This is a genomic window from Klebsiella planticola ATCC 33531 (assembly GCF_000735435.1).
GTDB lineage: Bacteria > Pseudomonadota > Gammaproteobacteria > Enterobacterales > Enterobacteriaceae > Klebsiella > Klebsiella planticola.
Genome location: NZ_JMPP01000021.1, coordinates 56,774 through 113,008, shown reverse-complemented (window position 1 = coordinate 113,008; position 56,235 = coordinate 56,774). Strand labels below are relative to the sequence as shown.

At 54.6% G+C, this 56,235-nt stretch carries 57 protein-coding genes, 1 other RNA gene and 1 pseudogene (2 of these 59 only partly in view); 30 read left to right on the top strand and 29 right to left on the bottom strand.

Going from position 1 to position 56,235, the window contains the following annotated elements; translation table 11 throughout:
* Positions 1 to 852: the 3' portion of a bifunctional chorismate mutase/prephenate dehydratase gene (gene pheA / locus GRPL_RS15400; protein WP_004866518.1), read on the top strand. 309 nt of this gene lie to the left of the window's left edge; the window shows 852 of its 1,161 coding nt (coding positions 310–1,161); the start codon falls outside the window, past its left edge; the stop codon is at positions 850 to 852.
* Here the strand turns inward: pheA and GRPL_RS15405 are convergent.
* From GRPL_RS15405 to aroF, 3 genes are all read right to left on the bottom strand, one after another.
* Positions 849 to 1,721 carry an SMP-30/gluconolactonase/LRE family protein gene (locus GRPL_RS15405; protein WP_032699012.1) on the bottom strand — a complete coding sequence of 291 codons (873 nt, stop codon included), beginning with the start codon at positions 1,719 to 1,721 and terminating at the stop codon, positions 849 to 851. The genes pheA and GRPL_RS15405 overlap by 4 nt on opposite strands.
* A 66-nt stretch (positions 1,722 to 1,787) precedes the next feature.
* The gene (gene tyrA, locus GRPL_RS15410) at positions 1,788 to 2,909 is read right to left on the bottom strand and encodes a bifunctional chorismate mutase/prephenate dehydrogenase (protein WP_032696867.1); all 1,122 of its coding nucleotides are present in this window, start codon (positions 2,907 to 2,909) and stop codon (positions 1,788 to 1,790) included.
* Positions 2,910 to 2,918: 9 nt separating this feature from the next.
* Positions 2,919 to 3,989 (bottom strand): 3-deoxy-7-phosphoheptulonate synthase AroF, encoded by a 1,071-nt coding sequence (aroF, locus tag GRPL_RS15415; protein WP_004866527.1) that lies wholly within the window; start codon positions 3,987 to 3,989, stop codon positions 2,919 to 2,921.
* A 348-nt stretch (positions 3,990 to 4,337) separates the two neighbouring features.
* On the opposite strand from aroF, the gene yfiR reads away from it, so the two are divergent.
* The 3 genes from yfiR to GRPL_RS15430 are packed head-to-tail and all read left to right on the top strand — an operon-like array spanning position 4,338 to position 6,557.
* Positions 4,338 to 4,847, top strand: coding sequence for a regulatory sequestration protein YfiR (gene yfiR / locus GRPL_RS15420; protein ID WP_032686450.1), 510 nt, complete (start codon positions 4,338 to 4,340; stop codon positions 4,845 to 4,847).
* On the top strand, positions 4,840 to 6,063 hold the full coding sequence (dgcN, locus tag GRPL_RS15425) for a diguanylate cyclase DgcN/YfiN (RefSeq protein WP_032699007.1): 1,224 nt from the start codon (positions 4,840 to 4,842) through the stop codon (positions 6,061 to 6,063). Before yfiR ends, dgcN begins: the two co-directional genes overlap by 8 nt.
* Before the next feature lie 11 nt (positions 6,064 to 6,074).
* Positions 6,075 to 6,557, top strand: coding sequence for an OmpA family protein (locus GRPL_RS15430; protein WP_032686448.1), 483 nt, complete (start codon positions 6,075 to 6,077; stop codon positions 6,555 to 6,557).
* Between the two features lie 4 nt (positions 6,558 to 6,561).
* On the opposite strand, the gene GRPL_RS15435 is transcribed toward GRPL_RS15430, so the two are convergent.
* The 7 genes from GRPL_RS15435 to ffh all read right to left on the bottom strand — a co-directional run bounded on the left by GRPL_RS15435 (position 6,562) and on the right by ffh (position 12,065).
* Positions 6,562 to 7,926: a PepSY-associated TM helix domain-containing protein gene (locus GRPL_RS15435; RefSeq protein ID WP_032699005.1), complete on the bottom strand. Its 1,365-nt coding sequence runs from the start codon at positions 7,924 to 7,926 to the stop codon at positions 6,562 to 6,564.
* Between the two features lie 53 nt (positions 7,927 to 7,979).
* On the bottom strand, positions 7,980 to 8,420 hold the full coding sequence (locus tag GRPL_RS15440; protein ID WP_032699011.1) for a DUF2946 domain-containing protein: 441 nt from the start codon (positions 8,418 to 8,420) through the stop codon (positions 7,980 to 7,982).
* Between the two features lie 121 nt (positions 8,421 to 8,541).
* Positions 8,542 to 8,889, bottom strand: coding sequence for a 50S ribosomal protein L19 (gene rplS, locus GRPL_RS15445; protein WP_002914145.1), 348 nt, complete (start codon positions 8,887 to 8,889; stop codon positions 8,542 to 8,544).
* Between the two features lie 39 nt (positions 8,890 to 8,928).
* Positions 8,929 to 9,696: a tRNA (guanosine(37)-N1)-methyltransferase TrmD gene (gene trmD, locus GRPL_RS15450; protein WP_004866546.1), complete on the bottom strand. Its 768-nt coding sequence runs from the start codon at positions 9,694 to 9,696 to the stop codon at positions 8,929 to 8,931.
* A 31-nt stretch (positions 9,697 to 9,727) separates the two neighbouring features.
* Positions 9,728 to 10,276 carry a ribosome maturation factor RimM gene (gene rimM / locus GRPL_RS15455; RefSeq protein ID WP_004866548.1) on the bottom strand — a complete coding sequence of 183 codons (549 nt, stop codon included), beginning with the start codon at positions 10,274 to 10,276 and terminating at the stop codon, positions 9,728 to 9,730.
* Between the two features lie 18 nt (positions 10,277 to 10,294).
* Entirely contained in the window at positions 10,295 to 10,543 is a 249-nt protein-coding gene (rpsP, locus tag GRPL_RS15460; protein ID WP_004866550.1) for a 30S ribosomal protein S16, read from the bottom strand.
* A gap of 154 nt (positions 10,544 to 10,697) precedes the next feature.
* Positions 10,698 to 12,065: a signal recognition particle protein gene (ffh, locus tag GRPL_RS15465; RefSeq protein WP_032686445.1), complete on the bottom strand. Its 1,368-nt coding sequence runs from the start codon at positions 12,063 to 12,065 to the stop codon at positions 10,698 to 10,700.
* Positions 12,066 to 12,231: 166 nt separating this feature from the next.
* Between ffh and GRPL_RS15470 the strand changes: the two genes are divergently transcribed.
* Together GRPL_RS15470 and GRPL_RS15475 are read left to right on the top strand one after the other, a co-directional pair.
* Positions 12,232 to 13,023, top strand: coding sequence for a cytochrome C assembly family protein (locus tag GRPL_RS15470; RefSeq protein WP_004866556.1), 792 nt, complete (start codon positions 12,232 to 12,234; stop codon positions 13,021 to 13,023).
* 118 nt (positions 13,024 to 13,141) lie between these two features.
* On the top strand, positions 13,142 to 14,428 hold the full coding sequence (locus GRPL_RS15475; RefSeq protein ID WP_032686444.1) for an HlyC/CorC family transporter: 1,287 nt from the start codon (positions 13,142 to 13,144) through the stop codon (positions 14,426 to 14,428).
* Between the two features lie 125 nt (positions 14,429 to 14,553).
* Here GRPL_RS15475 and grpE read toward each other — a convergent pair whose 3' ends face one another.
* Entirely contained in the window at positions 14,554 to 15,144 is a 591-nt protein-coding gene (gene grpE, locus GRPL_RS15480; protein ID WP_004866563.1) for a nucleotide exchange factor GrpE, read from the bottom strand.
* Positions 15,145 to 15,268: 124 nt separating this feature from the next.
* On the opposite strand from grpE, the gene nadK reads away from it, so the two are divergent.
* The 3 genes from nadK to bamE all read left to right on the top strand — a co-directional run bounded on the left by nadK (position 15,269) and on the right by bamE (position 18,384).
* On the top strand, positions 15,269 to 16,147 hold the full coding sequence (nadK, locus tag GRPL_RS15485; RefSeq protein WP_004866566.1) for an NAD(+) kinase: 879 nt from the start codon (positions 15,269 to 15,271) through the stop codon (positions 16,145 to 16,147).
* An 86-nt stretch (positions 16,148 to 16,233) separates the two neighbouring features.
* On the top strand, positions 16,234 to 17,895 hold the full coding sequence (recN, locus tag GRPL_RS15490) for a DNA repair protein RecN (protein WP_032686441.1): 1,662 nt from the start codon (positions 16,234 to 16,236) through the stop codon (positions 17,893 to 17,895).
* 147 nt (positions 17,896 to 18,042) lie between these two features.
* On the top strand, positions 18,043 to 18,384 hold the full coding sequence (gene bamE, locus GRPL_RS15495) for an outer membrane protein assembly factor BamE (protein WP_004866572.1): 342 nt from the start codon (positions 18,043 to 18,045) through the stop codon (positions 18,382 to 18,384).
* Positions 18,385 to 18,452: 68 nt separating this feature from the next.
* Here bamE and GRPL_RS15500 read toward each other — a convergent pair whose 3' ends face one another.
* Together GRPL_RS15500 and GRPL_RS15505 are read right to left on the bottom strand one after the other, a co-directional pair.
* Complete coding sequence (locus tag GRPL_RS15500) at positions 18,453 to 18,743, bottom strand: RnfH family protein (RefSeq protein ID WP_032686440.1); 291 nt, start codon at positions 18,741 to 18,743, stop codon at positions 18,453 to 18,455.
* On the bottom strand, positions 18,733 to 19,170 hold the full coding sequence (locus GRPL_RS15505) for a type II toxin-antitoxin system RatA family toxin (protein WP_004866577.1): 438 nt from the start codon (positions 19,168 to 19,170) through the stop codon (positions 18,733 to 18,735). The genes GRPL_RS15500 and GRPL_RS15505 overlap by 11 nt, the downstream gene beginning before the upstream one ends.
* Before the next feature lie 152 nt (positions 19,171 to 19,322).
* On the opposite strand from GRPL_RS15505, the gene smpB reads away from it, so the two are divergent.
* The 3 genes from smpB (at position 19,323) to GRPL_RS15515 (ending at position 21,693) form a co-directional block, all read left to right on the top strand.
* Positions 19,323 to 19,805 carry an SsrA-binding protein SmpB gene (gene smpB, locus GRPL_RS15510; RefSeq protein WP_004866580.1) on the top strand — a complete coding sequence of 161 codons (483 nt, stop codon included), beginning with the start codon at positions 19,323 to 19,325 and terminating at the stop codon, positions 19,803 to 19,805.
* A gap of 146 nt (positions 19,806 to 19,951) precedes the next feature.
* Positions 19,952 to 20,316: a transfer-messenger RNA gene (gene ssrA, locus GRPL_RS26740) on the top strand.
* 183 nt (positions 20,317 to 20,499) lie between these two features.
* Positions 20,500 to 21,693: an integrase domain-containing protein gene (locus GRPL_RS15515; protein ID WP_032699004.1), complete on the top strand. Its 1,194-nt coding sequence runs from the start codon at positions 20,500 to 20,502 to the stop codon at positions 21,691 to 21,693.
* A gap of 61 nt (positions 21,694 to 21,754) precedes the next feature.
* Here GRPL_RS15515 and GRPL_RS0125605 read toward each other — a convergent pair whose 3' ends face one another.
* The 5 genes from GRPL_RS0125605 to GRPL_RS15530 all read right to left on the bottom strand — a co-directional run bounded on the left by GRPL_RS0125605 (position 21,755) and on the right by GRPL_RS15530 (position 27,243).
* Complete coding sequence (locus tag GRPL_RS0125605; RefSeq protein WP_228134575.1) at positions 21,755 to 24,148, bottom strand: P-loop NTPase; 2,394 nt, start codon at positions 24,146 to 24,148, stop codon at positions 21,755 to 21,757.
* Positions 24,130 to 24,858: an SIR2 family protein gene (locus GRPL_RS28230; protein ID WP_228134574.1), complete on the bottom strand. Its 729-nt coding sequence runs from the start codon at positions 24,856 to 24,858 to the stop codon at positions 24,130 to 24,132. Before GRPL_RS28230 ends, GRPL_RS0125605 begins: the two co-directional genes overlap by 19 nt.
* Before the next feature lie 821 nt (positions 24,859 to 25,679).
* Complete coding sequence (locus tag GRPL_RS15520) at positions 25,680 to 26,246, bottom strand: phage polarity suppression protein (RefSeq protein WP_032699002.1); 567 nt, start codon at positions 26,244 to 26,246, stop codon at positions 25,680 to 25,682.
* A gap of 17 nt (positions 26,247 to 26,263) precedes the next feature.
* A complete protein-coding gene (locus GRPL_RS15525) occupies positions 26,264 to 26,509 on the bottom strand; it encodes an ogr/Delta-like zinc finger family protein (RefSeq protein WP_032699000.1) in 246 nt (81 codons plus the stop codon).
* Positions 26,506 to 27,243 carry a hypothetical protein gene (locus GRPL_RS15530; protein WP_032698999.1) on the bottom strand — a complete coding sequence of 246 codons (738 nt, stop codon included), beginning with the start codon at positions 27,241 to 27,243 and terminating at the stop codon, positions 26,506 to 26,508. The genes GRPL_RS15525 and GRPL_RS15530 overlap by 4 nt, the downstream gene beginning before the upstream one ends.
* A gap of 550 nt (positions 27,244 to 27,793) precedes the next feature.
* Between GRPL_RS15530 and GRPL_RS15535 the strand changes: the two genes are divergently transcribed.
* From GRPL_RS15535 to GRPL_RS15550, 6 genes and pseudogenes are all read left to right on the top strand, one after another.
* A complete protein-coding gene (locus tag GRPL_RS15535; RefSeq protein ID WP_000556592.1) occupies positions 27,794 to 28,060 on the top strand; it encodes a helix-turn-helix transcriptional regulator in 267 nt (88 codons plus the stop codon).
* Positions 28,057 to 28,389: pseudogene (locus GRPL_RS28655) on the top strand (ash family protein); the annotation flags it as partial. The gene GRPL_RS15535 and the pseudogene GRPL_RS28655, both read left to right, overlap by 4 nt.
* Positions 28,390 to 28,413: 24 nt before the next feature.
* A complete protein-coding gene (locus tag GRPL_RS28650) occupies positions 28,414 to 28,608 on the top strand; it encodes a host cell division inhibitor Icd-like protein (protein ID WP_004132556.1) in 195 nt (64 codons plus the stop codon).
* Complete coding sequence (locus tag GRPL_RS15540; protein ID WP_004136110.1) at positions 28,605 to 28,832, top strand: hypothetical protein; 228 nt, start codon at positions 28,605 to 28,607, stop codon at positions 28,830 to 28,832. The genes GRPL_RS28650 and GRPL_RS15540 overlap by 4 nt, the downstream gene beginning before the upstream one ends.
* The gene (locus GRPL_RS15545; protein ID WP_032698994.1) at positions 28,829 to 29,149 is read left to right on the top strand and encodes a DUF5375 domain-containing protein; all 321 of its coding nucleotides are present in this window, start codon (positions 28,829 to 28,831) and stop codon (positions 29,147 to 29,149) included. The genes GRPL_RS15540 and GRPL_RS15545 overlap by 4 nt, the downstream gene beginning before the upstream one ends.
* A 13-nt stretch (positions 29,150 to 29,162) precedes the next feature.
* Positions 29,163 to 31,505 (top strand): primase-like DNA-binding domain-containing protein, encoded by a 2,343-nt coding sequence (locus tag GRPL_RS15550; RefSeq protein ID WP_032698993.1) that lies wholly within the window; start codon positions 29,163 to 29,165, stop codon positions 31,503 to 31,505.
* 659 nt (positions 31,506 to 32,164) lie between these two features.
* Here GRPL_RS15550 and GRPL_RS15555 read toward each other — a convergent pair.
* The gene (locus GRPL_RS15555; RefSeq protein WP_032686424.1) at positions 32,165 to 32,518 is read right to left on the bottom strand and encodes a helix-turn-helix domain-containing protein; all 354 of its coding nucleotides are present in this window, start codon (positions 32,516 to 32,518) and stop codon (positions 32,165 to 32,167) included.
* A gap of 333 nt (positions 32,519 to 32,851) precedes the next feature.
* Between GRPL_RS15555 and oqxA the strand changes: the two genes are divergently transcribed.
* A complete protein-coding gene (gene oqxA, locus GRPL_RS15560) occupies positions 32,852 to 34,027 on the top strand; it encodes a multidrug efflux RND transporter periplasmic adaptor subunit OqxA (RefSeq protein WP_032686423.1) in 1,176 nt (391 codons plus the stop codon).
* A gap of 23 nt (positions 34,028 to 34,050) precedes the next feature.
* Positions 34,051 to 37,203: a multidrug efflux RND transporter permease subunit OqxB gene (gene oqxB / locus GRPL_RS15565; RefSeq protein WP_032698992.1), complete on the top strand. Its 3,153-nt coding sequence runs from the start codon at positions 34,051 to 34,053 to the stop codon at positions 37,201 to 37,203.
* Between the two features lie 528 nt (positions 37,204 to 37,731).
* On the opposite strand, the gene oqxR is transcribed toward oqxB, so the two are convergent.
* The 3 genes from oqxR to GRPL_RS15580 form a co-directional block, all read right to left on the bottom strand.
* Positions 37,732 to 38,208, bottom strand: coding sequence for an efflux pump transcriptional repressor OqxR (gene oqxR, locus GRPL_RS15570; protein WP_032686421.1), 477 nt, complete (start codon positions 38,206 to 38,208; stop codon positions 37,732 to 37,734).
* A 185-nt stretch (positions 38,209 to 38,393) separates the two neighbouring features.
* Positions 38,394 to 38,741 (bottom strand): DUF6404 family protein, encoded by a 348-nt coding sequence (locus GRPL_RS15575; protein ID WP_032698991.1) that lies wholly within the window; start codon positions 38,739 to 38,741, stop codon positions 38,394 to 38,396.
* A 131-nt stretch (positions 38,742 to 38,872) separates the two neighbouring features.
* On the bottom strand, positions 38,873 to 39,784 hold the full coding sequence (locus GRPL_RS15580) for a LysR family transcriptional regulator (protein WP_032691068.1): 912 nt from the start codon (positions 39,782 to 39,784) through the stop codon (positions 38,873 to 38,875).
* A gap of 112 nt (positions 39,785 to 39,896) precedes the next feature.
* Here GRPL_RS15580 and speB (GRPL_RS15585) point away from each other — a divergent pair, with 112 nt between their 5' ends.
* From speB (GRPL_RS15585) to GRPL_RS15620, 8 genes are all read left to right on the top strand, one after another.
* On the top strand, positions 39,897 to 40,847 hold the full coding sequence (gene speB / locus GRPL_RS15585; RefSeq protein WP_032696815.1) for an agmatinase: 951 nt from the start codon (positions 39,897 to 39,899) through the stop codon (positions 40,845 to 40,847).
* Positions 40,848 to 40,859: 12 nt separating this feature from the next.
* Positions 40,860 to 41,720: a sugar phosphate isomerase/epimerase family protein gene (locus GRPL_RS15590; protein ID WP_032698990.1), complete on the top strand. Its 861-nt coding sequence runs from the start codon at positions 40,860 to 40,862 to the stop codon at positions 41,718 to 41,720.
* On the top strand, positions 41,720 to 42,796 hold the full coding sequence (locus GRPL_RS15595; RefSeq protein WP_015585910.1) for an isopenicillin N synthase family dioxygenase: 1,077 nt from the start codon (positions 41,720 to 41,722) through the stop codon (positions 42,794 to 42,796). Before GRPL_RS15590 ends, GRPL_RS15595 begins: the two co-directional genes overlap by 1 nt.
* Positions 42,797 to 42,805: 9 nt before the next feature.
* Positions 42,806 to 43,609 (top strand): ABC transporter substrate-binding protein, encoded by an 804-nt coding sequence (locus tag GRPL_RS15600; RefSeq protein ID WP_032691065.1) that lies wholly within the window; start codon positions 42,806 to 42,808, stop codon positions 43,607 to 43,609.
* Between the two features lie 33 nt (positions 43,610 to 43,642).
* A complete protein-coding gene (locus GRPL_RS15605; protein ID WP_032691064.1) occupies positions 43,643 to 45,163 on the top strand; it encodes an amino acid ABC transporter permease/ATP-binding protein in 1,521 nt (506 codons plus the stop codon).
* Complete coding sequence (locus tag GRPL_RS15610) at positions 45,164 to 45,892, top strand: class II aldolase/adducin family protein (protein ID WP_032691063.1); 729 nt, start codon at positions 45,164 to 45,166, stop codon at positions 45,890 to 45,892.
* Positions 45,893 to 45,897: 5 nt separating this feature from the next.
* Entirely contained in the window at positions 45,898 to 46,830 is a 933-nt protein-coding gene (locus GRPL_RS15615) for a 2-hydroxyacid dehydrogenase (protein WP_032696812.1), read from the top strand.
* 85 nt (positions 46,831 to 46,915) lie between these two features.
* Positions 46,916 to 47,710 carry an SDR family NAD(P)-dependent oxidoreductase gene (locus tag GRPL_RS15620; RefSeq protein WP_032691061.1) on the top strand — a complete coding sequence of 265 codons (795 nt, stop codon included), beginning with the start codon at positions 46,916 to 46,918 and terminating at the stop codon, positions 47,708 to 47,710.
* A gap of 22 nt (positions 47,711 to 47,732) precedes the next feature.
* Here the strand turns inward: GRPL_RS15620 and GRPL_RS15625 are convergent, their stop codons facing one another.
* The 6 genes from GRPL_RS15625 to speB (GRPL_RS15650) form a co-directional block, all read right to left on the bottom strand.
* Positions 47,733 to 48,059: a MerR family transcriptional regulator gene (locus GRPL_RS15625; RefSeq protein WP_032691060.1), complete on the bottom strand. Its 327-nt coding sequence runs from the start codon at positions 48,057 to 48,059 to the stop codon at positions 47,733 to 47,735.
* 50 nt (positions 48,060 to 48,109) lie between these two features.
* On the bottom strand, positions 48,110 to 48,565 hold the full coding sequence (locus GRPL_RS15630; protein WP_032691059.1) for a PTS sugar transporter subunit IIA: 456 nt from the start codon (positions 48,563 to 48,565) through the stop codon (positions 48,110 to 48,112).
* Positions 48,562 to 49,926, bottom strand: a complete 1,365-nt coding sequence (locus GRPL_RS15635) for a PTS galactitol transporter subunit IIC (protein ID WP_032691058.1) — start codon at positions 49,924 to 49,926, stop codon at positions 48,562 to 48,564. The genes GRPL_RS15630 and GRPL_RS15635 overlap by 4 nt, the downstream gene beginning before the upstream one ends.
* Before the next feature lie 3 nt (positions 49,927 to 49,929).
* Positions 49,930 to 50,211: a PTS sugar transporter subunit IIB gene (locus GRPL_RS15640; RefSeq protein WP_032696809.1), complete on the bottom strand. Its 282-nt coding sequence runs from the start codon at positions 50,209 to 50,211 to the stop codon at positions 49,930 to 49,932.
* 223 nt (positions 50,212 to 50,434) lie between these two features.
* Positions 50,435 to 51,253, bottom strand: coding sequence for an ABC transporter substrate-binding protein (locus tag GRPL_RS15645; protein WP_032698989.1), 819 nt, complete (start codon positions 51,251 to 51,253; stop codon positions 50,435 to 50,437).
* 13 nt (positions 51,254 to 51,266) lie between these two features.
* Entirely contained in the window at positions 51,267 to 52,238 is a 972-nt protein-coding gene (gene speB / locus GRPL_RS15650; protein WP_032698987.1) for an agmatinase, read from the bottom strand.
* Positions 52,239 to 52,373: 135 nt separating this feature from the next.
* Between speB (GRPL_RS15650) and GRPL_RS15655 the strand changes: the two genes are divergently transcribed.
* On the top strand, positions 52,374 to 53,276 hold the full coding sequence (locus GRPL_RS15655; protein ID WP_032691055.1) for a LysR family transcriptional regulator: 903 nt from the start codon (positions 52,374 to 52,376) through the stop codon (positions 53,274 to 53,276).
* Positions 53,277 to 53,303: 27 nt separating this feature from the next.
* On the opposite strand, the gene GRPL_RS15660 is transcribed toward GRPL_RS15655, so the two are convergent.
* Positions 53,304 to 54,056: an AraC family transcriptional regulator gene (locus tag GRPL_RS15660; protein WP_004866685.1), complete on the bottom strand. Its 753-nt coding sequence runs from the start codon at positions 54,054 to 54,056 to the stop codon at positions 53,304 to 53,306.
* Between the two features lie 214 nt (positions 54,057 to 54,270).
* Here GRPL_RS15660 and GRPL_RS15665 point away from each other — a divergent pair, with 214 nt between their 5' ends.
* Positions 54,271 to 56,235: the 5' portion of a TonB-dependent siderophore receptor gene (locus GRPL_RS15665; protein WP_228134573.1), read on the top strand. 135 nt of this gene lie beyond the right edge of the window; the window shows 1,965 of its 2,100 coding nt (coding positions 1–1,965); its start codon is at positions 54,271 to 54,273; its stop codon lies off the right edge, out of view.

Genomic DNA, 56,235 nt, shown 5'->3' with positions numbered 1-56,235 from the left:
GCGCGCGTGGCTTTCCTGGGACCAAAAGGGTCATATTCACATCTGGCCGCCCGCCAGTACGCGGCGCGCCATTTCGAACAGTTCATTGAGAGCGGTTGCGCGAAATTTGCCGATATTTTTAACCAGGTGGAAACCGGCCAGGCCGACTACGCGGTCGTTCCTATCGAAAATACCAGCTCCGGTGGCATCAATGATGTCTACGATCTACTGCAGCATACCAGCCTGTCGATCGTCGGTGAGCTCACGATCCCAATCGATCACTGCGTTCTGGTCTCAGCTTCAACCGATCCGCAACACATTCAGACCGTATATAGCCACCCGCAGCCGTTCCAGCAGTGCAGCCAGTATCTGAGCCGTTACCCACACTGGAAAATTGAATACACCGAAAGCACCTCTGCGGCGATGGAAAAAGTGGCTCAGGCGAACTCACCGGGCGTAGCCGCGCTGGGTAGCGAAGCCGGTGGCGCACTGTACGGCCTGCAGGTTCTTGAACATTGCCAGGCAAATCAGACACAAAACATCACCCGTTTCCTGGTGTTGGCACGTAAAGCGGTGAATGTTTCCGAACAGGTACCGGCAAAGACCACGCTGCTCATGGCAACCGGCCAGCAGGCCGGTGCGCTGGTTGAAGCGCTGCTGGTGTTGCGCAATCACAACCTGATCATGACCAAGCTGGAATCTCGTCCGATTCACGGTAACCCGTGGGAAGAGATGTTTTATCTGGATATCCAGGCCAACCTGGAATCAATGCCGATGCGTAAGGCACTAAAAGAGCTGGCCGAGATTACTCGTTCCATGAAAGTTCTGGGTTGCTACCCAGGCGAAAACGTCGTGCCGGTCGATCCTATCTAACGCTCTGCAAATACGGGTTTCTTCATCCCTGCCACCGTCACCGGCAGGGTGAAGATAGCGCCGGAGAGCGGATATTTCTGGACTTCGTCGGCAGACATATTTTCGCGCGTGGTCGTAATGTACAACGTGCGCATATCCGCGCCGCCAAAACAGACCATCGTCGGGCAGCGCACCGGTAATCGATGTTCTTCCAGCTGTTCACCGGTCGGTGAAAAACGGGCGACACGCCAGCCATCGAACATTGCGCTCCAGTAGCTACCCTCTTCATCCACGGCCGCCCCGTCCGGGATACCTTCTCCCGGCTGAAAACGACGAAAGACTTCGCGTTTGCCGGGCTCGCCCTGCTCATCCAGCGGAGTGCGGTAGATAACGGCGTTTGGCGTATCCGAGGTGTACATCCAACGCTTGTCCGCGCTAAAGGCCAGACCGTTGGCGCCATGGATATCGCACTGAATCACCCGAGGAGTGAGATCGTGGTTGATGCGCATCAGCAGCGCGCCGTTATAATCTCCCGGCCCCCAGAATGTACCGGCATAAAAGCGCCCGTCGCGATCGGTGCCGCCATCGTTAAAGCGTGCCAGCTGCGGGTTGCTCGGATTATCACAAACTTTGCGCCGCAACAGGCCATGGGCATCGGTAAGCCAGATAGCGCTGCGTAGCGCCACAATGAAGCCCCCTTTCTCGCGCAGGGCAAAGCAGCCCACTTCTTCGGGAAACTGCAGAACCTGATGTTCGCCGCTGCGGATGTCGTAACGGTGAATTTCGCACTGCAGAATATCGGCCCAGTAGAGCGCCTGCTCGGCTTCACTCCAGGTCGGACATTCCGGCAGATGTCCTGCGTAATCAAACAGCGGTTGTGGTTCAGCCATCGTTTTCATCCCTATAAAAAAAGCCAGCGGGTTTCCCCTCTGGCTTTGATTATATATGGTTTTCCGTTACTGCCGGTTATCATTCGCCTGACGCAGCAGCGTCCGACTTTCGCTCTGGAAGCGCTGGGCATAATCGCCAAACCAGTGCTCTACTTTGCGGAAGCTGTCGATAAACGCCTGTTTATCCCCCTGCTCCAGCAGGCCAATCGCTTCACCAAAGCGCTGGTAGTAGCGTTTAATCAGCGCCAGATTGTTTTCCGACGACATAATAATGTCGGCATACAGCTGCGGATCCTGCGCAAACAGGCGGCCAACCATCGCCAGCTCAAGGCGGTAGATCGGCGATGACAACGCCAGTAGCTGTTCCAGGCGAACGTTTTCTTCCGCCAGATGCAGGCCATAGGCAAAGGTAGCAAAGTGACGTAGCGCCTGAATAAAAGCCATATTCTGGTCGTGTTCAACGGCGCTGATACGGTGCAGACGGGCGCCCCAGACCTGAATTTGCTCGAGGAACCACTGATAGGCTTCCGGCTGACGACCATCGCAGTAAACCACCACCTGCTTCGCCAGGCTGCCGCTGTCCGGCCCGAACATCGGGTGCAGACCCAGTACCGGACCACGGTGCGCGGCCAGCATCGCCTGTAAAGGTTCCGCTTTCACCGACGCCAGGTCGACCAGGATACAGTCCGCCGGTAACGGCGGCAGCTGACCAATCGTATCGACCGTGGCATGGATAGGAACGCTGACGATGACCATTCCGGCATCAGCAACAATGTCCGCTGCCCGCGCCCAGTCGTCTTTCTCCAGGATGCGTACCTGGTAGCCTGAAAGCGTCAGCATTTTCTCAAACAGGCGCCCCATCTGCCCACCACCGCCGACAATCACGACCGGGCGCAGATTCGGACACAGCGTTTTGAAGCCTTTATCATTCTCGCTGGAATATGACTCGCGCATGACGCGACGCAGCACGTCCTCGATAAGATCGGGTGGAACGCCCAGCGCCGATGCCTCTTCCCGTCGGGAAGCCAGCATCGCAGCTTCTCGTTCCGGGACGTAAATCGGCAGCCCATACTGGCTTTTGACCTCTCCGACTTCCGCTACCAGCTCCAGGCGCTTAGCCAGTAGCCCCAGCAGCGCCTTATCGACTTCATCAATTTGATCGCGTAACGCGGTCAGTTCAGCAACCATACTATCCTCTTACCCCAGACGAGCCGCCAGATGACCGCGCAGATCTTGATCCAGTTCGCGGAGCAGTGCATCAGTCGTTTCCCAGCTGATGCAGGCATCGGTGACGGATACGCCGTATTTCATATCACAACGCGGCTGCTCAGAAGACTGATTACCTTCGTGGATATTACTTTCGATCATCAGGCCAATGATGGAACGATTACCATCTTTAATCTGTGCGACGACGGATTCCGCAACCGCAGGCTGGCGGCGGTAGTCTTTATTAGAATTCCCATGGCTGCAATCTACCATCAGTGACGGTTTCAGTCCCGCCTGAGCCATCTCTTTTTCGCACTTCTCGACATCTTCCGGGCCGTAGTTTGGGGCTTTACCGCCGCGCAGAATAACGTGGCCGTTCGGATTGCCCTGGGTTTGCAGCAGACAAACCTGGCCGGCCTGGTTAATCCCGACGAAACGGTGCGGCATCGCTGCGGCACGCATCGCGTTAATTGCCGTCGACAGGCTACCGTCGGTACCGTTTTTAAAGCCAACCGGCATTGACAGACCTGACGCCATTTCACGGTGAGTCTGGGATTCGGTCGTACGTGCGCCGATAGCGGACCAGCTAAACAGATCGCCGAGGTACTGCGGGCTGTTTGGATCCAGCGCTTCCGTTGCCAGCGGTAACCCCATATTCACCAGCTCTACCAGCAAGCGACGCGCAATCTTCAGACCGCCTTCAACATCAAATGAGCCATCCATATGCGGATCGTTAATCAACCCTTTCCAGCCCACGGTAGTACGAGGTTTTTCAAAATAGACGCGCATGACCAGGTAGAGGCTATCGCTGACCTCTTCGGCAAGTGCTTTAAAACGATGAGCGTATTCAATTGCCGCCTCTGGATCGTGGATCGAGCAAGGTCCACACACCACCAGCAGACGCGGATCGCGGCCGGCAATAATGTCAGATATCGTCTGACGGGACTGCGCAATTTGCGCTTCTTGTTCGAGGCTCAGCGGGAATTCAGCTTTCAGCTGATCCGGCGTGATCAGAACCTGTTCGTCGGTAATATGTACGTTATTCAGCGCGTCTTTTTGCATGATTGCGATCCTGTGTAGCTCGTTTGCGATAGTGGGTTCCTCGGTGAGGAGTGACGTAACGATACCACACAAAGTAAAGATTTCAATCCATAATCCGTAAATTTTACTTTACACCAGCAAATTAAATGGCTATTTATTCCGCCATAAGTGTAAAGATATTGGTACAATACGATATTTCACCCTGCCGACGCTCACCTTTCCCCCACCTTCGTTTACGAAAAATCCTGGGCAGAATTATCTCAAAGGAAAGGGGGCGGTTAATGACGCTCCCCACCAACAATGGTATCCTGCGCCCGGGCATCAGCGATCTGCAATTCATGCACCCCGACGAACCTGACGGATCCGTTAATGAAAGAGTCTCACCGTCTTTTTTTTATTTTTTTGTTATTTATCGTGGGCCATCCCGCTTTTGCCGCTGACGCGCCTAAAAATGTTCGGGCTATTGTTTCGGGTATTGTCACCTATACCCGCTGGCCAGCATTATCTGGCCCGCCCAGGTTGTGTATCTTTTCTACCTCGCGTTATACCTACAGCCTGGCTCAGGAACAACCTGAGGCTTTACCGTACAAACCGGTCATTGTGCGTAATACCGAAGAAGCGTTGAATACGGTCTGTGATGGATTTTATTTTGGCAGCGAATCGCCCTCTCAACAGGCGAAGCTCACCGCAGAATACCCATCACGCCCCCTGTTACTCATTGCGGAACAAAATAGCGAGTGTGCAATTGGCAGTGCTTTTTGCCTGATCATAAATGACAAAAGGGTCAGATTCTCCGTGAATCTGGATGTCCTGACACACAGCGGTGTGCGGGTTAATCCAGACGTACTGATGCTTGCCCGGAACAATGCACATGAATAAGGATTTCTCTCAGGCTCCGCGCCCCACCTTTAAACGAGCACTACGCCGTATCAGCGTGATAAGCGTGGTGATCTCTATGACCCTGGTCTGGCTATTGCTGAGTACCGCATCAGTCTTTACGTTAAAACAGTATGCGCAGAAGAATCTGGCGCTGACGGCCGCCACAATGAGCCGTAGTCTTGAAGCCGCGCTGGTTTTCGATGACAGCGCTGCGGCAGAAGAGACGCTGGCCACACTCGGCAGGCAGGGGCAGTTTTCAGAAGCGCTGGTGCTGGATAACCAGCAAAATCACTTCGCCGTCTGGCGTAATATGGACCTGGTTCGGCAGGAGAAATTCAGCGGGATCATCAGCAAATGGCTGTTTCCTGAACCAACAACCCAGCCAATCTGGCATCTGGGGAAGGTCGTCGGCGAACTTCGGCTGACGGCGCTGGACAGCCTGATAAGCCACTTCCTCGGCATATCTATCATCGTTTTGACTGGCAGTATTCTGCTGGCCTCATTTATCGCCTTATTGCTGACGCATTCTCTGCACCACGGTATCGTCACCGCCTTACAAAGCATTACCGAAGTGGTCCATGACATCCGGGAAAACCGCCACTTCTCCCGCCGGGTCCCTGAAGAGCGCATCGAGGAGTTCCATCTGTTTGCCCAGGACTTTAATAGCCTGTTAGGTGAAATGGAGGACTGGCAGCAGCAGCTGCAGGCTAAAAATGCCCAGCTGTTACGCACGTCGTTACATGATCCCCTCACCGGGCTGGCCAATCGCGCGGCGTTTCGCAACGTCATCAGTACATTAATGAAAGATGAGGCTGCCCGACGCAGTTCGGCATTACTCTTTCTTGATGGCGATAATTTTAAGCTGATTAATGATAACTGGGGTCATGCAACGGGAGACAAGGTCCTCATCGAAGTCGCCAGCCGGCTGATGAATTTTGTCAGCAAGCACCATCAGGCCTGGCGTTTAGGCGGGGACGAATTCGCGATCTTGTTGCGTGACGTTCACTCAGAGGCGGAAGTAAAGACGCTCTGCGCATCGTTATCCAGCCAGTTTCTTGAGCCGTTTAATCTGCATAACGGCCATACTGCGACCCTGTCGCTCAGCATCGGCTATGCGCTGGCCTGGGAACACGCGTCAGCGGAGAACCTGCAGGAGTTCGCCGATCAAAATATGTATCGGATGAAACACCGGCGTATTCCACAAGTACAAAAATAAAAGGAACCACAATGCTCAGGAAATATTTTGCTCCCGCGCTGATGGCCGCGGTTTTACTCACCGGCTGTCAGGCCCCGCAAGGGAAATTCTCTCAGGAACAGGTTGCCGCCATGAAGTCTTACGGCTTTACGGAAAGTGATGGCGACTGGTCGCTGGGTTTGTCCGACAGCATCCTGTTTGATAAAAACGACTACCATCTGCGCAGCGACAGCCAGGCGCAAATCCAGAAAATGGCCTCTCGTCTGGCTGCTACCGGGATTACGCACGCTCGGTTAGACGGACACACCGATAACTACGGTGAAGACAGCTATAACGAAATGCTGTCGCTTAAACGCGCCGATATCGTCGCGGATGACTGGGCGAAGGGAGCCAATATCCCGCGCAGCAATTTAACGACCCGTGGATTAGGTAAAAAATATCCGATCGCCAGCAACGATACGGCGAAAGGACGTGCTGAAAACCGCCGCGTTACGGTGGTCATCAGCACGCCGTAGGCACTTAGTCGACCGACTTCGCGAGCAAGACGGCCGTTGCCGCCCGCCAGCGTAGATAGTCAATGACCAGTCCTGCCGCGAGGCTGGCGCCCATTAACGGTAGCGCCAGCCCCAGCATCACTGCAATCGCCAGCGTGAGCGCGCGGGCGGGCCATCCCAGGTTGAACCACGCCTGAATCAGGGTATTCGCCGGGTTAAACGCCGCATGAGCCGGCCGCCGGATCCACCACAGACGATATCCCACCACAATCATCACGCACAGCGCGATCCCAAACGCGATCAGCAGCAGCTGATTGGCAAGACCAAACAGAATCCCCATATGGAAATCCACGCCCCAGCGGGTCAGCTTCGCCATTAACGGGAAATCGGCAAAGCGGGTGCGATCAACAACCTGCATGCTCTCCCCGTCAACTGCCACCGCGTCCACCTGCGTTGGCCAGCTTCGGTCAATTTCATTGACCGTCCACGCACGCCCCGCCGCTGCCGGAGGTCGGATTTCCAGCTTGCTGGCATTGAGACCCGCCGCGCGCGCGATTGTCAGCACCCGATCAAACTGTTCGCCTTTCGCCGCCGGCGCCGCATCGGCCATATGCCCCATATGATGTTCGGCATGCGGATCATGCGGCATCGGCATTGCGCTATGCAGCTGCGTATTCACCTGCGGGGTCAGCCAGCCGAATGCCGCGCGCATTTTATCCACATTGCCACCGGCCCACTGCGACCAGGTCAGCCCGGTGGCGGAGAAGAGCAGCATACCTGCCAGTAGCACCCAGCCGAGAGAAACATGCAGACGACGGCTATTCTGCATACGATTATTGATCCGCTTGCGGGGACGAGTCATCGCCCAGAGGACAATGCCACCGAGTGCCGCAACCCACATCCATGATGCAGCCAGCTCGCTATAAAGCCGGCCGCTATCCCCGAGCAGCAATGATTTATGGGCGTAATCGATCCACTGGCGCAACGGTAAAATTCCGCTGGTACCATAGACCGTCATATCGCCCTTCACTTTCAGCGTTACCGGGTCGATAAAGATCGCCCGGGACTCAGACTCTCCCAACTGCGGATCGGAAAACATCACCCGCGTGGTCTCCCCGGCCTTAATAGCCGGGCGCACCGCCTGTAAACGAAGATTCCCCTGAGTCGTCTCTTCCGCGACCATCAGCTGGGCGCTAAGCGGCTGACGATCGCCGTTCAGCGAACCATGAAGGGCATCCTGATAGAGCCAGTTCTCCAGCTGTGGAGTGGCCACGTACAGCGTCCCGGTAAGGGCCGCCACGAAGATAAACGGCCCGATAAACAGACCAATATAAAAATGGAGACGTCGCAGCAGGTTCAGCCATGCCGCGCGTGAGGTGCAGGTAGTCATACTTTTCCTTTCTGAAAGCAAAAAGAGAACGTAGCGCTGTGCGCATTGTTATTTTAGAAAGCAGAAAAAGCAGACCGACGCGGCGGCGCGCGGGTTTCGGGGTACAGCCAGGGGAAGAAATGCCGGCGCTTGAGCACCAGACAGGGGAAAAGCACGCGCACGCGGCGCAGGATAACGGAGATAAGCAGCGCCAGCGCAAAGAGCAGCCCCGGTACGTGAGCCAGCAGCACGCAGTAGCCACAGGCCTCCGCATGGTCGAGCGGCATCGTGTGCGTCGACTGGGGCGCAGGAAAGACCGCCGGGTGGGACATCGCCTGCTCATGCGGCATATCCGCCATCATCATCGCATGATGCATGCCGGGCATAGCGCTCATCGGATCTTTTTGCAGTGACACCGAGATTAGCGGCGCAACCACAATCAGCAGGATCGAAAACAGCGCCAGCCATGCGGCTCGCCGTATAAACGCTGATTGTAGAGAAAGTTTGCTGACCACCGCCCCTCCGAAATGAGAGCGATATTGTAAATGATTTACATCAGAATGGTTAAATTGAAGATAAAAAAAGGGCCGGCCCAGCGGGCCAGCCCTTTTCATCAGGATGTCGCGAAAGCGAATCTTAGTTAAGACGCTCTTTGATACGAGCAGACTTACCGGTACGCTCACGCAGGTAGTACAGTTTAGCTTTACGTACAGCACCACGACGTTTAACAGCAATGCTGTCAACTACCGGAGAGTGAGTCTGGAAGACACGCTCAACGCCTTCGCCGTTGGAAATTTTACGAACAGTGAATGCAGAGTGCAGACCGCGGTTACGAATAGCGATAACCACGCCCTCGAATGCCTGCAGACGTTTTTTGGAACCTTCAACAACCCATACTTTCACTTCCACGGTATCACCCGGACGGAAGGAAGGTACGTCCTGCTTCATCTGTTCTTGTTCAAGTTGCTTAATAATGTTGCTCATAATTTAATCTCTTATCCTGGGTAAACTGATATTGGGGGCTTACGCCATCCCATCATGTTTATGCTGCTGTTTTGCGTGTTCAGTTTTGAACTCCGCCAGCAACTTTGCTTGCTCTTCAGTCAGAGCCAGGTTTTCCAAAAGTTCAGGTCTTCTAAGCCAGGTACGGCCCAGCGACTGTTTCAAACGCCAGCGACGAATCTCAGCATGGTTTCCCGACAGCAAAACTGGCGGTACTTCCATCTCTTCTAACACTTCAGGACGGGTATAGTGTGGACAGTCCAGCAATCCATCGGCAAAGGAATCTTCCGTTGCCGATGCCTCATGACCCAGAACCCCCGGAATAAACCGGGAAACGGAGTCAATCAGCGTCATGGCTGGTAACTCACCACCGCTGAGGACGTAATCACCGATTGACCATTCTTCGTCAATTTCGGTCTGGATTACGCGCTCATCTATGCCTTCATAGCGACCGCACACCAGAATCAGTTTCTGATTCGTTGCCAGTTCGCTGACGCCCGCTTGATCAAGCTTGCGTCCCTGAGGTGACAGATAAATCACCTTTGCGCCTTCACCTGCCGCGGCTTTTGCTGTGTGAATGGCATCCCGTAAGGGTTGCACCATCATTAGCATCCCCGGTCCGCCGCCGTAAGGACGATCGTCCACGGTACGGTGCCGGTCATGAGCAAAGTCACGAGGACTCCAGCTCTGGATGCTCAGCAGGCCATTTTTTACTGCCCGGCCAGTTACCCCGTAATCGGTAATTGCGCGGAACATTTCAGGAAACAGGCTAATTATGCCAATCCACATAGCGCCGTCTTTTACCGTTTATCCGGAGAATTTAAAAACCAGGATCCCAGTCTACTTCGATGGTACGAGTAGCGAGATCGACTTTCTTGATAACCTGCCCATCGAGGAACGGAACCAGCCGCTCCTTGATACCAAATGCATCTTTCAGGTTTGCCTTAATGACGAGAACGTCATTTGACCCGGTTTCCATCATGTCGATGACTTTACCAAGGCCATAGCCTTCTGTGGTTACTACCTGGCAGCCCATCAGGTCTTTCCAGTAATAGTCACCCTCTTCGAGCTTCGGCAGCTGCGAGGAATCCACGACAATTTCGCAATTAGTCAGCAGATTCGCAGCATCACGATCGTCAATGCCTTTCAGCTTAATAACGATGTCCTGATTATGGTGGCGCCAGCTTTCCAGCTCAACGACCTGCCACTGACCCGCCTTCTGGATTAACCAGGGCTGATAGTCAAAAATGCTTTCGGCGTCTTCGGTGGAGGAAAACACTCTGAGCCAACCACGGATACCGTAGGAAGAACCCATCTTGCCCAATACGATCGGATCAACAGGTGCTTGTGCGGTGTGTTGCTTGCTCATCATGACCACCGTGACAGATTAAGCTGCTTTGTTTGCTGCTTTGATCAGCGCTGCAACGCGATCGGAAACGGTAGCGCCCTGGCCAACCCAGTGAGCGATACGATCCAGATCCAGACGCGTTTCTTCTTCGTTCGCAGAAGCGATCGGGTTGAAGAAACCAACGCGCTCGATGAAGCGACCGTTGCGTGCATTACGGCTGTCGGTGACAACAACCTGGTAGAACGGACGCTTTTTAGCGCCGTGACGAGCTAAACGAATAGTTACCATAACATCCTCTTGTGTGAATAGAACACCCGGGCCCCATCGAGGAACGGAGCCCGGGTGTCATATTAAAAGCCCGAAAATTTTACTGATTTCTGGGGAAATTGCAATCAGCATATGCTGCGCATAGGCTAAATAGGGCAAATAAGCTCGCCAGATATCATCGACCGCCCGGGAACCCTGGCGGCATCATCCCTTTCATCCCACGCATCATCTTCATCATGCCGCCTTTCGACTTCATCTTCTTCATCATGCGCTGCATATCGTCAAACTGCTTGAGCAGACGGTTCACGTCCTGCACCTGCATCCCGCAGCCGGCGGCGATACGACGCTTACGTGAACCTTTAATGATTTCCGGCTTAGCGCGCTCTTTCAGGGTCATCGAGTTGATGATCGCTTCCATCCGCACCAGCACTTTGTCGTCCATCTGCGATTTAACGTTATCCGGGATCTGCCCCATACCTGGCAGTTTGCCCATCAGGCTGGCCATGCCGCCCATGTTCTTCATCTGCCGCAGTTGCTCGAGGAAGTCTGTCAGGTCAAAGCCATCGCCCTTCTTCAGCTTGGAGGCCAGTTTCTCAGCCTGCGCGCGGTCAACCTTGCTCTCGATATCTTCGATCAGCGACAGCACGTCGCCCATGCCGAGAATACGGGAAGCGATACGATCCGGGTGGAATGGCTCCAGCGCTTCGGTCTTTTCGCCGACGCCGAGGAACTTAATCGGCTTACCGGTGATGTGACGAATCGACAACGCGGCACCGCCGCGGGCGTCGCCGTCCACTTTGGTCAACACCACGCCGGTCAGCGGCAGCGCTTCGTTAAACGCCTTGGCGGTATTTGCGGCATCCTGACCGGTCATCGCATCAACGACGAACAGCGTTTCTACCGGATTAAGAGAAGCGTGGACCTGTTTGATTTCGTCCATCATCGCTTCATCAACGTGCAGACGACCGGCGGTATCCACCAGCAGCACGTCGTAGAACTTCAGCTTCGCTTCTTTCAGCGCGGCGTTAACGATATCGATCGGCTTCTGGCCCACATCGGACGGGAAGAAATCAACGTTAACCTGCTCAGCCAGCGTTTCCAGCTGTTTAATCGCCGCCGGGCGATAAACGTCCGCGGAGACCACCAGCACTTTCTTCTTGTGCTTCTCACGCAGGAATTTACCCAGCTTGGCGACGCTGGTAGTTTTACCCGCCCCCTGCAGACCCGCCATCAGCACGACGGCCGGCGGCTGAGCGGCTAAATCCAGCGCCTGGTTCTCTTCGCCCATCGCCGCAACCAGCTCGTTACGTACGATTTTGACAAACTCCTGACCCGGGGTCAGGCTTTTGTTCACTTCATGACCCACCGCGCTCTCTTTGACGCGGCTGATGAAGTCACGAACGACCGGCAGCGCGACGTCCGCCTCCAGCAGCGCCATGCGGACTTCACGCAGGGTGTCTTTAATATTGTCTTCGGTAAGGCGTCCGCGGCCGCTAATGTTGCGCAGCGAACGCGACAAACGATCGGTTAAATTATCAAACATTGTCTCTCGCCTGAGGTGGAAACTGTCGGTCGCAGCAGCGACACGAAAACACGGATTTGGCGCAGTATAACACGACATGAAGCGCGATGTGATGCAACGGTTGGAGCAGACGTCGCGTGACGCTATACTGCTTCTCTTTCTTATTTAGTCAACAGTCGACACCCATATGCCTGTTTTTGCTCTGCTCGCGCTTGTCGCCTATTCCATCAGCCTTGCGCTGATCATCCCTGGCCTGTTGCAAAAAAACAGCAGCTGGCGGCGGATGGCGATTCTTTCCGCAACTATTGCGTTGATTTGTCATGCTTTTGCGCTGGAGTCACGTATTTTCCCCGGCGGCGAGAGCGGACAGAATCTCAGTTTATTAAACGTCGGTTCGCTGGTCAGTCTGATGATCTGTACCGTGATGACTATCGTCGCGTCGCGTAACCGCGGCTGGCTGCTGCTGCCTATCGTCTACGCATTTGCGTTGATTAACCTGGCTTTCGCCACTTTCGTGCCGAACGAATACATCACCCACCTGGAAACCACGCCGGGAATGCTGGTGCACATCGGCCTGTCGCTCTTCTCTTACGCAACGCTGATTATTGCCGCGCTGTATGCGCTCCAGCTGGCATGGATCGATTATCAGCTGAAGAACAAAAAGCTGGCCTTCAGCCATGAAATGCCGCCGCTGATGAGTATCGAGCGTAAAATGTTTCATATTACGCAGGTCGGCGTGGTCCTGCTGACGCTGACGCTGTGCACCGGTTTGTTTTATATGCATAACCTGTTTAGCACGGAAAATATCGATAAGGCCGTGCTGTCGATCGTTGCGTGGTTCGTCTATATCGTTCTGTTATGGGGCCACTATCATGAAGGATGGCGCGGTCGTCGGGTCGTCTGGTTTAACGTCACCGGCGCCGGCCTGCTGACGCTGGCTTACTTTGGCAGCCGCGTGCTTCAACAGTTTATTAGTTAACCCCGAACACCCGCCTGTCCCGGTAGGTGGCATCATTGCAGAAAGCCTGAAGACTGGCGCGATCAGCGCCAGCAGGCTCATAAAATAGCCTACCGGGCCAGGCGTTAAGGAGTCCCCCCTGGAACACATATCTACCACCACGCTGATCGTGACGCTGATTATCATGGTGATTATCTCTGCCTATTTCTCCGGTTCTGAAACCGGGATGATGACCCTGAACCGCTATCGACTGCGGCATATGGCGAAACAAGGCAACCGCCAGGCAAAGCGCGTAGAGAAGCTGCTGCGTAAACCCGACCGCTTAATCAGCCTGGTGCTGATTGGCAATAACCTCGTCAACATCCTCGCCTCCGCGCTGGGGACGATTGTCGGTATGCGACTGTATGGCGATGCCGGGGTGGCCATTGCCACCGGCGTGCTGACCTTCGTGGTCCTGGTTTTTGCCGAGGTCCTGCCTAAAACCATCGCGGCGCTGTATCCGGAAAAGGTCGCCTACCCAAGCAGCTTCTTACTGGCGCCACTGCAGGTGCTGATGATGCCGCTGGTCTGGCTGCTGAACACCATCACCCGCCTCCTGATGCGCATGATGGGCATCAAAACCGATATCATCGTCAGCGGCGCGCTGAGCAAAGATGAGCTGCGCACCATCGTGAACGAGTCACGCACCCAAATCTCCCGCCGTAACCAGGACATGCTGCTGTCGGTGTTGGATCTCGAAAAGGTCAGCGTCGATGACATCATGGTCCCGCGCAATGAAATTATCGGTATTGATATTAACGACGACTGGAAATCGATCGTTCGCCAGCTGACCCACTCTCCTCACGGACGCATCGTGCTGTATCGCGGCTCGCTGGACGACGCCATCAGCATGCTGCGCGTACGTGAAGCCTATCGCCTGATGACCGAGAAAAAAGAGTTCACTAAAGAGGTGATGCTGCGCGCCGCCGACGAAATTTACTTCGTGCCGGAAGGAACGCCGCTGAGCACGCAGCTGGTGAAGTTCCAGCGCAATAAGAAGAAAGTAGGCCTGGTGGTCGATGAGTACGGTGATATCCAGGGGCTGGTGACGGTAGAAGATATTCTCGAAGAGATTGTCGGTGACTTCACCACCTCAATGTCGCCGACGCTGGCTGAAGAGGTCACGCCGTTAACTGACGGAACCGTCATCATCGATGGCAGCGCCAACGTGCGTGAAATCAATAAAGCGTTTAACTGGCATCTGCCGGAAGATGAGGCCCGAACGGTTAACGGGATTATTCTGGAGGCACTGGAAGAGATCCCGGTTCCCGGCACGCGCGTGCGCATCGAGCAATATGATATCGATATTCTCGACGTCCAGGACAACATGATTAAGCAGGTGAAGGTCAAGCCGGTGAAGCCCCTTCGTGAAAGCGCCGCCGAGTAATCGACAGGCCTGACGCAGAGACGGTGGACCCTGGGTTCGCCGTTTTTTTTGCCCGCCACTCTCCAGGCAACAAAACCGCGGGGCGATAAAAAAACGGCCGCCCTCAGGCGGCCGTTGGAGGCGAATTATTTCGCTTTCGCCACGGTGACCATCGCTGCGCGAATGGTACGACCGTTCAGGGTATAACCCTTTTGCATCACGCCCAGCACGTTGCCAGCCGCCACATCGTCAGACTCAACCATGGCGATGGCCTGGTGCACGTTAGGATCCAGCGGCACATTGGTATCGGCAATCACTTCCACACCGAATTTGCGTACGACATCCAGCATCGACTTCAGCGTCAGCTCGATACCTTCAACCATGGAAGCCATGTCCGGATTGGCTTTATCGGCCACTTCCAGCGCGCGGTCCAGGCTGTCGATTACCGGCAGCAGTTCGTTAACGAACTTCTCCAGAGCAAATTTGTGCGCTTTTTCCACGTCCAGCTCGGTACGACGACGCAGGTTTTCCATTTCCGCTTTTATGCGCAGGACACCATCGCGTTCACGAGTCTGAGCTTCAGCCAGCTGCGCTTCCAGATTCGCAATTTTTTCATCGCGCGGATCCACCTGCTCAGCAGAAACTTCAGGCTCAACCGCCTCAACGTTCTCGTGCTGTTCCGTGATAATTTCTTCCGGGGCTTGCCCGTCAGGCGTTTTCTGTTCTTTACTACTCATGAATTTCTCCGCGTTTTTTTTCGCATTCATCTCGCTAACTTCGCTTATTATGGGGATCCGTTTCCGGGTTTCAAGGGAAGCTGTCAGATTGTCATCATTCATTTAACGCAAGGACATCCAGAACATGAAGAACCATTTCAAGTGTATAGGCATTGTGGGACACCCTCGTCACCCAACCGCGCTGACCACACATGAAATGCTCTGGCGCTGGCTCTCCGGCAAAGGCTACGAGGTTCTGGTCGAACAACAGATTGCCCATGAGCTTCAGCTTAGCAACGTCAAAACGGGCACGCTGGCGGAAATTGGTCAGCAGGCGGATCTGGCGGTAGTGGTGGGCGGCGACGGCAACATGCTCGGCGCAGCGCGAACGCTGGCACGTTACGATATCAACGTCATCGGCATTAACCGCGGCAACCTCGGTTTTCTGACCGATCTTGACCCGGATAACGCCCTACAGCAGCTCGCCGACGTACTGGAAGGCCACTACATTTCGGAAAAACGTTTTTTGCTGGAAGCCCAGGTCTGCCAGCAAGATTGCCAGAAGCGCATCAGTACCGCGATTAATGAAGTGGTCCTGCACCCGGGCAAAGTTGCGCATATGATTGAGTTCGAAGTGTATATCGATGAGGTATTTGCCTTCTCCCAGCGTTCTGACGGCCTGATTATCTCCACACCGACGGGTTCCACCGCCTATTCATTATCCGCCGGCGGCCCCATTCTGACACCCTCCCTGGATGCCATTACCCTGGTCCCTATGTTCCCGCATACCCTCTCGGCGCGTCCGCTGGTGATTAACGGTGACAGCACCATTCGCCTGCGTTTTTCCCAGCGCTGCAGCGATCTGGAGATCAGTTGCGACAGCCAGATAGCGCTGCCGATTCAGGATGGCGAGGATGTTCTTATCCACCGCTGCGATTATCATCTGAACCTCATTCATCCAAAAGATTACAGCTATTTCAATACATTGAGCACCAAACTCGGCTGGTCGAAAAAATTGTTCTGATTTTAGCAGCTGCCTCTTTACTGGATAAAAAACCAGTCTATACTGTACGAAAACACAGTAATGGTTTTTCATACAGGAAGGCAGCTATGCTGGCGCAACTCACCATCAGTAACTTTGCTATCGTTCGTGAACTGGAAATCGATTTTCACAGCGGAATGACCGCGATCACCGGGGAAACCGGTGCAGGGAAATCTATTGCCATTGATGCGCTAGGGCTGTGCCTTGGCGGAAGAGCCGAAGCAGACATGGTGCGAAGAGGCGCCAGCCGCGCAGACCTGTGCGCCCGCTTCGCCTTAAAAGATACCCCGGCGGCGCAGCGCTGGCTGGAGGAGAACCAGCTGGAAAGCGGACGTGAGTGTTTACTTCGCCGCGTCATCAGTACCGACGGGCGCTCCCGCGGTTTTATTAACGGTACCGCCGTCCCGCTTTCTCAGCTTCGTGAGCTCGGCCAGCTGCTTATCCAGATTCACGGCCAGCATGCGCACCAGCTGCTGACCCGGCCTGAACATCAAAAAACCCTGCTCGATGGCTACACCGGTGAGTATGCGCTTACTCAGCGTATGGCTGAACACTATCGTCAGTGGCATCAAAGCTGCCGCGAGCTGGCTCAGCATCAGCAGCAGAGCCAGGAACGCGCTGCCCGCGCCGATCTGCTGCAATATCAGCTGAAAGAGTTAAATGAGTTCAATCCACAGCCGGGCGAGTTCGAACAAATCGATGAAGAGTACAAACGCCTGGCCAACAGCGGCCAGCTGCTGACCACCTGTCAGCACGCGCTGACGGTGCTCGCAGACGGCGAAGAAGCCAACCTGCAAAGCCAGCTCTACACCGCCAGGCAACTGGTGACTGAGCTCGTCGGGATGGACAGCAAACTCTCGGGGGTGCTGGATATGCTTGAAGAGGCGGCGATTCAGCTCAGCGAAGCCAGCGACGAACTGCGTCACTATAGCGACCGTCTGGATCTCGACCCGAATCGTCTGTTCGAGCTGGAGCAGCGCATCTCTCGTCAGATAGCCCTGGCGCGTAAGCATCAGATCACCCCGGAAGAGCTCCCCGCATTTTATCAGGGCCTGCTGGAAGAGCAGCGGCTGCTCGACGACAGCGCGGGCTCGCTGGAATCCCTTAGCCAGACCGTGGTAGAACACCATCAGCTGGCGCTCGAGACTGCTCAGCAGCTGCACGCTCTGCGGCAAAGCAGCGCGGCAGAGCTGGCGCAGTTAATCACCGAGAGTATGCGCTCACTTTCCATGCCTCACGGGGTATTTGCCATCGAGGTTGCCTTTGATGAGCGTCATCTCACCGCCGAAGGGGCCGACCGTATCGAGTTTCGCGTCACGACCAACCCGGGGCAGCCGCTTCAGCCCATTGCTAAAGTCGCCTCCGGTGGCGAACTGTCGCGTATTGCGTTGGCCATTCAGGTCATTACTGCGCGGAAGATGGAAACGCCGGCCCTGATTTTCGATGAGGTAGATGTCGGTATCAGCGGCCCGACGGCGGCAGTCGTAGGCAAACTGCTGCGTCAGCTGGGCGAATCTACTCAGGTCATGTGCGTCACTCACCTGCCGCAGGTTGCCGGCTGTGGCCATCATCATTTCTTCGTCTGCAAAGAGACCGACGGCGAGATGACGGAAACCCATATGCACCCGCTCGACAAACGGGCGCGACTGCAGGAACTGGCCCGTCTGCTGGGCGGTAGCGAAGTCACCCGTAACACGCTGGCAAACGCGAAAGAGTTGCTCGCGGCGTAAACTTTTTGATTTTCGCAGAGTCATAGTGAACAGCAAATTGCCGTAAGACCTGCAGTCGAAGGTTTCCAACTGGGCAAAGGTCTATTATTATCGGCATATTACAGATGAGCCACGTACTGCTCGGGCCCGAAAAGGAATAAAATCACTATGCGCTGTAAAACGCTGACTGCTGCCGCAGCGGTTCTTCTCATGTTGACCGCAGGCTGTTCCACTCTGGAACGAGTGGTTTACCGTCCTGATATCAACCAGGGTAACTATCTGGCACCCAACGATGTAGCAAAAATTCGTGTCGGCATGACGCAACAGCAGGTTGCTTATGCGCTGGGTACCCCAATGATGTCGGATCCGTTTGGTACCAACACCTGGTTCTATGTTTTCCGTCAGCAGCCTGGGCATGAAAAAATCACCCAGCAGACGCTAACGCTGACCTTCAACAGTAGCGGCGTGTTAACCAACATTGATAACAAACCGGCTCTCACCAACGAGTAATGCGGTAAGCACCTTGCTGCAAAAAGACAAAAAGCGCTCACTGAGCGCTTTTTTTATCCCGTTCGCCGCTATTTCCCGGCATTTTTCTCCGCACGCTGACGACGCAGCTCTTTCGGATCGGCAATCAGCGGACGGTAGATTTCCACCCGATCGCCATCATGCACCACATCATGCAGCTTAACCGGGCGACTGTATATTCCGACCTTGTTCTTCGCCAGATCGATATCGCCGCGCAGCGCCAGCAGGCCACTGGCAATAATCGCCTGTTCGACCGTGGCGCCCTCTTCAAGCTTTACGCTTTGCAGGTACTGCTTCTCCGGCAGAGCATAGGCAACTTCCACCACGATGTTAGCCGACACGATAAACCTCTTTGGCCCTGGCCGTGAAAGCCTGCACCATATTTAACGCCAGCTCTTTGAAGATGCGACCAAACGCCATCTCAATCAGCATGTTGGTGAATTCAAAATCAAGATGAAACTCAATTTTGCAGGCATCCGAGCTCAGCGGGATAAACTTCCAGCCGCCAATCAGCTTTTTAAACGGGCCATCGACCAGACTCATTAAAATGCTCTGGTTACTGGTAAGGGTATTGCGTGTCGTAAAGGTCTTACTGATGCCTGCTTTGGACACATCAACCGCCGCCATCATCTGCGTCGGCCCAGACTCCAGCACACGGCTCCCGGTGCAGCCAGGCAAAAAATCAGGATAGGACTTCACGTCATTTACGAGTTGATACATCTGTTCCACACTGAAGGGCACCAGCGCAGTACGGCTAATCTGAGGCATAGCAAGTTCCACATTTATACACGTCGCAAATAATATCATTTATCTGCCGCTAAAAAAAACGCTGTGCCGCAACTCGTGCTAAGATAGCGCATTACACCTCGCAGGATGGATTGAGGTACTGTGTTCCCGTTTAGCAATGACTTCAGGACATTATGACCAAGAAAAAAGCCCACAAACCTGGATCAGCCACCATTGCGCTGAATAAACGCGCCCGCCATGAATACTTTATCGAAGATGAATACGAGGCTGGTCTTGCCCTGCAAGGGTGGGAAGTCAAATCTCTGCGCGCCGGCAAAGCCAACATCAGCGACAGCTATGTCATCCTGAAGGATGGCGAAGCCTATCTCTTCGGTGCCAACTTTACGCCGATGGCCGTGGCATCGACCCACTACGTCTGCGACCCGACGCGTACCCGTAAGCTGCTGCTTAATCAGCGCGAGCTGGATGCCCTGTACGGCCGCATCAACCGTGAAGGTTACACCGTCGTCGCCCTGTCGCTGTACTGGAAGAACGCCTGGTGCAAAGTGAAAATCGGCGTCGCCAAAGGTAAGAAGCAGCATGACAAGCGTACCGATCTCAAAGATCGCGAGTGGGCGCTGGATAAAGCCCGCATTATGAAACACGCTGGCCGCTAATACCCTCTTTTTAAGGGCCGGCTCAGCTGGCCCTTATGCGCTATATCGTTGTTGATGCTGCTTTTTCACCCACCCCGCCCCCATAATCGTGCGAACGAGTGCTGGTAACTCCATTCACAAATCTGTTATACTCGCCTTAACACATTGGGGCTGATTCTGGATTCGACGGGATTCGCGAAACCCAAGGTGCATGCCGAGGGGCGGTTGGCCTCGTAAAAAGCCGCAAAAAAATAGTCGCAAACGACGAAAACTACGCTTTAGCAGCTTAATAACCTGCTAAGAGCCCTCTCTCCCTAGCTTCCGCTCTTAAGACGGGGAATAAAGAGAGGTCAAACCCAAAAGAGATCGCGTGGAAGCCCTGCCTGGGGTTGAAGCGTTAAAACTAATCAGGCTAGTTTGTCAGTGGCGTGTCCGTCCGCAGCTGGCCAGCGAATGTAAAGACTGGACTAAGCATGTAGTGCCGAGGATGTAGGAATTTCGGACGCGGGTTCAACTCCCGCCAGCTCCACCACTTGCTCTTCCGGATACGTCCGGGGAAATCCTGAAAGCCCGCACGGCACAAGCCCTGCGGGCTTTTTTGTGTCTGTCTTTGTCCGAGGACATCCGGCTAAATCCAGAGAAAATTGGTACACGTTTAGGTACACGCTATACTGTGGTCCATTAAACGTGTACCAATTATGGAAGGGATCCAGGCATGGCGCGCATTACACGCCCACTTACTAACAACGAAATACTTAAAGCTAAACCACGTGAAAAAGACTTCACCTTACATGATGGTGATGGCCTGTTCTTGCTCGTCAAAACTACTGGTAAAAAGCTCTGGCGCTTCCGCTATCAACGTCCGAACAGTGGCAGCAGAACTAATCTCAGCCTCGGCTCATATCCGGCCCTTACGCTCGCAACAGCTCGTCAGATACGCGACCAGCATTTAACCACACTCGCACAAGGCATGGATCCACAGCAGCAACAAGAGCTAGCGTCAGAACAACATCAGATTGAGCTGGATAGCATTTTCTCAACAGTAGCCGCAAACTGGTTCCAGATTAAAAGCAAAAGCGTCACAGAAGATTATGCAAAAGACATTTGGCGCTCTTTAGATAAAGACGTGTTCCCCACTATAGGTTCGATACCTGTTCAGGAGATAAAGGCCAGAACGATTGTTGAAGCACTAGAGCCAATTAAAGCGCGTGGTGCACTTGAGACTGTTCGTCGTTTGGTACAGCGTATTAACGAGATAATGATTTATGCGGTTAACACCGGTCTGATAGATGTAAATCCGGCATCAGGTGTTGGTATGGCCTTTGAGAAACCCAAAAAGCAAAACATGCCGACGCTGCGGCCAGAAGAGTTGCCGAGGCTAATGCGTTCTCTGGTGATGTCGAATCTCTCTGTTGCGACTCGCTGTCTCATTGAATGGCAACTCCTTACGCTTGTGCGCCCTTCTGAGGCCTCAGGTGCTCGTTGGGCAGAGATCGATCTCGATGCCAAGCTCTGGACTATTCCAGCCGAACGGATGAAGGCCAGGCGAGAGCACATCGTTCCTCTATCTCAACAAGCATTAGATATTCTGGAACTGATGAAGCCAATCAGTGCTCAGCGTGAACATGTTTTCCCAAGTAGAAATGATCCAAAGCAGGCGATGAACAGCCAAACGGCTAATGCCGCTTTGAAACGTATCGGCTATGGTGGAAAACTTGTTGCTCATGGGCTGCGCTCTATCGCAAGCACAGCAATGAATGAAGCTGGTTTCAACCCGGATATCATTGAAGCAGCTTTAGCTCATAGTGATAAAAATGAAGTTCGGAGAGCATATAATCGTTCAACATATTTAGTACAAAGACAAGAAATAATGACATGGTGGGGTGGATTGGTAAAAGATAAACATTAAAATAAAAAATAAATGAGACTGATATTTTTCATTCCATCAGCCTCATAATTATAAAATAACACTATGATGGGACGATATTACATGCAACCGCACCAGCATAATTGAAACCGATATTAAACTTCAGCCTATCACCTACCTTCAATGCTTCCCAAAGGTCATGTTGAACCTCAGATCGTGGAAAAAAAATATCTTTTCCACTTCCATCGACCGTTACGAACCCAAATCCGCTGTTGATTCCTTTCAAACTCCCCCTAAATATTGTTGGGTTGATTTCACCACCGATATAATCTCTAATTTTGAACCGGTCATCTTTTGACACTCTGGAAGTCCGAAGATACTCGAAAATGTCAGCAGATAATGCAAGTTCTTTAGGATCACTTGACTCATATGCAAATCGAGCGAACCAAAATTGAGCATGAAAGTTTTTATCGCTCGGAGTAAATGCCCTTCTATAATAGTAAATCAAAGGAGCTCTTTTAGAGGGGTCCATTAATCTTAGCAATTCCGCATACTGATAATTCAACCGATGGTCGTTTCGTCTTCTTTCTAAAGCCTGCGTCAAAACCTTAGAAGCTTCATTAAAGTCACCTTTATCAATATATATTTTCGAAAGTCTTATCGCTATAAAGGGATCCCTAGAGTTATCACTGAAAGCAGCAAGTAATGAACTTAGTATTCTTCCATCATCACTCATAATTCCGGCAAATCTTGCTTCCAGGTTTGAGAGCATTGCTTCATCCGGATATGTTTGCTTGCTAATGGTAATTTCTTCTTCAATCCTACGGATTAGATCATCTATAATTTTCCCAGAAACATTATCATCCTTAATATTATCTTCAAAATTATCGATAGAAAGCTCAAGAAGAGTTGTTGAGATGTACGAACTCCCTCCCCATCGTCTTTGTGCTTCCTGTAATAAATGGCGAGCCTCTCCACGAAACTTTATCCTATCATAGGCTTCATTACTATTATTGGCTTTATCTCGCCATACTGTTGCCATGGTGTGAATTATACTGCTGTCATAAGGAGCCTTTTCCTTCGCATTCTCAAGTAATTCTATCGCAAGAGTTAAATTTCCATTTGGCCTTATCCTCTCAAAGTTTGCCATTTGCTGTAACAAATAGGGATCTTCCCCTATGGTTTTGAGAGCCTGTTGATAAATGCTAATTACATCTTGATAATCGGGAAAAATCTCATTAAGAGATTTTGCTCGCATAAATTGTCTAAAAGAAATCCTATCAGATTCAAATGCAATATTTATCTTATCCAATATTTGAGTATATTCATTATATTTTTCTAATGTATTGCTAAATGCACGATTGAATACTATTTCCGCTATTTCCGAGTGACGAGCTCTATAATGATAATCATCATTCCCCTCTGAATCCCACAATACTATTTTCTCCAATGGAGTAAAAAACTGCTGTTTGAACTCAGTGAAATTGATGCCGAAAATTCTAGCAATTAGGCCTGCTCTAACAGGAACTCGTAGCCTATTCAATGTGCAAATTGTTCGGTAGATTGTTCTTGCCTGTATAGGATAGATAGACTCGTATTCACTGAAGATAATATCTTCAAATGGTTCCCCCATAGTTGCTTCGTGCAAAGCAACTAATAATTGCCGCTCTGAATTAACAATAAACTCCTGTATACGCTCAGCTTTATTTTTATTTATGAGGTTAGGGCCTAAGCAATCATGAAACTCTAGTTTCTCGACTAAGTTTGTCACTTCAGACTCACTAAGATTATGCAAAGAATATACTTCTGTTATTAACTCTTTAAGTGAATCGCAACGTTGACTCCATTCGTTATATCTTTCAGCTGTTATTATCGTTATTTTCAACTCGGCTTTTATTGCGTTATTCATAAACGCAGCGATCTTGTTTACGTGTAATGATGCATCATCCCAATAAAGAAAAACTCTTTCATTGGTTTTTTCTATTACCTCTTTGATGATTTCAACAGTTAAATTATCTCCATTATTAACCCAAAGTGGGCATCCAAAATCCATAACCCTCATTTCCCAAGCAACTTGCCGGAGAAAAACTGTTTTTCCTGACCCTGCTTCACCTTTGAGCAAAATCAACTCGGCGGTATCACTTCTTTCAGTTTCAGGTTTTAGTATTACTTCCTCTAAGAAACGGTCTAATAAAGATCTTTTAATAGCTAATTCTGCACTTTGTGCATACCATCCCAAATCAGAACCTTTATAAAATTCCTTTGGGTTGAATTGTTCAGTATTCATATCAGAATGCACATATTGTATGCTATCTGTTAGAATTCTATTAAGCTCTTCGGATGGAGGTGCAGTAGTTACAAATATTTTTTGTATAGCATTATTCTGAACTGGCGTAATAAGATAGTTGAATCTTTCAGACCAAGGTATTACATCATTAACCTCTCTCAAAAAGGCCTCAAAGGTAAAATTTAAAGCATTTATTTTTTTGAAGCCCATAAATTAATTTCGGGATCTTTTATACCTGGCTTCAATAAATAATGCCTTTGTCCTTGGGGTACATTATTATTAACCATTGATATTATATGTCTTATATTTGCATCCTGTAAACTATGCCCAACAAATACAATGCTATATTCTATAGCCAACTCATATAAGTATTTAAACAATAAATTTCTATTTTTTTCGTAATCATTGAATTGTTCAACAGTCAAAATGAGTGGCAACTCTGGGTCTCTGGTTCTGGTTATGCACCCATGCAATTTTATAAAATTAAGTATATCAGTTGTCTTCTCACCCTCATTAAAGCCATCATTATTAGATAAATGTATAGAAAGAGTTTGATTTGTCTTTTTAGTTTCGTAACAAAACTCTATCATCCTATCATAATTAGTTGAAAAAATAGCTTTCCATTGGAAATCGGGAATTATTTTATGAAAATCGTTAACTTCAAGGTCCTCAAATATCTCCCTAATAAACTCTTGCACATCTATTATTCCATGCTCTGATATTGCCAAATCAGCAATTTGAGTCAAAGATTCATATTTATAATCACCGTTAAGGAATCTATCAGATATATATATTCCTAAATCATTCCCTTTAGGCACATCATATTTTTTTAGTTTCGCGCCAATTAAAGCACCGGAACCTAGAAATAGAACAACTCTTCCTCTTTTTATTTTATCTATAAGTGTCTGCGGTAGGCTCATGCTCTGTCCTCTAATAGTCTAGATGTGCCAGTAGAATTTTCAATTAGATAAATAATCTCACATTACAATTTAGGTCAACTACTTTCGCTAATTTTTTAGGTACCAAGCATATTTTCAATTGGTATATAAATGCGCGCAAGAATAACTTTTTGTTATATAATTTTTTATACCATGAAGCCCTATAGTTAGAAACCTTCCTATCCTTATATTAAATTTATGGCCAATGAGAATCCATGAAGACATTTTCAATGTTTTAGTGATCCAACATTCAGAAACCTGATACGTAGATTTTAATTTCTTTCTGTACGCTCAATGCTTTCCCCGCTCCTCCTGTCCGCTTCGTGAGTCGGTTTTCATGCAGATGCATCGCGAGACTCAGACTGCCACAGACCTGAATACGCCAGGGATATAGAACCTCTAGAAGCGATACAATGAACGCCGAAATGACTGATTTCCGCTGTGTCTGGATGGTTTTTTCTTACCCCTCGACTGGCTGCCTCAGAAGCTCACCACGCCCCCGAACAGCACCGCACCACCCACCAACACTCCCGCGAACCCGCGCAGCGCAGCGACGCGCTCAGGCCGCGAAATTAAATATCATTAAATAAATACTTTACCGCTGGCGCGCAGTGCTTTCCCCGCCTCGCCTGCCCGCTTCGTGGGTCGGTTTTCATGCAGGAGCATGGGCAGGCTCAGGCCGCGCCGGGACAGGGTTGCGAAGGGAGTGACGGGACGGGAAAGCGCATGCAAAACCATGCACCCTGTGGATGCATGGCTTAATTCGGGAAAAATAGCGGTATTTTCGGGGATTTCTTGCGGGGCTACCTGCCGGCCAGTTCCGTGCGCCGGCGGGCATAAATCAGGCTCTGTGCGGGGGTGTATTTTTCCTGATTATCCACCCGCGAAGCCGCGTCAGGCCTGAATCCGATGGCCGTTAAAATATCGCTGTCTTCTGCCGAATAATTAATTTCTTCACCGGTACTCAGCCACACGGACAGCGCTTCGCGCAGGTAATGCGCCGAACGGTCGAGCGCATGGCCGGTCAGGAGTGCGGGCTGCTGGCTGAGTCCCATCAGCTCCGGGGCAAGCGTGGCGGCCAGTTCAGAACCGTGCGCCTGCATAAAGTCATTCAGCCGGTTGCGGATACTGATGCGCTGTACCGCTTCATGGGCGCGGATATAGCGCCCGGCGGCCTGATTTATCTCCCATTTTTTGACATCGATAATGTCGCGCAGTGTCTGCATTCTGCCCGGTATACGGTCATCCCCGGCCAGCACCTGTTCCTGATATTCCTGCTCTGCGGCCGCCAGTTCGGCTTTACGGTTCAGCCAGGCGGTTTCGTTCTTCTGACAGGCTTCAAAGGCTTGCTGTAGCGTAAGGGTGGTCATGGTCAGTTCTCCCCTGATTAATGACGGTATGGCGAGCTGTAGCAGCCCTGCATCTTGCGGGGTGCCGGGGGTGTGACCGGCTCCGCGACAGGCGGCGTCTTCTCCGCCGGGGGCCGGATAACCTCGTCGATGGCTTCAGTGGTGCGGAACGTCGCCGAGCACTCAATATTGGTGCACTGGTGATAGCGCTGTTTGACGTTCTCCGACAGATAGCGGGAGGTGCGGGCATGCGCCGACTTTTTGCAGAACGGACAGTGCATCATGGCAGCAGCCCCCGCGCTTTCAGATCAGCCTCGCGCTGACGGATTTTCTCCTGCCAGACCTTGCGCTCGCCGGGCGTGCTGGCGGCGTCGTGGTCCATGTGCGGGAGGGTGACGGCCGGGAAGCCGGTCAGGGAGAGCACCGGCTCATCCGCTGGCGTGACGGAGAAGTCGCTCACTTTCCTGGTCAGGAAGGTCACCACCTGATGCATGACCTCTTTCTCCGGCTCGATGTAGCCCTGATGGCCGATGGTGTTGGCGAGCGGGTTTGCCATCACATCCGCTTTCAGCACCATCGCCCGGACCAGTGGCCCGAGGGTGTCGTTCAGCGCGCGGTTAAGCTCTTCCTCAGCGTATTTACTCAGCACAGCATGATGCGCCTGGCGGAATGCCCGCGCGGTGCTGTTGCAGGTGGCTTTCAGCTGGTCACGTTCAAAGGCCAGCACGTCGGTCAGGTTGTGGCATTCCTGCGCCAGCTCCCGGCGGGCCACTCGCTCGATATGGCCGCTTTTCAGCTCATCGGTCAGCATGGCACCCCCGGCACGGAAAGCGGCGCGCCATGTGCGGGTATCGCTGCCGTTGTCCTGCTCCAGCGCCGCTTTCTGCTCCTCCGCGCGGGTAATGGCCGTCAGGGTGTCCTCCATCCGGCGGGCCTGTTCAAGATGGGCTTCTCTGGCTGCGGCCAGTCGCTCCAGCGCCGGTTTCAGGTAATCAGGGATAAAGGTGGTGTCGGTCATGGCAGGTTTCCTCGTGGTTTCAACTTGAGGTGATTCTGCCGGGGCACACACAACAACACGACCTGTTGCGGTTGTGGCAGTTCTGGCACAAACAGGACGTCAAAACCCGGCTTGCCAGAGAAAGGTCTCAGGAAAAGCATACTCACTGTTTGTTTTTTTACATATAACTGTTCACCACTGTTCACCATAAGAAAAAATATAAGTAATACAGTAAGATAAGGGGTGAACAGTTGAGGTGTTGACTGTTCACCCACTGTTCACCACTGTTCACCTTTCTGTTTTTACGATGCTCTGCTTTCTTAGATTTTTTAGCGATTAAAAAATAAATTTATATAGATAAAAGTAATCATCGTTTTGCCAAAGAATTATCAGGGATTGCCAACGATTGTCAGGGATTGCCACTGTTTGCCATTTGCTTGTTAACAGTTTGTTGTGTGGTATTTCGCTGCAAAATGACTTGTTGCCCTCAGAGAAAATATGCACAAAATAGAGAGCTACCCGAGGCCGGACGGACACGACCGGCACTGTATGGACTTTATGAGGTAGCCCGATGCACACCGCTTTTTCTTCCCCGTCTTCTGCCCCTGCCGCGCCGCTGATGCCGGTCTCTGACACCGTTCAGGAGCGCTTTATTCGCCTGCCCGAAGTGATGCATCTGTGCGGGCTGTCCCGCTCCACGATTTACGATCTCATCAGCCGGGAGGCTTTCCCGAAACAAATCTCGCTTGGCGGAAAAAACGTGGCGTGGGCGCAGTCGGAAATCACCGGGTGGATGGCTGACCGTATCGCCGAACGCAACCGGGGCTATGACGCATGATGATGCCCGTTCCGCAAAAAGCCCCTTTTTCTGGCTTGCTTCCCTTCGCCGTTTCCAGGTATAGTTTTCTCGCTGTCGCAAAATCGGCAGCCGGGATTTGCAGCCCGTGTAACTTATTGGCGACACAACACGCGCCATGCGTGTTTTTTTATGTCGTTGCTCAGACACACCTATTTTTCGGGCTGTGGTGTTTTCACCGTGGCTCGTGTCAGATAATGGTGGTCCGGGTGGGGCAGCCTTCGGGCTGGCCGGTTTCCAATAAGGCCGGTACTGCAAACCCCGTCCGGGCTACCACCCATGAGATTTGCAGCTCTGGTGGTAGTGATAACCGCTACTTATTGGAGGTTGCCGCTATGGCTACGACCCTCACCCCGTCACACCCGCAGTTTGTCTTTGTGTTTGCCGCCGTTCGTCGTGCAGACCGTCAGCCCCGTATCTGTATGCTCCGCGCCGTGGCCGGGGATGAACACGCCGCACGCCTTTCCCTCGTTCGCGATTACGTCCTCTCGTTTGCCGGTCGTCTGCCGGTGGCGGAGGTGCGCGCATGAAACAGCCCGCCATCACCGTCAAAGACCTCGAATGCCTTGAGCACCTGCGCAACGTCGGCCAGTTCGTCGGCGAGCTGATGCAGGTGCAGGACTGTACTTCCCTGCGTCGTGACCCGGCCCAGCAGTTACAGCTCACCTCCGTGATTTACCTCATGACCGCCCAGCTCGACGGCGTGGTCGAGCGCTGCAACCACCGCTGGTTCACCGGGGAGGGCAACGTATGAAAACGCCTCTGCCGCCTGTATTGCGTGCCGCCCTGTATCGCCGCGCCGTGGCCTGTGCCTGGCTGACCCTGTGCGAACGCCAGCACCGCTATCCTCACCTCACCCTCGATGCGCTGGAAAGTGCCATCGCCGCCGAGCTGGAGGGCTTCTACCTGCGCCAGCACGGCGAGGTAAAAGGCCGTCTGATTGCCTGTGCGCTGCTGGAAGATTTGATGGAGGCCGGGCCGCTGAAAGCCGCCCCGTCGCTGTCCTTCCTCGGGCTCGCCGTGATGGATGAGCTCTGCGCCCGCCATCTGACATCGCCTGTACTGCACTGAGGGAGAAAAAACCATGAAAATGAACGTAACGGACACCGTAAAACAGGCGTGCGGCCACTGGCCGCGCATTCTCCCGGCGCTGGGCATGAAAGTGATAAAAAACCGGCCTCAGGCGTGCCCGATTTGTGGCGGTGATGCCCGTAGCGACCGCTTTCGCTTTGATGACCAGGAAGGGCGCGGCACATGGTACTGCAACCGGTGCGGCGCCGGTGACGGCCTGAAACTGGTTGAGAAGGTGTTCGGCATATCGGCACCTGAGGCCGCCCGGAAGGTGAACGCCGTCACCGGCCACCTGCCGCCGGTGGCCCCGGAGGTGGTGGCAGCCGCAGACGCCGGAACGGAGGCCGACCGCAAGGCGGCGGCCGCGCTGGCCGTCAGACTGCTGGAGAAAACCCGCCCGGCCACCGGCAACGCCTACCTGACCCGCAAGGGCTTTCCCGCTCTGGAATGTCTGACGCTGACCACGTCGCACAAAACCGGCGGCGTGGCTTACCGCGCCGGTGATTTAGTTGTACCGCTGTATGACGAGACCGGCGCGCTGGTTAACCTCCAGCTTATTAATGCTGAGGGTCTTAAACGCACCCTGAAGGGCGGGCAGGTCAAAGGGGCATGCCATCTCATCGACGGGCAGAAACAGGCCGGGAAACGCCTGTGGATAGCGGAGGGTTATGCGACCGCGCTTACCGTGCATCACCTGACCGGAGAAACCGTCATGGTGGCGCTGTCCTCCGTGAACCTCCTTTCTCTGGCGAGCCTGGCCCGCAGCAAGCACCCGGCCTGTCAGATTATCCTCGCCGCTGACCGTGACCTGAACGGCACCGGCCAGACTAAAGCCGCTGCGGCCGCAGCAGCTTGTGAGGGCGTTGTCGCCCTGCCGCCGGTGTTCGGTGACTGGAATGATGCGATGATGCTGAAGGGGGAGGACGCCACACGGAAAGCCATTTATGCCGCCATCCGGCCAGCGGCACAAAGCCCCTTCGACACCATGAGCGAGGCGGAATTTACCGCCATGAGCGCCAGTGATAAGGCGATGCGGGTGCATGAGCACTACGGCGAAGCGCTGGCCGTGGATGCCAACGGCCAGCTTCTGTCCCGCTATGAAAGTGGCATCTGGAAGGTGATAACGCCGTCTGATTTTGCCCGCGATGTGGCCGGACTGTTCCAGCGCCTGCGCGCCCCGTTCTCATCGGGAAGAATTGCTTCGGTGGTGGAGACCCTGAAACTGATTATTCCGCAGCAGGATGCACCGGCGCGCCGTCTGATTGGTTTTCGCAACGGGGTACTCGACACCCAGAGCGGTCTGTTCAGCCCGCACAGCAAATCACACTGGCTGCGCACCCTGTGCGACGTGGATTTCACCCCGCCGGTAGAAGGGGAAACGCTGGAAACCCATGCGCCTAACTTCTGGCGCTGGCTCGACCGGGCGGCCAGCCACAACCCGACAAAACGCGACGTGATTCTGGCTGCGCTGTTTATGGTGCTGGCGAACCGCTACGACTGGCAGCTCTTTCTCGAAGTCACCGGCCCCGGCGGCAGCGGGAAAAGTATCCTGGCTGAAATCGCCACGATGCTGGCCGGAGAGGATAACGCCACGTCGGCGGATATCGACACGCTGGAAGACCCGCGCAAGCGCGCCTCTCTGATTGGCTTCTCGCTCATTCGTCTGCCTGACCAGGAGAAATGGAGCGGTGACGGTGCGGGGCTCAAGGCCATCACCGGCGGCGATGCGGTGTCAGTCGACCCGAAATACCAGAACCCGTACTCGACGCATATTCCGGCAGTCATTCTGGCCGTGAACAATAACCCGATGCGCTTCACCGACCGCAGCGGCGGCGTGTCGCGCCGACGGGTGATTATCCACTTCCCGGAGCAGATAGCCCCGGAGGAGCGCGACCCGCAGCTCAGGGATAAAATCGCCCGCGAGCTGGCCGTGATTGTGCGCCAGTTGATGCAGCAGTTCAGCGACCCGATGAGCGCCCGCGCCCTGCTCCAGTCGCAGCAGAACTCCGACGAGGCGCTCAGCATCAAGCGCGACGCTGACCCGACGTTTGATTTTTGCGGCTATCTGGAGGCGCTGCCGCATTCCAACGGGATGTTCATGGGTAATGCCAGTATCATCCCGCGTAATTACCGTAAATATCTCTATCACGCGTATCTGGCCTATATGGAGGCCAACGGGTACAGGAATGTGCTCAGCCTGAAAATGTTCGGACTGGGACTGCCCATGATGCTGAAAGAGTACGGGATGAATTATGAGAAGCGGCACACAAAGCAGGGGATACAAACTAACCTGTCGCTGAAAGAGGAAAGCTACGGCGACTGGCTGCCGAAGTGCGACGAACCCACCGCGACTTAACCTGTCTCAGACCGGCAACCGCCGGTCTTTTTGTATCTGCCCCTCCCTCAAGGGTGAACAATCCACTGTTCACCCTTCACCGTATGTTCACCCTGTATCACTATGAAAGTATTAATAAAAAACTAAAGGTGAACAGTGTGAACAGTTAAACCCAAAAAAACTTTTTACCCCCCCCTCATCACCATCATATTGCGGTGATGGTCGCCGGAAACAGGCCAGAAACGCGCTGAGGTGAAGAGTTGACTGTTCACTCTTCACCAACTAATCACCACCTATCATTATGATATTAAAAAGAAAATAAGGAGGTGAACAGTGTGAACAGTTAAATGCAAAAAAACTTTTTATCCAGCCTTTGTAGATCCAGAAAAATCATCAGGAGGAAGAGCAATCGACAACTTTAGATAGGGAAGAATGCTATGACATTCCATAATTGGTACACGTTTAGGTACACAAATGAAAGTTGAACACATTAAAATAATTTAAATTTAAATACTTACGCGATTTATTCAGACTCCGCCAGCCCAAAATTCTCCATCGGTGATTACCAGAGTCATCCGATGAAGTCCTGAAAGCCCGCACGGCGTAAGCCCTGCGGGCTTTTTTGTGCCCTTAATTCGTCCCGTTAAACCTGAACCTCCTGATGAAATCCCGCCCCACCCTCAGCCTGGACGCTGGCACGATGGCGCCGTCCCCATGCTGCGGCGCCAGACCCCCGGCGCCTGGCCATACTGGCGCTTGAAGCTGCGATTGAAGGATTGCTGGGAGTCAAAGCCCAGCGCGATAGCCACGTTCAGGATCGGCTCGTCGCTGCGGGTTAAGCGCTCAAGCGATTTTTGCAGCTTCCGGGCGCGGATGTATTCGCCGATGGGATGACCGGTATGCTCTTTGAAGATCCGCTGAAGATGCCATTTTGAATAGCCTGCCCGCCTGGAGACCGTATCAATATCGAGGCGGCTTTCAAGGTTATTATCAATCCAGTCAAGTAAATCATGTATAAAAGCGCCAGTGTTCATGCCGGGTTCCCCTGGGCTGTTAATAAAAGTATCTTTATCTAATACATTTAAAAGTGACCTGCTTTTGCATAAATTGCAAGTTTTATTGTTACATTAAAATCCCTGCCTGAAATGTGCCTTTCCCGCGCAACGGAAACAGCACATAAAGTGCAACAATTATTCTTGCACTTAGTTAAGCGCCTTCCTACAATCGCCGCGATAGTGTATTCGCAACTGTTACAGTTTTGTGGCGATGAACGACACAAATGGCCTTAAGCCTGCCCGGACATAGGAAGTCGCGCCGCGTCCTTCGCTGCGTCTTGCCCGGCGGCAACAATTACCGGAATAAAAATAATGAGCCTGCAAAAAACCTGGGTTAACTTTTATCTGCGCGGACTGGGGAGCGCAGTCATCGCCATGCTACTTGCCAGCTGCGATAACAGCGCTGCGCAAAACGCCGCTCCGCAAGCCCCTGCCGTCAGCGCCGCTGACGTGGTGGTGAAATCCATTAGCCAGTGGGACAGCTTTAACGGCCGAATTGAAGCGGTAGAAAGCGTTCAGCTCCGTCCACGCGTCTCCGGCTACATTGAAAAAGTGAACTACACCGACGGCCAGGAAGTGAAAAAGGGCGAGGTGCTATTCACTATCGATGACAGAACCTATCGCGCCGCCCTCGAGCAGGCGCAGGCAACGCTGGCAAGAGCCAAAACACAGGCCAGCCTGGCGCGCAGCGAGGCCAGTCGTACCGACAAATTAATCAACACCAACGTGGTATCCCGTGAGGAGTGGGAGCAGCGCCGTTCGGCCGCTACCCAGGCGCAGGCCGACATCCAGGCCGCACAGGCAGCCGTTGATGCCGCTCAGCTTAACCTTGATTTCACCAAAGTGACCGCCCCTATCGATGGCCGCGCCAGCCGCGCGCTGATCACCAGCGGTAACCTCGTAACCGCTGGTGACAGCGCCAGCGTGCTGACGACAGTGGTCTCGCAGAAGACGGTCTACGTCTATTTTGATGTCGACGAATCAACCTACCTTCACTATCAAAACCTCGCCCGCAGTGGCCAGGGGGCTGCCAGCAATCACCTTGCGCTCCCGGTTGAGATTGGTCTTGTCGGAGAGGACGGCTACCCCCATCAGGGGAAAGTGGATTTCCTCGATAATCAGCTAACCCCGAGCACCGGCACTATCCGGATGCGCGCGCTGCTGGATAACACCCAGCGTCAGTTCATACCGGGCCTGTTTGCCCGCGTGCGCCTGCCGGGCAGCGCTGAATTCCAGGCCACGCTGATCGACGACAAAGCGGTCCTGACCGATCAGGATCGGAAATACGTCTATATCGTTGATAAAGACGGTAAAGCGCAGCGCCGTGATATCAAACCGGGTCGCCTGGCCGCCGGTTTACGCATCGTCCAGCAGGGGCTGAATCCTGGCGATAAAGTCATCGTCGAGGGTTTGCAAAAAGTGTTTATGCCCGGGATGCCGGTTAACGCGAAAACCGTGGCGATGACCACTAGCACCGCCCTCAACTGATCCCTTACCAGAGAATCCGACGCATGGACTTTTCCCGCTTTTTTATCGACAGGCCGATTTTCGCCGCGGTGCTGTCGATTTTGATTTTTATTACCGGGCTCATCGCCATCCCGCTGCTACCGGTCAGCGAATACCCTGACGTCGTACCGCCGAGTGTGCAGGTACGCGCGGAGTATCCGGGCGCCAACCCGAAAGTGATCGCCGAGACCGTGGCGACGCCGCTGGAAGAAGCGATCAACGGCGTCGAAAACATGATGTACATGAAGTCCGTCGCCGGCTCCGACGGCGTACTGGTCACCACCGTCACCTTCCGCCCAGGCACCGATCCGGATCAGGCGCAGGTTCAGGTACAAAACCGGGTATCGCAGGCCGAAGCGCGTCTGCCGGAAGACGTACGCCGTCTGGGGATTACCACCCAGAAACAGTCACCGACGCTCACCCTGGTGGTGCATCTGTTTTCGCCCAACGGTAAATACGATTCGCTATATATGCGTAACTACGCCACCTTAAAAGTGAAGGACGAACTGGCGCGCCTGCCCGGCGTCGGCCAAATCCAGATTTTTGGTGCCGGCGAATACGCCATGCGAATCTGGCTGGATCCGAATAAGGTGGCCGCACGTGGGTTGACCGCCTCCGATGTGGTGACGGCGATGCAGGAGCAAAACGTGCAGGTGTCCGCCGGGCAGCTTGGCGCCGAGCCATTGCCGAAAGAGAGCGACTTCCTGATCTCGATTAACGCCCAGGGTCGTCTGCACACGGAGGAAGAGTTCGGTAATATCATTCTCAAAACGGCCCAGGATGGTTCGCTGGTACGCCTGCGCGACGTTGCACGCATCGAAATGGGGTCGGGCAGCTATGCGCTACGTTCCCAGCTTAACAATAAAGATGCGGTCGGGATCGGTATCTTCCAGTCGCCGGGGGCCAACGCCATTGATTTGTCGAATGCGGTACGCGCCAAAATGGACGAACTGTCCACGCGTTTCCCGGAAGATATGAAGTGGGCCGCCCCTTACGACCCCACCGTTTTTGTGCGCGACTCCATTCGTGCGGTGGTGCAAACCCTGCTCGAAGCGGTGGTGCTGGTGGTACTGGTGGTGATCCTGTTCCTGCAAACCTGGCGCGCATCGATTATTCCATTGATTGCCGTACCGGTCTCGGTGGTGGGGACGTTCGGTATTCTCTATCTGCTTGGCTTCTCGCTTAATACCCTGAGCCTGTTCGGTCTGGTTCTCGCTATTGGGATCGTGGTGGACGACGCGATTGTGGTGGTGGAAAACGTCGAGCGCAATATCGAAGAGGGGCTCGCCCCTCTGCAGGCGGCGCACCAGGCAATGCGTGAAGTTTCCGGGCCGATTATCGCCATCGCCCTGGTGCTGTGCGCGGTGTTCGTGCCGATGGCCTTCCTCTCTGGTGTAACCGGGCAGTTCTATAAACAGTTTGCGGTGACGATCGCGATTTCGACGGTGATCTCGGCCATCAACTCGCTGACTCTCTCCCCGGCGCTGGCGGCCCTGCTACTGAAGCCGCACGGCGCGCCGAGAGACCTCCCAACCCGGCTTATCGATCGCCTGTTCGGCTGGCTGTTCCGCCCGTTTAACCGCTTTTTCCATCGTAGCTCACATGGTTACCAGGGGCTGGTTGGCCAAACGCTCGGACGACGTGGCGCCGTGTTTATTGTTTACCTGCTGCTGCTCGGCGCCGCCGGCGTGATGTTTAAAGCCGTGCCGGGCGGGTTTATTCCCACCCAGGACAAGCTCTACCTGATTGGCGGCGTGAAAATGCCGGAAGGTTCTTCGCTGGCCCGCACCGACGCGGTCATCCGTAAAATGAGCGAAATCGGGATGAACACTGAAGGCGTGGATTATGCGGTGGCGTTTCCAGGGCTTAACGCGCTGCAATTCACCAATACGCCGAACACCGGCACGGTATTTTTTGGCCTGAAGCCATTCGATCAGCGTAAACATTCTGCGGCGGAAATTAACGCCGAGATCAATGCCAAAATTGCGCAAATCCAGGAAGGCTTTGGCTTCTCAATCCTGCCGCCGCCGATTCTCGGCCTCGGCCAGGGTTCCGGTTACTCGCTGTATATTCAGGATCGAGGGGGCTTAGGTTACGGCGCGCTACAAACGGCGGTGAATACTCTGTCCGGGGCAATCATGCAAACGCCGGGAATGCATTTCCCTATTTCAACCTACCAGGCAAACGTACCGCAGCTGGATGTGCAGGTCGATCGCGACAAGGCGAAAGCGCAGGGGGTATCGCTGACCGATCTGTTCGGTACGCTGCAAACCTACCTGGGATCATCTTATGTGAACGACTTTAACCAGTTCGGCCGAACCTGGCGCGTCATGGCGCAGGCCGACGGGCCATTCCGCGACAGCGTGGAGGATATTGCTAATCTGCGCACCCGCAATAACCAGGGTGAAATGGTGCCGATCGGCAGTATGGTTAACATCAGCACCACCTACGGGCCAGATCCGGTGATCCGCTACAACGGTTATCCGGCGGCGGATCTGATCGGCGACGCCGATCCTCGGGTGCTCTCTTCCGCTCAGGCGATGACCAAACTGGCCGCGATGTCCGGCCAGCTGCTGCCGAATGGTATGAACATCGAATGGACGGATCTCAGCTTCCAGCAGGCCACCCAGGGCAACACGGCGCTGATTGTCTTCCCGGTGGCGGTACTTCTGGCGTTCCTGGTGCTGGCGGCGCTGTATGAAAGCTGGACGCTGCCGCTGGCGGTGATCCTCATCGTTCCGATGACTCTGCTCTCCGCCCTGTTCGGCGTCTGGCTCACCGGCGGCGATAATAACGTCTTCGTGCAGGTTGGACTGGTGGTGTTAATGGGGCTGGCTTGTAAAAATGCGATCCTGATCGTTGAGTTTGCTCGCGAGCTGGAAATTCAGGGGAAAGGGATCATGGAAGCAGCGCTGGAAGCCTGTCGCCTGCGTCTGCGTCCGATCGTGATGACCTCCATCGCCTTTATTGCCGGGACGATACCGCTGATCCTCGGCCACGGAGCGGGTGCGGAAGTGCGCGGCGTCACCGGGATTACGGTGTTCTCCGGGATGCTCGGGGTGACGCTGTTTGGTCTGTTCCTGACGCCGGTGTTCTACGTCACGCTGCGTAAGTTGGTCACGCGCGGTAAACCGGCGCTGGAAACGCTGCCTGAATAGGTGACAACAAAAAACCGCCTTCTGGATGAAGGCGGAGACGGATGACAAACCGGTTTTGGACATTATGCCCACGAGCTGCCGGGTGGCGGCTAACGCCTGACCCGGCCTACAAAACCCGTACTATCAAGCAATGGCACACTCTGCGTAAACCTACAAAACCCGTACTATCAAACGATGGCACAATCTCTGTAGGCCCGCGCAAGCGAAGCGCCGCCGGGCAATGTAATAAGCTCGCTCTTTATCAGCAATCTACGCCTTCGGTGTGAAGGCGATACTGATGACAAACCGGTTTTAGACATTGTGCCCACGAGTTGCCGGGTGGCGGCTGACGCCTGACCCGGCCTACCAAACCCGAACTATCAAGCAATGGCACAATCTGCGTAAACCTACAAAACCCGTACTATCAAGCGATGGCACAATCTCTGTAGGCCCGCGCAAGCGAAGCGCCGCCGGGCAATGTAATAAGCTCGCTCTTTATCAGCAATCTACGCCTTCGGTGTGAAGGCATTTTTTGCGCGGACGGCAGGATTAATGCGCTTTTTTCAGGATATCCAGTTCTGGTAACAGCTCGCAGCCGCTGGTATCGCCTTTTTTGACCTTTTCCAGCGCGCTTGCCACGGTATGACGGGCCAGCACATCCAGGGAGGCCTGCTCTGCTTCGTCGGCGATAGACTTGAAGTACCAGCAGGCGTTGGCGCTGACCACACAGCGGGCCGGCACATCGGGCCGCGACGCCCACAGCTTTTTATCTTCGATCACCGATACGTAGATATCGCGCAAGGTGATGCTCTCCGCCGGGCGACCAAGATGGATGGAACCGTTGCGTCCCAGCGTGGAGACAATAATACCGTCACGGGTGAGCGGCACCATTAATTTGCGGATAAAGCTCGGATTGGCTTCCAGGCCATAGGCCAGAATCGCACTTGTCGAGCGTTGACCCAACTGCTCCGCCATCGCTACGCTGAGAACCATCTGCAAAGCTGTCGGGAAGCGATAATCTAACATTTTATCTTCCTGGGTTGCGGCGAATCTTATTCTTTTTGGCGCCGCAGAGGTGAATAAGCAATGAACAACAATATAACAAATACGGTCATTTTTTTGAAGCAATCTACGCGCCACCCGTGGCGTAAAAGACACTTTCCGCACCACGGATATCGCCATCCAGGGTATTTAACCCCCCACGTTCATCGCTAAAGACGATCCCAGTCCGGCAGGTTGTTGGCACGCTTACGCCAGACATGAAATAGCGCCATCAAAAAGCCGAATAAGCCCCCGGCGGTCACGCTGGCGAACAGCGCGCCAGAGACGCTATAGCCTTCACTTTGCCAGGTGCTAAACCACATCATAAGCCCCCACAGCGGGCCAAACCAGGCGGCGAAGAACAGCGTATTCAGCCAGAATGGAGCAAACGGCGGCGGCGGCATTTTGCCTCCGACTTTCCAGAAAAGACGCAGCAGCGGAGGCGCATAGTTGCTCCGCCACATCTTTTTCTCCTCCATTAGCGCAAGCGCTTTTTTCTTCTTCTGTTCAAATGCCATCGTTCCGCTCCTTCCTCTGGAGATAAATAAAGCCCGTTAAGAGTGGTCAATATTCAGCCACAGGCCCGGAAAAACAGCAATACTCAACATTTGCCGTGCTGCTCCCCAGGGGAGCCAGACTGCCACCGCCCTCAATAATTCCACTTCGGCCTGGCCACCGTATTCTTCTTCAGCAAATTGCGAAACTCTTTCAGATACGGCTCATTGCTGCGCCCGCGTTTGCAGATCGCCGAGAACGGCGACTGGAAGCCAAATTCGTTAGGCAGCAGCACCCTCAGCCGGTTCTCCTTGATCCACGGCCAGGCATAATGCTCAGGGAGATAGCCGATATATTTTCCTGAGAGAATCAGCAGCAGCTGCGCATCGACGGTTTCCACGGTGGCACTGCCTTTACTGAAACCGCGCCGCCGCAGGTCGCTGGTATTCCAGTAGCTGCGGGTCACCAGCGGACACTGGCTGATGTGGTCTTTATCAAGCTGACGGCTGAAAAACATCGGATGAAGATCGCTGCAGTAGAGCCAGTGCTGCTCGCGATAGAGCGGCTCGCTGATAATGTTATGCACCTGGGAGTTGTAGCTGCCGATCGCCAAATCGATATGGTTGTTCAGCACGCCGTTAAGCTGCTCCGCCGGGGTGCGGATAATCAGCTTGATATGCACATGGGGAAACTTATCGCTGAAGCTACGCAGGACCACCGGCAGCGACAGCGCGGTTTCGGTTTCAATCGAGTCCAGCGTTGAGATGCAAATCGTGCCGCTGTGCTCGCCTTTCAGCAGCGCCGACTGGCGCTCCAGCTCGTTCAGCTCGCTCAGCACCCGAATCGCCTGCTGTAAAAACTGCTGCCCTTTCTCCGTCAGGGCAAAACCGCCGCGCCCGCGCTGGCACAAGCTGAACCCCAGTTGCCCTTCCAGCTGAGACATCGCGTTACTGATCGCCGACACGGAAATCCCCAGCTCCTGCTGGGCCCTGCTATAGCTTTCCAGGCGCGCCACCGCCTCAAAAACCTGCAGCTGTCGAATATTGAGATTGCCGTCGTTGAGCATGTTTAGTTCACCAATAAATGAACTAAGTATTTACGGCAGACGATGTAAAGTCCAGCCCATCTTTCGCACTATCTCCCTGTCGAGTATTTGTGTGTCAGATTCAGGAGCTGAAATGGATAACGTCTTTCATCAACCGCAGGGTGGCAACGAGATGCCACGTTTTGGCGGCCGCGCAACGATGATGCGCCTGCCGTTTATCGAAGATTTACAGGGACTTGATGCGGCATTCGTCGGTATCCCGTTAGACATCGGTACCTCTCAGCGCTCCGGTACCCGCTACGGGCCGCGCTATATCCGCACCGAATCGGTGATGATTCGCCCCTATAACATGGCAACCGGCGCAGCGCCTTTTGAATCGCTGTCGGTAGCCGACATTGGCGACGTACCGATCAATACCTACAGCCTGCTCAAATCGGTGCAGATCATCGAGGATTACTACACCGGTTTAAATAGTTTCCCCCTCATCCCGCTGACTCTCGGGGGAGACCACACCATCACCCTGCCGATTCTGCGCGCCCTGAGCAAAAAACATGGCCCGGTTGGCCTGATTCATGTCGATGCGCATACCGACACCAACGACGAGATGTTCGGCGAGAAAATCGCCCACGGCACCACTTTCCGCCGCGCCGTTGAAGAGGGTCTGCTGGACCTCAAACGGGTGGTGCAGATTGGCCAGCGTGCCCAGGGTTACGCCGCCGGCGACTTTCAGTGGGGCGTCGACCAGGGCTTCCGTCTGGTACAGGCGGAACAGTGCTGGCACAAATCCCTCGCCCCGCTGATGGCTGAAGTCCGCCAGCAAATGGGCGACGGCCCGGTCTATCTCAGCTTCGATATCGACAGCCTCGATCCCATCTGGGCGCCCGGTACCGGCACGCCTGAAGTCGGCGGCCTGACATCGATTCAGGCGCTGGAAATCGTTCGCGGCTGCCGCGGTCTGAACCTGATTGGCTGCGATCTGGTCGAGGTCTCTCCACCCTACGACGTGAGCGGCAACACCTCCCAGCTGGCGGCAAACCTGCTGTACGAAATGCTCTGCGTCCTGCCCGGCGTGAAATACCCATAGAGGATTCGGCTCATGCAACTCACGGTTTTTCGTACGCTCTGGGGTGTCACCACCCCATGGCAGCAAACGGTCAACGAGCTGAAAAGCGTCGGCTGCGCTGGCATCGAAGCACGCGTACCGCTGACCCCGGAAGAGCAGCAGACGCTGGCCCGACGCCTGCAGGAATCGGCGCTGGAGTATATCGCTATCGTCTTCAGCGGCGGCGGCGTGATTCCGGCGCAGGCCGAAACGCCGCAGCAGCATCTTGAACGTCTGAAAGGTCGTTTCGCTGACGCCAAAGCGCTGAACCCGCGCTTCGTTAATCTGCTGGCCGGCAACGACCGCTGGCCGCTGGCGCAGCAGGTGGATTTTCTCGGCCAGGCCCACGAGCTGGCGGCAGCGTATGAGCTGACCTGCAGCTTTGAAACCCATCGCGCCACCTCGCTGTATAGCCCGTGGCTGACTCTCGAGATTATCCAGCAGTTGCCTCAGCTGCGGTTTACCGCCGATATCAGCCACTGGATTGTGGTGAGTGAACGACTGCTGGATGACCCCTGCGATGATTTCAGCGCCTTTATCGACCGCGTGCACCACATTCAGGCCCGCGCCGGTTATGACCAGGGACCGCAGGTGCCCCATCCGGCCGCGCCGGAATATCGGGCTGCGCTGCAGTTTCAGCAGCGCTTCTGGCAACAAATCTGGCGCTCGCAGCGCCGGCGTGGGTATCAGCACACCACGCTGACGCCCGAGTTTGGCCCCGACGGCTATCTGCATCACCTGCCGTTCACCAACGTCCCGGTGGCCGATCTGTGGTCGCTGAATGCATGGATGGCGAAACATGAACAACAGCATTTCGCCGAGTTTTTATCGCTAACCGAAAAGGATCTGTCGTAATGAGCGTCGCAAAAAGTTCTTTCACTGAGTTACCGACCATCGATATCAGCGATCTGGCCAGCGACAGTCTGGCAAAGCGCCAGGCCGTCGCCGACACCATCGGCAAAGCGGCGCGGGAAGTCGGCTTTTTCTACATCACCGGTCACGGTATCGCCCCTGAGCTGATCGCCGGCATCCGCGCGGCGGCAAAAGCGCTCTTCGCCCTGCCGATGGAGCAAAAGATGCAGTACTACATCGGCCACTCCCGCAGCCATAAAGGCTATGTCCCGGAAGGCGAAGAGATTTACGGCTCCGGCAAACCGGACCATAAAGAGGCGTTCGATATTGGCTTCCAGGCGGCGGACGACCATCCGTTTGTGCTGGCCGGCACGCCCCTGATTGGCGCCAACGAGTGGCCGGAACTCGCGGAATTTCAATCCCGGGTGCTGGCCTACTATGACGCGGTTTTCGCCCTTGGCCATCGCCTGTTTGACGCCTTTGCCCTCGCCCTTGGTCTGCCGGAAGGATATTTCAAGGCGATGGTGACCTGCCCGCCGTCGAAGCTGCGCCTGATTCACTACCCCTTTGATGCCAGCGCCGAAGATGTTCCCGGTATTGGTGCACACACCGATTACGAGTGCTTCACCCTGCTGCTCGCCGACCAGCCGGGTCTGGAAGTGTTGAACGAAGAAAGCGTCTGGATCGATGCGCCGCCGGCGAAGAGCGCCGCCGGAGAAGAGGCTTTCGTGATCAATATCGGCGACATGCTGGAAGTATTAAGCGCTGGCACATTTGTTGCTACAGCTCACCGTGTTCGCAAGGTGCCGCAGGAACGCTACTCCTTCCCGCTGTTTTTCGCCTGCGATTACCACACGCTGATCCGGCCGCTGCCCAATTTTTTAGCCGCCGGAGAAGCCAGCGACTACCAGGAATTAAGCATTGGCGAGCATATGTGGAGCCAGGCGCTGCAAACCTATCGCTACCTGCGTGAGAAAGTCACCCGCGGCGAACTGCAGCTTCCGGAGCGCGCCCGCGGCACCAACACCTTTGGTCACCTGAAGAAACAAGCACAGCAAAAAACCGTTAATAACCCGTGAGGATACATGATGAAAAAAACGCTTAAGTCGCTCTCGCGCCGTGTGGCTTTGGGCATCGCCGTCGCCGCTTGCTTTTCTCCGCTGACCCAGGCCGCAGAACTGCTGACCGATGGTGTCTTTAAAGTCGGTATGGAGGTCACCTATCCGCCGTTTGAATCCTATGACAGCAACAATAATATCGTTGGCCTCGATCCGGAGTTTGCCGCGCTGATTGCCGAACAGCTAAAAGCGAAGCCGCAGCTGATCGACACCAAATTCACCAGCCTGATTTTAGGCATCGGCAAGAAATACGACGCGGTGATCTCCGGCATGTACGTCACGCCGGAGCGCCTGAAACAGGCCGATGCGATCCCTTACGCCCTGTCCGGCGCGTCGATCATTGCCCTGAAGAGCAGCGCGATTCAGCCCAAAACGGAAGACGATCTCTGCGGCGTCAAGGTGGGCCTGCAGCAGGGCACCACCTGGGTCACCAGCCTGAAGAATCACTCCGACGAGTATTGCCTGAAGAACGGTAAACCGGCCATCAGCATCCAGGAGTTCCCGACCGCGCCGGAAGCTTCGCAGGCCCTGCTGTCGAAAAACATTAACGCGCAGTTAGAAATCGCTCCGGCGGCGCAAATCATTGTCGATAAAAGTCGTGGGCGGCTGGCTATCAGCTCCACGCGGCTGGTCTACCCGCTGCCTCTGGGGATTTACGTTGCGAAGGGAAATAGCGAACTGGTGACCGCTATTAAATCAACATTAACCACCTTAAAAGCCAACGGAAAATATGACGCCATTATCAAGAAATACAATTTAGAGCGCATCGATTAAATACAATAAAGCACACGAGCAACAGGAGTCGGTATGGAGTTCGATTGGGGATACTTTTTCTCATTATTTAGCGTTGGGGCATTCTGGCAGGCGTGTATCACCGTCATCGTCGTCAGCTCATTGTCCTGGTTTATTGGCCTGGTATTAGGATTTTTATTAGCCTGCGCGAAGCTCTCCGGCCCGCGCTGGCTAAAGGTTCCCGTCGAACTCTATATTTGGTTTTTCCGCAGCGTGCCGTTAATGGTGCTGCTGGTCTTTGTCTATAACCTGCCGCAGCTCTTCCCGGTCACCCAGCCGCTGCTCGGTATTCCGTTTATTGCCGGATTAGTATCGATGACCGTTACCGAAGCAGCCTATATGGCGGAAATCCATCGCGGCGGATTAATGTCGGTGGCGAAAGGACAAAGCGAAGCCGGTCACGCATTAAGTTTCAGCTTTATTGGTATTCAGCGCTTAATTATTATTCCACAGGCGTTTCGTATTTCGTTACCCACCCTGATTAATGAATACATCACGATTATTAAGCTCAGCTCAATATTATCGGTTATTTCACTTCCGGAGCTGCTGCTCACCGGCCAGCGCCTGTATGCGCAAAACTTCCTCGTCATGGAGACGCTGCTGGCAGTCGCTGTCTACTACGTCATGGTGGTGACGGTCTTCACCTGGCTGTTCCGGGCGCTGGAAAATGTACTGGATATTCAGCAAAAGCGCCCGCAGACCTTCAATGACGCCGAGTGTGAAGCCCTGCGTCAGTCGCTGAAGGCGCCGCAGCATACGGCGAAGGCCGAACCCACCAGCGGCAATCCGCCGGCGCTCGATCTGCGCGCGATCGAGAAATCCTGGGGCCAGCATCAGGTCCTGAAAGGTATCGATCTGAAAGTCGAAAACGGGCAGGTCATCAGCATCATCGGGCCGTCGGGGTCCGGCAAAACCACCCTTATCCGCACCATTAACGCGCTGGAAAGCATCGATGCCGGGGAGATTGTGCTCTATGGCGAAGATTACCTTAAGGGGGCGGCTATCGTGGATAAACCGCAGATGCGCGCCGGCGTGCGGCGTATCGGCATGGTTTTCCAGAGTTTCAACCTGTTCCCTCACCGCACGGTGCTCGATAACGTCATGCTCGCCCCGCTGTATCACAAGCTGGTTGAACAGCGGGTGGCCAGAGAACAGGCCCTCTATCTGCTGGATCGCGTCGGCCTGCTGGCCCATGCCGAAAAATATCCCTGGCAGCTCTCCGGCGGCCAGCAGCAGCGCGTCGCCATCGCCAGGGCGCTGGCTTTAAAACCGGACATCATGCTGTTTGACGAACCCACCTCAGCGCTGGACCCAGAACTGGTGGGGGAAGTGCTGAAGGTGATTCAGTCTCTTGCCCGTGAAGGGATGACTATGCTGATCGTCACCCATGAGATGGACTTCGCTTTATCCATCTCTGACCGGGTGGTGATGATGGAAAACGGCGTCGTGGCAAGCGATGTGCCTCCACAGCGCATCCGCAACGGCGCGGAAGATCCGACGCTGAGCCGCATACGTGAATTTATGGGAGTGCAATAAATGACGACTGAACGTGAACTACGCCAGGACCTGGCTGCCGCCTACCGTCTGGCGGCGCTGTTTGGCTGGGAAGATACGCTGTATACCCACTTTTCCGTCCGCCTGCCGGGCGACGGCGAACCGCGGTTTCTGATAAACCCGTTTGGCATGATGTTCGATGAGGTGACGGCCAGTAATCTCATCGTCGTCGATATGCAGGGAAAGGTCGTGGAAGGCCACGCTCCGGCCAACTCAGCCGGTTTTACCATCCACAGCGCGGTGCATATGGCGCGGGAAGATGCGCATTGCGTCATCCATACCCATACGCTGCCGGGCATGGCGGTCGCCGCCTGCCAGCAGGGATTGTTACAGCTTAACCAGATCAGCACCGAATTTTACCAGCGCGTCGGCTACCACCCGTATGAAGGCGTCGCCTTTGACCTCGACGAGCGCGAGCGAATCCAGCGTTCGCTCGGGAACAATATCGCCATGATTTTACAAAGCCACGGGCTGCTGTCGGTCGGGCGTACCGTTGCCGATGCGTTTTACATCATGTACTACCTCAACCGCGCCTGCGAAATTCAAATGGCCAGCGCACAGCTCGCTCCGCTCAGCGCCATCCACACCATTCCTGCACACCTGAGCCAACACGCCTGCGAACAGCTGATGGGCGTGGAACATGAACGCCAGCTGGTCTGGCAGGCGTGGTTGCGCCGCCTGAACCGTCTCGACACTTCTTACAAAGACTAACGCCTATGCCAAACCTGACTATCGTTGTCGATTGCAATGACCAGAACTATGCCCGCGAGATTTGCGAGGCGCTGCAGCTGTTCCCGGAAGTGACCGCGGTCTTACCCGAACATCCGGCGGCACGCACCGCGGAATATGCCAGCTGCTGGTTTCCCGATGCCAGCCTGCTGACGCGTTCGCCGGCGTTAAAATTAATCCAGGCCGCGTCGGCCGGGGTGGACCATCTTCCCGATAGCCTGTTCGCCAGCCCTGTTCCGCTCTGCCGGGTGGTGGATGAGGATTTCCGTCATGGGATGTTCGAGTACGCCCTGTGGGGCGTGCTGTGGTTTCAGCGCAATTTCGATCGCGCGCTGGCGCACCAGCGTCAGCGCGTCTGGAAGATTTACCCGCAGCGGGCCGCCGCCGATTTTCGCATTGGCGTGATGGGGCTTGGCGAAATCGGCGGCTACATCGCCACCCGCCTCGCCGGTCTGGGGTATCACGTTTCCGGCTGGGCGCGCAGTGAGAAGCAGCTCCCCGGCGTCCGGTGTTATCACGGCGACGCGCAGGCCGGTGAATTTTTTGCTGAGCTGGATGCGCTGATCAACGTGCTGCCGCTCACCGAACAGACCCGCGGTATTCTCGCCCGGCCGCTGCTCGACAGGCTTCCCGCAGGCGCGGTACTCATCAACTGCGGACGCGGCGAACATATGGTGAATCACGATATTCTGCAGGCGCTGGATAGCGGCCGGCTGGCGGGCGCGGTACTGGATGTCTTCCCCGTTGAGCCCCTGCCGCAGGATGACCCGCTGTGGCTGCATCCGCAGGTGGTCATCACCCCACATATGGCCTCGATCGCGCCGGCGGAGGTGGTTGCTCGCCAGCTGCTGGAAAACATTCACCGCCAGCAACGCGCGCTACCGCTGAACAATCTGGTGGATAAACAGCGGGGCTATTGACCCTTTGCGCAGGCGATCCCCCGACCTGCGCCCTCATCAGCTGCTACGCTTAATGGTCTGTCTGACAACACATAAGGCCGGAGTTATGAAGATTGATCTTTCGGGGAAAGTTGCGCTGGTGACCGCATCCACGGCCGGGATTGGCTTTGCTATCGCCAAAGGGCTGGCGGCCAGCGGCGCGGAGGTGGTGGTGAACGGGCGCAGCGAGCGTAGCGTCAACGAGGCCATCGCCCGCCTGCAAAATGAGGTGCCCGGCGCCAGGCCGCGCGCCGCCGTTGCCGACCTGAGCAGTGGCGAAGGGGTCGCTCAGCTCCTGCAAGCGGTAACCGGCGTCGATATTCTGGTTAATAACGCCGGGATTTATGGCCCGCTGGACTTCTACGACACTGACGATGCCATCTGGGAAAACTACTGGCAGACCAACGTTATGTCCGGCGTCCGGCTGTCGCGTGCGCTGCTGCCGGCGATGGTGCAAAAAGGCTGGGGGCGGGTGGTGTTTATCTCCTCGGAGTCGGCGCGCAACATTCCGCCGGACATGATCCACTACGGGGTGACCAAAACCGCTCAGCTGTCGCTGGCGCGTGGGCTGGCGAAATTCGTGGCTGGTAGCGGCGTGACGGTAAACAGCGTGTTGCCCGGCCCGACGATTTCCGATGGCTTTGCCGAAATGATGAAAGACGAAGTGGCGAAAACCGGTAAACCGCTGGACCAGCTCGCCAAAGAGTTTGTGATGACCCATCGCCCCAGCTCGGTTATCCAGCGGGCGGCATCGGTTGATGAAGTGGCCAATATGGTGGTGTACGTCTGCTCAACTCAGGCCTCCGCCACCTCCGGCGCGGCGCTGCGCGTCGATGGCGGCGTGGTAGATGATATTGTCTGACCGCTTAGCGCCCGCCCGCTGACTAGCGGCCGGGCTTTTTGGCCGGATCGTTAACCGACGTCATTTCGAACTGACTTTCAGGATCCATGGCGTTGACCGCCTTTTGCAGTTCCGCGAGGGCAAACTTGAGGGAAGCCACCTCCTCCCGTAGCGCCTGCATCTCCTGCTCTTGCGTGGTGCTGCGGCTGGTTTTTGGAAAGGCTTCAAATACATCCTCTTCAAGGAACATACGAACCTGGCGGTTATCAACATTCACCAGCTGATACTTCAGCCGGCCGCTGTTGATCGCGTTATAGATAGTCTTGCGACTGACCATCGCTAGCTCTATGACGTCGCTGATGCGTAACATCTTGCCCCTCTCCGCTTCCGGCCTCACCGTCTGGCGCCCATCATTTTATCTTACTGCGTGACGACGGCATCGGTGAACACTTTTGCAATCTCCTCTGGCGTCATTTTAACAATATCGTTAACGCGATCGCGATCGGCTAATAATGCGAATAAGGATTGAATAATTGCCACTTTTTCGCAAGTTTTATCAATGGCCATCATCACCACGATCTCCGGCACCACCGCCTCTTCCGGCTCATCGGTACGCTGGAACGCTACGCCGGCCCGATTGATACCGATAGCAAACCCGGTGTGGTTAACATGCTCAAACTCGGTATGCGGAATGGCAACGCTGTGGGTCTCCATAAAGATCCCCGTCGGGTAGACCTCCTCACGAGCGAGCACGCCGTCGGTGAAACTCGGTTTTACCAGGCCATCCGCCAGCAGACTTTGGGCAAGGCGGGTCAGTAAGGCCGTCCGACTCACGGCCTCGTTAAACGTCAGTACTCGCTGAGCGCTAAACATCATTTTCCTGCCTCCGTCGCCGTCTCTGTCGGCCGTTCATTTTCCTGTGCCAGTTTGCGGCGGTTCCACAACACCAGCGCGAGGGTACAGAGGGTCAGAATCCCGACGCCAATCTCTTTGAGGTGGAAACTCTGGATAATCGCCCATGGCAACATCGCCCCGGCATAATCCACGCTACTGATACTGGTGGTGCCCTGCGGCAGCGAGAAGCCGGTGCTGACTGCGGTACTGGTGACAATCGGCGCCAGGTTGGTACCAATCAGCAGCGCCAGGCTCAGGGTTAACAGTCCGGTCAGCAGCGTGCGGAACATATCGCCGCGGCATACCGCCGTCACCAGAACAAAGGCGAAGGGTAAACCGGTTAATGACGCAAAAGGCAGGAACTGGTTGCCGGGAATGATTGCCGCGAGGACCAGCATCACCGGAATCATCAGCATCGAAACGGACAGCGTCACCGGATGGCCGACGCTGACGGCAGAGTCCAGACCAATGGCGATTTTACCAAACGATCCGGCCCGCGACTGAGCAATTTCCTGAATACGTTCGCTGATCGGATAGACCCCTTCCATCAGCATCTTCGCCATCCGTGGAATAATGGTCATCACCGCCGCCATGGTAATCGCCGTTTGCAAAATAGCCTTTACTTCAATTCCGGCAATAATGCCGAGCAGCGCGCCGATAATAGCCCCGAGAGAAGCCGGGTCGCCGAGAATAGATAATCTCCGCTGAATCACTTCAGTATCAATTTTAATATCACGCACCACCGGAATACGGTCGACAATAGCATTCACCAGCCATGCCGCCGGAACAAATGAGGCGGAAAAACCGTGTGGCACCGAAATAGACGGGAGATTTAAATATTTTTCGACATCGCCGCTGGTGCGGTCGGCAATCACCATCGTAATAATGCAGTTAATCCCGGCGGCAAATATCCCCAGCCACAGGCTATCGGTAATAATCGTCACCAGCGAGCCGGTAAACGCGTGATGCCACAGGTTCCAGATATCAACGTTCAACACCCGGGTGGTTTTGGTGTACAGCATCAGCACGTTAATCGCCACGCACACCGGAATCACCAGCGCTCCGACGCGCGTTCCCATCGCCACCGCCGCCGCTGCGGGCCAGCCCACATCCAGCACGTTCAGATTCAGACCGAAACGCTCTACCAGCGCGTGGCTGACGGGCGTCAGAGAATCGATCATCAGATTCACGGTAATGCTTAAGCCGATAAACCCGATCCCCACCATTAAGCCCGCTTTCAGGGCTTTACTGAGGGACAGTCGTAATAATAAACCGAGGAGCATAAATATCAGCGGCATCATTACCGACGCGCCTAACCCCACGATGTAATCAACAATAAACATGGCTTAACCCTCGGCGAGAATTAATTCTTTCACGCTGTTGAACACTTTATCGGTACCCATGCCGGTTAATAGCGGCAGAGCGTTAATGACCGGAACGGACAGCGCAACGGGCGACGTCGAGACGATAAAATCGACATCGTCACGGGTTTTGGCTTCCGCGACGGTACCTTGTGAAATACGAACCTTATCGAGGATATTTTCTTTTTTCAGGAAGTCCTGCAGTTTATTTAAAGCTACGGTGCTGGTGGCTACGCCAGCGCCGCAGCAAATCATCATGTGTTTCATATGAATTCCTCTCTGTTTTGGTGAGGGGAATTAAAACATGCGGAGGGGAGAGGAATTGTGATCAGTGTGTAATTTTACACACTGAATACACAAAGGATGGCAAAAACACACTAATCAATTGATAACTCTGAGAATTAAGTTTCATTCGAGAGATAATCAGCCATAAAACGTGACGTACATCTCATTAAATGGCTCGTTTATCGCAACATTTCCGCTTTTCATCTCAGGGCTGCGGCGCGTTATCGGTAATACCGTAGACGGCATATTTCTGCAGCAAAGCATGATATTCCCCGTTGTCACGCAGCGTTTTCAATGCCGAAGTCAGCTGTTTCGCCAGCGCCGTATTCCCTCTGCGAACGTAAATCCCCAGCGTTTGCGGATAAATCGTCTGCGGGGAACTCACCTTCAGGCGGCCTTTGCTACGCTGGGTAAACAGGCTGACCACGCCAGCGATATCTACCTGCGCCTGAATATTTCCGGAGAGCAGCGCCTGCAGCGTCTCCGGCGAGGTCGGGAACTCTTTTATCTCGATAGCCCCTTTGCCCTGCTGCTGGCATTCGCCCGCCGACAGCGCCTGCAGCTTTTTCACCCATGAGGTCCCCTGCTGTAGTCCGACGGTGAGCCCACAGAGATCGTGTTCCGTTTGCGGCGCAACGGGACTGTCGCTGCGCACCATAATATAGGCCCCGGTGTTGGCGTACGGGATAGCATCCGCCTGACGGGTACGTTCCTCAGTGATATACAGCGCCGAGATCACCGCATCCTGACGCCCGCCGCTCAGGCCAAGGATCAGGCTGCTGAATTTCGTATCCACCAGCTGGAGCGTTAAGCCTGTTTTCTGGCTAAGCAGCGCCGCCAGTTCGGCATCGAAACCCACGATGGCGTCATCCTGCCAGGATTCAAATGGCGGATAGGCCACCTCCATGGCTATTTTTATTTTTCCCGGCGAGAGAGTGGTATCGGCCGCCTGGGCCGCCGATGCCAGCCCCAACGCCAGTCCCAGCGAGGTCGCAAGATAACGTAATGAGAGAGATTTTTTCATCAGTTGGCTCCGGTTAAGCTGAAATGCGCCGATGATGAGCATCGGCAAGCTGGCAAAGCAGTTCGAACATCAGGGTCGCGCCGGTCAGGCTGGTGAGATTGCCCTGGTCAAACGGCGGCGACACCTCCACCAGGTCGGCACCAATCAGGTTCAACCCGGCAAGCTGGCGGAGACAATGCTGCGCCTGCAAGGTGGTCATACCGCCAATTTCCGGCGTTCCGGTGCCGGGGGCATAGACCGGATCCAGCACGTCGATATCAAAGCTGATGTAGGTGGACTGGTCGCCGACAATCTCCCGCGCCCGCTGCATCACCCGTTCGATGCCCTGCTCATTGACCTGCTCCATACGGATAATCGTGATGCCGTTTTCCTCCGCCCAGCGGTGTTCATCCGCGGAGAATAGCGCGCCGCGAATACCGATTTGCACCGTGCGTTTCGGGTCGAGAACCCCCTCTTCCACCGCGCGGCGAAACGGGGTGCCGTGGGTAAAGCGCTCACCGCCAAAATAGCTGTCGTTGGTGTCCGAATGGGCATCAAAATGGATCATGCCCAGCGGCTTATTCCTTCCCAGCGCCCGCAGAATCGGCAAGGTGGTGAGATGATCGCCCCCCGCGGTTAACGGCATCACCTGCTGCTGATTAAGGGCGTGATACCAGGCCTCAATGCGCGCCAGGCTATCCTGCAGATCCACGGGATTAATCCGCACATCGCCCAGATCGCCCACCCGCGCATAATCGTAGGGAGAGCGGCGGGTCACCGGATGGATCCGCCGCACCAGGCTGGAGGCATTGCGCAGTTCGCGCGGCCCGTGGCGCGTGCCGGCACGGTTAGTGGTTCCGCCATCCCACGGCACCCCCACCACACTGATATCCAGTTCGCTGGTCTGCGGGGCAAAAGGAAGACGGAAAAAGGTCGGTAATCCGCTAAAGCGCGGAATTTCACCATCCTGCGGCTGCGGGAACTCATGTTCAGTTGCGGATGTCATTGCAGTTTCTCCATGGCTTATCGGGGCGATAAAGAGATACTGCGGAAGGTAGTACAGAGAAAAAATAGTCAAAGCCAAAAAATTAGTTTAGAAAAATAAAAACAAAACCCGGGACTTACAGTGGAGTATTCCCCTATGTCAGTGGGCAAATTTCCCAATCTGCGCCTGTTACACGTTTTTATCACCGTCGCCAAATATCAGGGCTACGCCAACGCCCAGCAGGAGCTTAACCTGACGGTTTCGGCCATCAGCAACTACATGAGTGAGCTCGAAGAGAAGCTGGGAATCATTCTGTGCCGCCGTGGCAGAGGCGGATTTTCGCTAACGGAAAAAGGGGAGACCGTCCTTCAGCAAAGCATCGATTTGCTGAATTCGCTGGAGGATTTCGAACGCAATACGGCCTCCCTGCGGGGTGAACAAACCGGGATCTTTAATCTTGGCGTCATCGATTCCACGATTACCGATCCGATGCTGCCCATGAGCGATATTATTGCGACCTTCAGCGAACGCTTCCCGCGGGTACAGATAAACCTGCAGGTCAGAAGTCCGAATGCGCTTTTACAGGGCGTATTGAATAACGAACTGGATCTCGCCGTCGGGACCTTCTCACTTCAGGCCAACAGCGTGATTTCTCATCCGCTCTATCGCGAGCAAAACTGGCTCTACTGCGGTGATAAGCACCCGCTCTTTACCGTTAAGCATCTGACGGAAGCGCTGATTTCGCCGATGCGGATGGTCACCCGCAGCTACTGGAGCAGCAGTGATTTGGGGCGTAAAGGCTTTAAGCAGAGCGAAGCCAGCGCCGAAAGTATGGAGGCCCAGCTGATGCTCATCTTGTCCGGCAAATATATCGGCTATCTGCCGGAGCACTATGCGCTGCCGTGGGTACAAGCGCAAAAGCTGCGCGCCCTGCTGCCGACAGAATATGGTTACCAGGCTCCCTTCTCACTGATTTTTCGTCGCGGACGCAGCAAAGAGACCTTAATTCGCGCGATGCGGGATACCATCCGCACTCGTGCAAAGGGGCGAAAAGGCTAAAGGCTGGAGGGCGGAAAAATCAGGCGCTTACTCCCGGCCGCCGGTGGCCAGAATGTAGCGCTGCGGCGACACGCCAAGCTTTTTACGGAACATCGCGATAAACGCGCTGGCGCTAGCGTACCCCAGTTCATGAGCCAGTTTGCTCACCGTCACGCCGCGCGCGAGATTGCATACCGCCTCCAGCAGACGAATCTGCTGACGCCATTCTGAGAAACTGAGATGGGTCTCTTCGCGGAACAACCGCGCCAGCGTGCGCTCGCTGGCCCCCACTTTTTGCCCCCACCACGCCAGCGTGGCCGCATGGTCCAGCTCGCGGCAAAGAGTATCGCACACCTGGCGCACGCGCCGGTCGCTGGGGAGAATGACATGGCACAGCATGCTGGCAGGCAAGCGGGCCAGCTCGTCGCTCAACAACGCCAGAATCAGCGCCTGACGTTCCGTCGACACGGTCTCTTCCAGACCTGCTGCAATCAGGGTATGCAGTAGCGGGGTAGCGGCCAGTCCACGGCACTGGAGGCCAAACTGACGCGAGGCCTGAGGGGTTAAATAGAGATTTTGCGTCACGACGTGATCAATCGCCTGCAGGCCGTGCGACAAACCGCCGGGCAGCCAGATGGCACGACCGGGCGACAGCAGCCAGATATGCTGCGGAGTCACAATTTTTGCCACACCGCGCAGCGGGTAGATCAGTTGCCCTTGTTCATGCTGATGAACCGGCTCTTCGCTGCCGGGGGTATATTTCAGCTGGCGTAGCCCTTCAATAGCGTGCGGGATTGTCATCTTCACCTGCCCTTTGTCCGATTCTCACCATTTATCCGTACTGCTGCGTTTAGAGACAACTTTTGTCCGAATGGCGACATCCAGGTGACCAGTCGCGCCATTCTGCCATGGACAGGCTTCTCTTTTGAAGTTGAATAATTATCATTTCCATCCAATTCTAATAACAGTCGGAAATGCTATGAGACAGATTGGCAAGTTTCTCAGGGATAAACCGTTGAAAGTACTGGCATGTACGATCATCGCAGGATACAGCGGGCAAGCGTTCACTGCGGATAACGGGCAGGATAGCACAAAAGAACAGACGATAGTGGTTACCGCCGATGCCGGTGCACAGGGGCAGGATGACGAGAGCAACATCGTTGCGCACAGCGCGACGGCGGGCAGTAAATCCAGCCAGTTGATTAGCCGGACGTCGCAAAGTATTGCCGTCATCACCCAGGCGCAAATTGAGGCGCAGGCGGCAAAGACGATTCCGGAAGCACTACGCTACGTCTCCGGCGTCGCCTCGGAAAACGCCGGACCGGATACCCGTTTCGACACCATTATCGTGCGTGGATTCGAAGCCGACGAATATCTCGACGGCCTGCGTCTGCCGCGTGAAGCCTGGTGGAGCCGCCCGGCGTGGGATCCGTTCCTGCTCTCGCGTATAGAGGTAGTCAAAGGGCCGGCATCGGTGCTCTACGGGCAGGCCAATCCGGGTGGGATCGTCAATATGGTGAGCAAAACCCCGCAGGCTGACGCCGGCGGTCAGGTTTATGTCACCGCGGGCAATAACAACCTGTTTGGCACCGGTTTCGACATTACCGGCCCGCTGAACGCCGACAAAACGCTACTGGGCCGCGTCGCAGGGACCTTTTTCGATACGCAAACCCAGGTCGATCACACCCGCTACCAGCACTATGATATTGCCCCTTCGCTGACCTGGCAGCCGAACGAGCGAACCAGCCTGACCCTCCTTGCACAGCTGCGCAAAGACCCGGACAGCGGCTTCTACAACCAGATGCCGCTCTCAGGCACCCTGACCCATAACCCTAACGGGCAGATCTCCACCAGCTTCTACGGCGGACAGCCCGGTTTTGATAAGTACGAGCGTGAACAGGGCAGTATTGGCTATCAGTTCCGCCATGACTTTAACGATACGGTCATCTTCCGTCAGAACCTGCGCTATATCAGCAGTACAGGTAACTATCTGATGGTTTATCCGTGGGGCGAGCACGCCGACGCGCCGTTGATAGACCGCTATTCGATGAACCTGAAAGAGACCATGTCCAACTTTTCGGTGGACAACCAGGCGGAGTTTCACCTGCAAAGTGGCCCGATCGCTCACGTTCTGCTGGCGGGAATCGACCGGATGCACACTTCGGTACGCAGCCAGGCCGGCTACGGCGATGCCAGCCCGATCAACTATCTCGATCCGGACTACAGCACCCCGGTTGAAAAACCGGCCTTCACCAGCAATACCCACTCAACTCTGGATCAAACCGGGTTCTATTTACAGGATCAGCTGGAGTGGAATAACTGGATCGTCAATCTCGCCGGGCGGTACGATGCGGCGAAAACGAAAAGCACCGATCTGCTTACCGATAGCCGCAGCGAACGTAACGATTACGCCACCACCGGCCGCGCCGGGCTGCTCTACCACTTCGACAACGGACTGGCGCCGTACATCAGCTATTCGACGTCGTTCGTGCCGAGCAGCAATACCGATTTCTACGGCCACGCCTTTAAGCCCACCGAAGGTAAACAGTCGGAGATTGGTCTGAAGTACGATCCGGTTGGCCTCGATGCGCTGTTTACCCTTGCGCTGTTTAACCTGCGTGAAACCAACGTCGCCACTCCGGACCCGGATCATGCCAACTTCAGCGTGCAAACCGGTGAGATCCGTTCTCGCGGCGTCGAACTGGACGGCAAAATCAACCTCACCCCGGCCTGGTCGGTACTGGCATCCTGGGCCTTCACCGACCCGAAAGTCACCAGCGCTAACGACGGCACGGAAGGCAAACATCCGGTGGGGATTTCCCGTCACAGCGCCAAACTGTGGACCCAGTATGCGCTGAGCGGCCCGCTCGACGGTTTCTCGCTGGGCGGCGGCGTGCGTTATATCGGCAGCAGCTATGCCACCAGCGATAACAGCCTGAAAGTCCCGGCGGCGACGGTGTACGACGCGCGAATTGGCTAC

Bases quoted from the DNA above. Each gene is read 5' to 3' on its own strand.
- GRPL_RS15655 (WP_032691055.1), top strand. From the start codon at position 52,374: ATGTCAGTGGGCAAATTTCCCAATCTGCGCCTGTTACACGTTTTTATC.
- GRPL_RS15535 (WP_000556592.1), top strand. From the start codon at position 27,794: ATGCACACCGCTTTTTCTTCCCCGTCTTCTGCCCCTGCCGCGCCGCTG.
- GRPL_RS15470 (WP_004866556.1), top strand. From the start codon at position 12,232: ATGCCTGTTTTTGCTCTGCTCGCGCTTGTCGCCTATTCCATCAGCCTT.
- rimM (WP_004866548.1), bottom strand. From the start codon at position 10,276: ATGAGCAAGCAACACACCGCACAAGCACCTGTTGATCCGATCGTATTG.
- yfiR (WP_032686450.1), top strand. From the start codon at position 4,338: ATGAAAGAGTCTCACCGTCTTTTTTTTATTTTTTTGTTATTTATCGTG.
- GRPL_RS15550 (WP_032698993.1), top strand. From the start codon at position 29,163: ATGAAAATGAACGTAACGGACACCGTAAAACAGGCGTGCGGCCACTGG.
- GRPL_RS15580 (WP_032691068.1), bottom strand. From the start codon at position 39,784: ATGCTCAACGACGGCAATCTCAATATTCGACAGCTGCAGGTTTTTGAG.
- GRPL_RS15435 (WP_032699005.1), bottom strand. From the start codon at position 7,926: ATGACTACCTGCACCTCACGCGCGGCATGGCTGAACCTGCTGCGACGT.
- GRPL_RS15405 (WP_032699012.1), bottom strand. From the start codon at position 1,721: ATGGCTGAACCACAACCGCTGTTTGATTACGCAGGACATCTGCCGGAA.
- rpsP (WP_004866550.1), bottom strand. From the start codon at position 10,543: ATGGTAACTATTCGTTTAGCTCGTCACGGCGCTAAAAAGCGTCCGTTC.
- GRPL_RS15645 (WP_032698989.1), bottom strand. From the start codon at position 51,253: ATGAAAAAATCTCTCTCATTACGTTATCTTGCGACCTCGCTGGGACTG.
- GRPL_RS15625 (WP_032691060.1), bottom strand. From the start codon at position 48,059: ATGTTACGCATCAGCGACGTCATAGAGCTAGCGATGGTCAGTCGCAAG.
- GRPL_RS15515 (WP_032699004.1), top strand. From the start codon at position 20,500: ATGGCGCGCATTACACGCCCACTTACTAACAACGAAATACTTAAAGCT.
- GRPL_RS15520 (WP_032699002.1), bottom strand. From the start codon at position 26,246: ATGACCACCCTTACGCTACAGCAAGCCTTTGAAGCCTGTCAGAAGAAC.
- smpB (WP_004866580.1), top strand. From the start codon at position 19,323: ATGACCAAGAAAAAAGCCCACAAACCTGGATCAGCCACCATTGCGCTG.
- GRPL_RS15620 (WP_032691061.1), top strand. From the start codon at position 46,916: ATGAAGATTGATCTTTCGGGGAAAGTTGCGCTGGTGACCGCATCCACG.
- GRPL_RS15430 (WP_032686448.1), top strand. From the start codon at position 6,075: ATGCTCAGGAAATATTTTGCTCCCGCGCTGATGGCCGCGGTTTTACTC.
- GRPL_RS0125605 (WP_228134575.1), bottom strand. From the start codon at position 24,148: ATGGGCTTCAAAAAAATAAATGCTTTAAATTTTACCTTTGAGGCCTTT.
- grpE (WP_004866563.1), bottom strand. From the start codon at position 15,144: ATGAGTAGTAAAGAACAGAAAACGCCTGACGGGCAAGCCCCGGAAGAA.
- GRPL_RS15545 (WP_032698994.1), top strand. From the start codon at position 28,829: ATGAAAACGCCTCTGCCGCCTGTATTGCGTGCCGCCCTGTATCGCCGC.
- oqxA (WP_032686423.1), top strand. From the start codon at position 32,852: ATGAGCCTGCAAAAAACCTGGGTTAACTTTTATCTGCGCGGACTGGGG.
- GRPL_RS15540 (WP_004136110.1), top strand. From the start codon at position 28,605: ATGAAACAGCCCGCCATCACCGTCAAAGACCTCGAATGCCTTGAGCAC.
- GRPL_RS15555 (WP_032686424.1), bottom strand. From the start codon at position 32,518: ATGAACACTGGCGCTTTTATACATGATTTACTTGACTGGATTGATAAT.
- GRPL_RS15505 (WP_004866577.1), bottom strand. From the start codon at position 19,170: ATGCCTCAGATTAGCCGTACTGCGCTGGTGCCCTTCAGTGTGGAACAG.
- GRPL_RS15590 (WP_032698990.1), top strand. From the start codon at position 40,860: ATGCAACTCACGGTTTTTCGTACGCTCTGGGGTGTCACCACCCCATGG.
- GRPL_RS15530 (WP_032698999.1), bottom strand. From the start codon at position 27,243: ATGACCGACACCACCTTTATCCCTGATTACCTGAAACCGGCGCTGGAG.
- nadK (WP_004866566.1), top strand. From the start codon at position 15,269: ATGAAGAACCATTTCAAGTGTATAGGCATTGTGGGACACCCTCGTCAC.
- GRPL_RS15600 (WP_032691065.1), top strand. From the start codon at position 42,806: ATGAAAAAAACGCTTAAGTCGCTCTCGCGCCGTGTGGCTTTGGGCATC.
- dgcN (WP_032699007.1), top strand. From the start codon at position 4,840: ATGAATAAGGATTTCTCTCAGGCTCCGCGCCCCACCTTTAAACGAGCA.
- bamE (WP_004866572.1), top strand. From the start codon at position 18,043: ATGCGCTGTAAAACGCTGACTGCTGCCGCAGCGGTTCTTCTCATGTTG.
- GRPL_RS15635 (WP_032691058.1), bottom strand. From the start codon at position 49,926: ATGTTTATTGTTGATTACATCGTGGGGTTAGGCGCGTCGGTAATGATG.
- ffh (WP_032686445.1), bottom strand. From the start codon at position 12,065: ATGTTTGATAATTTAACCGATCGTTTGTCGCGTTCGCTGCGCAACATT.
- GRPL_RS15610 (WP_032691063.1), top strand. From the start codon at position 45,164: ATGACGACTGAACGTGAACTACGCCAGGACCTGGCTGCCGCCTACCGT.
- recN (WP_032686441.1), top strand. From the start codon at position 16,234: ATGCTGGCGCAACTCACCATCAGTAACTTTGCTATCGTTCGTGAACTG.
- oqxR (WP_032686421.1), bottom strand. From the start codon at position 38,208: ATGTTAGATTATCGCTTCCCGACAGCTTTGCAGATGGTTCTCAGCGTA.
- tyrA (WP_032696867.1), bottom strand. From the start codon at position 2,909: ATGGTTGCTGAACTGACCGCGTTACGCGATCAAATTGATGAAGTCGAT.
- GRPL_RS15525 (WP_032699000.1), bottom strand. From the start codon at position 26,509: ATGATGCACTGTCCGTTCTGCAAAAAGTCGGCGCATGCCCGCACCTCC.
- GRPL_RS28650 (WP_004132556.1), top strand. From the start codon at position 28,414: ATGGCTACGACCCTCACCCCGTCACACCCGCAGTTTGTCTTTGTGTTT.
- aroF (WP_004866527.1), bottom strand. From the start codon at position 3,989: ATGCAAAAAGACGCGCTGAATAACGTACATATTACCGACGAACAGGTT.
- trmD (WP_004866546.1), bottom strand. From the start codon at position 9,696: ATGTGGATTGGCATAATTAGCCTGTTTCCTGAAATGTTCCGCGCAATT.
- GRPL_RS15595 (WP_015585910.1), top strand. From the start codon at position 41,720: ATGAGCGTCGCAAAAAGTTCTTTCACTGAGTTACCGACCATCGATATC.
- oqxB (WP_032698992.1), top strand. From the start codon at position 34,051: ATGGACTTTTCCCGCTTTTTTATCGACAGGCCGATTTTCGCCGCGGTG.
- GRPL_RS28230 (WP_228134574.1), bottom strand. From the start codon at position 24,858: ATGAGCCTACCGCAGACACTTATAGATAAAATAAAAAGAGGAAGAGTT.
- GRPL_RS15605 (WP_032691064.1), top strand. From the start codon at position 43,643: ATGGAGTTCGATTGGGGATACTTTTTCTCATTATTTAGCGTTGGGGCA.
- GRPL_RS15660 (WP_004866685.1), bottom strand. From the start codon at position 54,056: ATGACAATCCCGCACGCTATTGAAGGGCTACGCCAGCTGAAATATACC.
- GRPL_RS15615 (WP_032696812.1), top strand. From the start codon at position 45,898: ATGCCAAACCTGACTATCGTTGTCGATTGCAATGACCAGAACTATGCC.
- speB (WP_032696815.1), top strand. From the start codon at position 39,897: ATGGATAACGTCTTTCATCAACCGCAGGGTGGCAACGAGATGCCACGT.
- GRPL_RS15640 (WP_032696809.1), bottom strand. From the start codon at position 50,211: ATGAAACACATGATGATTTGCTGCGGCGCTGGCGTAGCCACCAGCACC.
- GRPL_RS15630 (WP_032691059.1), bottom strand. From the start codon at position 48,565: ATGATGTTTAGCGCTCAGCGAGTACTGACGTTTAACGAGGCCGTGAGT.
- rplS (WP_002914145.1), bottom strand. From the start codon at position 8,889: ATGAGCAACATTATTAAGCAACTTGAACAAGAACAGATGAAGCAGGAC.
- GRPL_RS15575 (WP_032698991.1), bottom strand. From the start codon at position 38,741: ATGGCATTTGAACAGAAGAAGAAAAAAGCGCTTGCGCTAATGGAGGAG.
- speB (WP_032698987.1), bottom strand. From the start codon at position 52,238: ATGACATCCGCAACTGAACATGAGTTCCCGCAGCCGCAGGATGGTGAA.